The organism is Chlorogloeopsis fritschii PCC 6912 (assembly GCF_000317285.1).
GTDB lineage: Bacteria > Cyanobacteriota > Cyanobacteriia > Cyanobacteriales > Nostocaceae > Chlorogloeopsis > Chlorogloeopsis fritschii.
On sequence record NZ_AJLN01000152.1, the window covers coordinates 57,672 to 115,342 of the forward strand.

At 42.1% G+C, this 57,671-nt stretch carries 57 protein-coding genes and 3 pseudogenes (2 of these 60 cut by a window edge); 29 read left to right on the forward strand and 31 right to left on the reverse strand.

The features are described 5' to 3' along the window. The 9 genes from UYC_RS0133805 to UYC_RS0133845 all read right to left on the reverse strand — a co-directional run. Positions 1-681, reverse strand: partial view of a metallophosphoesterase gene (locus tag UYC_RS0133805; RefSeq protein ID WP_016876808.1) — the 5' portion only. Its footprint begins 363 nt before the window's first position; only the first 681 of its 1,044 coding nucleotides appear in the window; the start codon lies at positions 679-681; the stop codon falls past the left edge of the window. 51 nt (positions 682-732) lie between these two features. Beyond that, entirely contained in the window at positions 733-1,617 is an 885-nt protein-coding gene (locus tag UYC_RS0133810; protein WP_016876809.1) for a phosphatase PAP2 family protein, read from the reverse strand. Positions 1,618-1,705: 88 nt separating this feature from the next. Then, positions 1,706-1,912 (reverse strand): hypothetical protein, encoded by a 207-nt coding sequence (locus tag UYC_RS0133815; protein WP_016876810.1) that lies wholly within the window; start codon positions 1,910-1,912, stop codon positions 1,706-1,708. Between the two features lie 68 nt (positions 1,913-1,980). After that, positions 1,981-2,802, reverse strand: a complete 822-nt coding sequence (locus UYC_RS0133820) for a hypothetical protein (RefSeq protein WP_016876811.1) — start codon at positions 2,800-2,802, stop codon at positions 1,981-1,983. 64 nt (positions 2,803-2,866) lie between these two features. Next, a complete protein-coding gene (locus UYC_RS0133825) occupies positions 2,867-3,502 on the reverse strand; it encodes a hypothetical protein (RefSeq protein ID WP_016876812.1) in 636 nt (211 codons plus the stop codon). Between the two features lie 141 nt (positions 3,503-3,643). Continuing rightward, a complete protein-coding gene (locus tag UYC_RS0133830) occupies positions 3,644-4,276 on the reverse strand; it encodes a PRC-barrel domain-containing protein (RefSeq protein WP_016876813.1) in 633 nt (210 codons plus the stop codon). Positions 4,277-4,498: 222 nt separating this feature from the next. Further along, on the reverse strand, positions 4,499-5,068 hold the full coding sequence (locus tag UYC_RS0133835) for a DUF3611 family protein (protein WP_016876814.1): 570 nt from the start codon (positions 5,066-5,068) through the stop codon (positions 4,499-4,501). 232 nt (positions 5,069-5,300) lie between these two features. Further along, positions 5,301-5,672, reverse strand: a complete 372-nt coding sequence (locus tag UYC_RS0133840; RefSeq protein WP_016876815.1) for a response regulator — start codon at positions 5,670-5,672, stop codon at positions 5,301-5,303. Between the two features lie 265 nt (positions 5,673-5,937). Next, positions 5,938-6,285, reverse strand: a complete 348-nt coding sequence (locus tag UYC_RS0133845; RefSeq protein ID WP_016876816.1) for a hypothetical protein — start codon at positions 6,283-6,285, stop codon at positions 5,938-5,940. Between the two features lie 473 nt (positions 6,286-6,758). On the opposite strand from UYC_RS0133845, the gene UYC_RS0133850 reads away from it, so the two are divergent. The 4 genes from UYC_RS0133850 (at position 6,759) to UYC_RS39750 (ending at position 12,147) form a co-directional block, all read left to right on the forward strand. Then, a complete protein-coding gene (locus UYC_RS0133850) occupies positions 6,759-8,924 on the forward strand; it encodes an ATP-binding response regulator (RefSeq protein WP_016876817.1) in 2,166 nt (721 codons plus the stop codon). A gap of 260 nt (positions 8,925-9,184) precedes the next feature. Continuing rightward, positions 9,185-10,450: a fasciclin domain-containing protein gene (locus tag UYC_RS0133855; RefSeq protein WP_016876818.1), complete on the forward strand. Its 1,266-nt coding sequence runs from the start codon at positions 9,185-9,187 to the stop codon at positions 10,448-10,450. A gap of 221 nt (positions 10,451-10,671) precedes the next feature. Further along, positions 10,672-11,547, forward strand: coding sequence for a DUF8173 domain-containing protein (locus UYC_RS0133860; RefSeq protein ID WP_016876819.1), 876 nt, complete (start codon positions 10,672-10,674; stop codon positions 11,545-11,547). A gap of 192 nt (positions 11,548-11,739) precedes the next feature. Further along, positions 11,740-12,147, forward strand: a complete 408-nt coding sequence (locus tag UYC_RS39750; protein ID WP_016879837.1) for a P-type ATPase actuator domain-containing protein — start codon at positions 11,740-11,742, stop codon at positions 12,145-12,147. A 205-nt stretch (positions 12,148-12,352) separates the two neighbouring features. Here UYC_RS39750 and UYC_RS0133870 read toward each other — a convergent pair whose 3' ends face one another. Then, entirely contained in the window at positions 12,353-13,150 is a 798-nt protein-coding gene (locus tag UYC_RS0133870) for a 2-oxo acid dehydrogenase subunit E2 (RefSeq protein WP_016876821.1), read from the reverse strand. Between the two features lie 20 nt (positions 13,151-13,170). On the opposite strand from UYC_RS0133870, the gene UYC_RS39230 reads away from it, so the two are divergent. From UYC_RS39230 to UYC_RS0133885, 3 genes are all read left to right on the forward strand, one after another. Beyond that, positions 13,171-13,317, forward strand: a complete 147-nt coding sequence (locus UYC_RS39230) for a hypothetical protein (protein WP_016876822.1) — start codon at positions 13,171-13,173, stop codon at positions 13,315-13,317. Positions 13,318-13,540: 223 nt separating this feature from the next. Continuing rightward, positions 13,541-13,891 (forward strand): hypothetical protein, encoded by a 351-nt coding sequence (locus tag UYC_RS0133880; protein ID WP_016876823.1) that lies wholly within the window; start codon positions 13,541-13,543, stop codon positions 13,889-13,891. Positions 13,892-14,089: 198 nt separating this feature from the next. Next, complete coding sequence (locus tag UYC_RS0133885) at positions 14,090-14,776, forward strand: BON domain-containing protein (RefSeq protein WP_016876824.1); 687 nt, start codon at positions 14,090-14,092, stop codon at positions 14,774-14,776. 60 nt (positions 14,777-14,836) lie between these two features. Here the strand turns inward: UYC_RS0133885 and UYC_RS0133890 are convergent, their stop codons facing one another. The 6 genes from UYC_RS0133890 to UYC_RS40110 form a co-directional block, all read right to left on the reverse strand. Continuing rightward, complete coding sequence (locus UYC_RS0133890; RefSeq protein ID WP_235083016.1) at positions 14,837-15,496, reverse strand: hypothetical protein; 660 nt, start codon at positions 15,494-15,496, stop codon at positions 14,837-14,839. Positions 15,497-15,667: 171 nt separating this feature from the next. Continuing rightward, entirely contained in the window at positions 15,668-15,895 is a 228-nt protein-coding gene (locus UYC_RS0133895) for a WGxxGxxG family protein (RefSeq protein ID WP_016876826.1), read from the reverse strand. A 133-nt stretch (positions 15,896-16,028) separates the two neighbouring features. Continuing rightward, positions 16,029-16,955, reverse strand: a complete 927-nt coding sequence (locus tag UYC_RS0133900; protein ID WP_016876827.1) for a DUF2382 domain-containing protein — start codon at positions 16,953-16,955, stop codon at positions 16,029-16,031. Between the two features lie 435 nt (positions 16,956-17,390). Next, positions 17,391-17,516, reverse strand: coding sequence for a hypothetical protein (locus UYC_RS40500; RefSeq protein ID WP_412093827.1), 126 nt, complete (start codon positions 17,514-17,516; stop codon positions 17,391-17,393). Positions 17,517-17,625: 109 nt separating this feature from the next. Beyond that, positions 17,626-17,817, reverse strand: a complete 192-nt coding sequence (locus UYC_RS0133905) for an ATP-binding cassette domain-containing protein (protein ID WP_016876828.1) — start codon at positions 17,815-17,817, stop codon at positions 17,626-17,628. A gap of 32 nt (positions 17,818-17,849) precedes the next feature. Continuing rightward, complete coding sequence (locus UYC_RS40110) at positions 17,850-17,984, reverse strand: hypothetical protein (protein WP_016876829.1); 135 nt, start codon at positions 17,982-17,984, stop codon at positions 17,850-17,852. Between the two features lie 288 nt (positions 17,985-18,272). Here UYC_RS40110 and UYC_RS0133915 point away from each other — a divergent pair, with 288 nt between their 5' ends. Together UYC_RS0133915 and UYC_RS39760 are read left to right on the forward strand one after the other, a co-directional pair. After that, positions 18,273-20,099 (forward strand): response regulator, encoded by a 1,827-nt coding sequence (locus UYC_RS0133915; protein ID WP_016876830.1) that lies wholly within the window; start codon positions 18,273-18,275, stop codon positions 20,097-20,099. 63 nt (positions 20,100-20,162) lie between these two features. Next, positions 20,163-20,496, forward strand: a pseudogene (locus tag UYC_RS39760) (transposase); the annotation flags it as partial. Between the two features lie 27 nt (positions 20,497-20,523). Here the strand turns inward: UYC_RS39760 and UYC_RS39765 are convergent. Continuing rightward, a pseudogene (locus UYC_RS39765) lies at positions 20,524-21,171 on the reverse strand (methyltransferase family protein); the annotation flags it as partial. 379 nt (positions 21,172-21,550) lie between these two features. Between UYC_RS39765 and UYC_RS0133925 the strand changes: the two are divergent. Both UYC_RS0133925 and UYC_RS0133930 read left to right on the forward strand, forming a co-directional pair. Continuing rightward, positions 21,551-21,976, forward strand: a complete 426-nt coding sequence (locus UYC_RS0133925; protein WP_016876832.1) for a hypothetical protein — start codon at positions 21,551-21,553, stop codon at positions 21,974-21,976. 154 nt (positions 21,977-22,130) lie between these two features. Beyond that, on the forward strand, positions 22,131-24,335 hold the full coding sequence (locus tag UYC_RS0133930) for a single-stranded-DNA-specific exonuclease RecJ (protein WP_016876833.1): 2,205 nt from the start codon (positions 22,131-22,133) through the stop codon (positions 24,333-24,335). A 275-nt stretch (positions 24,336-24,610) separates the two neighbouring features. Here UYC_RS0133930 and UYC_RS0133935 read toward each other — a convergent pair whose 3' ends face one another. After that, entirely contained in the window at positions 24,611-24,952 is a 342-nt protein-coding gene (locus UYC_RS0133935) for a type II toxin-antitoxin system RelE/ParE family toxin (RefSeq protein ID WP_016876834.1), read from the reverse strand. Then, positions 24,949-25,179 (reverse strand): addiction module protein, encoded by a 231-nt coding sequence (locus UYC_RS0133940; protein ID WP_016876835.1) that lies wholly within the window; start codon positions 25,177-25,179, stop codon positions 24,949-24,951. Before UYC_RS0133940 ends, UYC_RS0133935 begins: the two co-directional genes overlap by 4 nt. A 659-nt stretch (positions 25,180-25,838) precedes the next feature. Here UYC_RS0133940 and UYC_RS38445 point away from each other — a divergent pair. Continuing rightward, on the forward strand, positions 25,839-25,982 hold the full coding sequence (locus tag UYC_RS38445) for a hypothetical protein (RefSeq protein ID WP_157171300.1): 144 nt from the start codon (positions 25,839-25,841) through the stop codon (positions 25,980-25,982). A gap of 27 nt (positions 25,983-26,009) precedes the next feature. Here the strand turns inward: UYC_RS38445 and UYC_RS0133950 are convergent, their stop codons facing one another. Further along, positions 26,010-27,452, reverse strand: a complete 1,443-nt coding sequence (locus tag UYC_RS0133950; RefSeq protein ID WP_016876837.1) for a hypothetical protein — start codon at positions 27,450-27,452, stop codon at positions 26,010-26,012. A gap of 345 nt (positions 27,453-27,797) precedes the next feature. On the opposite strand from UYC_RS0133950, the gene UYC_RS0133955 reads away from it, so the two are divergent. Next, positions 27,798-30,218 (forward strand): glycoside hydrolase family 31 protein, encoded by a 2,421-nt coding sequence (locus UYC_RS0133955; RefSeq protein ID WP_016876838.1) that lies wholly within the window; start codon positions 27,798-27,800, stop codon positions 30,216-30,218. Between the two features lie 615 nt (positions 30,219-30,833). Here the strand turns inward: UYC_RS0133955 and prfC are convergent. Together prfC and UYC_RS0133965 are read right to left on the reverse strand one after the other, a co-directional pair. Then, positions 30,834-31,898 (reverse strand): annotated as a pseudogene (gene prfC / locus UYC_RS35965) (peptide chain release factor 3); the annotation flags it as partial. Between the two features lie 40 nt (positions 31,899-31,938). Then, positions 31,939-32,577 carry a YdcF family protein gene (locus tag UYC_RS0133965; RefSeq protein ID WP_016876840.1) on the reverse strand — a complete coding sequence of 213 codons (639 nt, stop codon included), beginning with the start codon at positions 32,575-32,577 and terminating at the stop codon, positions 31,939-31,941. A 610-nt stretch (positions 32,578-33,187) separates the two neighbouring features. Between UYC_RS0133965 and UYC_RS0133970 the strand changes: the two genes are divergently transcribed. The 5 genes from UYC_RS0133970 to UYC_RS38455 all read left to right on the forward strand — a co-directional run bounded on the left by UYC_RS0133970 (position 33,188) and on the right by UYC_RS38455 (position 36,889). Continuing rightward, a complete protein-coding gene (locus UYC_RS0133970) occupies positions 33,188-35,203 on the forward strand; it encodes a serine hydrolase domain-containing protein (protein ID WP_235083018.1) in 2,016 nt (671 codons plus the stop codon). A gap of 505 nt (positions 35,204-35,708) precedes the next feature. Next, the gene (locus tag UYC_RS39235) at positions 35,709-35,867 is read left to right on the forward strand and encodes a hypothetical protein (RefSeq protein ID WP_016876842.1); all 159 of its coding nucleotides are present in this window, start codon (positions 35,709-35,711) and stop codon (positions 35,865-35,867) included. 25 nt (positions 35,868-35,892) lie between these two features. Further along, complete coding sequence (locus tag UYC_RS0133980) at positions 35,893-36,237, forward strand: DUF2281 domain-containing protein (protein WP_016876843.1); 345 nt, start codon at positions 35,893-35,895, stop codon at positions 36,235-36,237. Then, positions 36,237-36,599 carry a type II toxin-antitoxin system VapC family toxin gene (locus UYC_RS0133985; RefSeq protein ID WP_016876844.1) on the forward strand — a complete coding sequence of 121 codons (363 nt, stop codon included), beginning with the start codon at positions 36,237-36,239 and terminating at the stop codon, positions 36,597-36,599. The genes UYC_RS0133980 and UYC_RS0133985 overlap by 1 nt, the downstream gene beginning before the upstream one ends. 107 nt (positions 36,600-36,706) lie before the next feature. Next, entirely contained in the window at positions 36,707-36,889 is a 183-nt protein-coding gene (locus UYC_RS38455; RefSeq protein WP_127011373.1) for a hypothetical protein, read from the forward strand. A gap of 136 nt (positions 36,890-37,025) precedes the next feature. Here the strand turns inward: UYC_RS38455 and UYC_RS0133990 are convergent, their stop codons facing one another. Next, entirely contained in the window at positions 37,026-37,349 is a 324-nt protein-coding gene (locus tag UYC_RS0133990; RefSeq protein ID WP_016879838.1) for a hypothetical protein, read from the reverse strand. Between the two features lie 45 nt (positions 37,350-37,394). Between UYC_RS0133990 and UYC_RS38460 the strand changes: the two genes are divergently transcribed. Continuing rightward, positions 37,395-37,607 carry a nickel-binding protein gene (locus UYC_RS38460; RefSeq protein ID WP_127011374.1) on the forward strand — a complete coding sequence of 71 codons (213 nt, stop codon included), beginning with the start codon at positions 37,395-37,397 and terminating at the stop codon, positions 37,605-37,607. Positions 37,608-37,626: 19 nt separating this feature from the next. Here UYC_RS38460 and UYC_RS38695 read toward each other — a convergent pair whose 3' ends face one another. Further along, a complete protein-coding gene (locus tag UYC_RS38695; RefSeq protein WP_157787697.1) occupies positions 37,627-37,767 on the reverse strand; it encodes a hypothetical protein in 141 nt (46 codons plus the stop codon). A 190-nt stretch (positions 37,768-37,957) separates the two neighbouring features. Between UYC_RS38695 and UYC_RS0134000 the strand changes: the two genes are divergently transcribed. Further along, positions 37,958-38,485: a P-loop NTPase family protein gene (locus UYC_RS0134000; protein ID WP_016876846.1), complete on the forward strand. Its 528-nt coding sequence runs from the start codon at positions 37,958-37,960 to the stop codon at positions 38,483-38,485. A gap of 137 nt (positions 38,486-38,622) precedes the next feature. On the opposite strand, the gene sbcD is transcribed toward UYC_RS0134000, so the two are convergent. Further along, entirely contained in the window at positions 38,623-39,939 is a 1,317-nt protein-coding gene (sbcD, locus tag UYC_RS0134005) for an exonuclease subunit SbcD (RefSeq protein ID WP_071588471.1), read from the reverse strand. Positions 39,940-40,584: 645 nt separating this feature from the next. Between sbcD and UYC_RS0134020 the strand changes: the two genes are divergently transcribed. The 7 genes from UYC_RS0134020 to UYC_RS0134050 all read left to right on the forward strand — a co-directional run bounded on the left by UYC_RS0134020 (position 40,585) and on the right by UYC_RS0134050 (position 48,479). Beyond that, on the forward strand, positions 40,585-41,466 hold the full coding sequence (locus tag UYC_RS0134020) for an isocitrate lyase/PEP mutase family protein (RefSeq protein ID WP_016876849.1): 882 nt from the start codon (positions 40,585-40,587) through the stop codon (positions 41,464-41,466). Positions 41,467-41,621: 155 nt separating this feature from the next. After that, positions 41,622-42,809, forward strand: a complete 1,188-nt coding sequence (locus UYC_RS0134025; RefSeq protein ID WP_016876850.1) for an AbrB family transcriptional regulator — start codon at positions 41,622-41,624, stop codon at positions 42,807-42,809. Between the two features lie 164 nt (positions 42,810-42,973). Further along, entirely contained in the window at positions 42,974-43,942 is a 969-nt protein-coding gene (locus UYC_RS0134030; RefSeq protein WP_016876851.1) for an SDR family oxidoreductase, read from the forward strand. A gap of 34 nt (positions 43,943-43,976) precedes the next feature. Next, positions 43,977-44,780 (forward strand): alpha/beta fold hydrolase, encoded by an 804-nt coding sequence (locus UYC_RS0134035; protein WP_016876852.1) that lies wholly within the window; start codon positions 43,977-43,979, stop codon positions 44,778-44,780. After that, entirely contained in the window at positions 44,761-46,197 is a 1,437-nt protein-coding gene (locus UYC_RS0134040; RefSeq protein WP_016876853.1) for a hypothetical protein, read from the forward strand. Before UYC_RS0134035 ends, UYC_RS0134040 begins: the two co-directional genes overlap by 20 nt. A 299-nt stretch (positions 46,198-46,496) precedes the next feature. Beyond that, positions 46,497-47,408, forward strand: coding sequence for an SDR family oxidoreductase (locus UYC_RS0134045; RefSeq protein WP_016876854.1), 912 nt, complete (start codon positions 46,497-46,499; stop codon positions 47,406-47,408). A gap of 252 nt (positions 47,409-47,660) precedes the next feature. Then, a complete protein-coding gene (locus tag UYC_RS0134050; protein WP_016876855.1) occupies positions 47,661-48,479 on the forward strand; it encodes a DUF1838 domain-containing protein in 819 nt (272 codons plus the stop codon). Between the two features lie 261 nt (positions 48,480-48,740). Here the strand turns inward: UYC_RS0134050 and UYC_RS39240 are convergent, their stop codons facing one another. Together UYC_RS39240 and UYC_RS0134060 are read right to left on the reverse strand one after the other, a co-directional pair. Continuing rightward, positions 48,741-48,932, reverse strand: coding sequence for a hypothetical protein (locus tag UYC_RS39240; RefSeq protein WP_200862414.1), 192 nt, complete (start codon positions 48,930-48,932; stop codon positions 48,741-48,743). A 326-nt stretch (positions 48,933-49,258) separates the two neighbouring features. Further along, on the reverse strand, positions 49,259-49,483 hold the full coding sequence (locus tag UYC_RS0134060) for a hypothetical protein (protein ID WP_016876857.1): 225 nt from the start codon (positions 49,481-49,483) through the stop codon (positions 49,259-49,261). Positions 49,484-49,696: 213 nt separating this feature from the next. Between UYC_RS0134060 and UYC_RS0134065 the strand changes: the two genes are divergently transcribed. Continuing rightward, a complete protein-coding gene (locus tag UYC_RS0134065) occupies positions 49,697-51,184 on the forward strand; it encodes an aminotransferase-like domain-containing protein (protein WP_026087617.1) in 1,488 nt (495 codons plus the stop codon). A 132-nt stretch (positions 51,185-51,316) separates the two neighbouring features. On the opposite strand, the gene UYC_RS0134070 is transcribed toward UYC_RS0134065, so the two are convergent. Beyond that, entirely contained in the window at positions 51,317-51,796 is a 480-nt protein-coding gene (locus UYC_RS0134070) for a DUF4383 domain-containing protein (RefSeq protein WP_016876859.1), read from the reverse strand. Positions 51,797-52,369: 573 nt separating this feature from the next. Further along, the gene (locus tag UYC_RS0134075; protein WP_016876860.1) at positions 52,370-53,434 is read right to left on the reverse strand and encodes a DUF3616 domain-containing protein; all 1,065 of its coding nucleotides are present in this window, start codon (positions 53,432-53,434) and stop codon (positions 52,370-52,372) included. A 325-nt stretch (positions 53,435-53,759) separates the two neighbouring features. On the opposite strand from UYC_RS0134075, the gene UYC_RS0134080 reads away from it, so the two are divergent. Continuing rightward, positions 53,760-54,746 (forward strand): CHAD domain-containing protein, encoded by a 987-nt coding sequence (locus UYC_RS0134080; RefSeq protein WP_016876861.1) that lies wholly within the window; start codon positions 53,760-53,762, stop codon positions 54,744-54,746. Here UYC_RS0134080 and UYC_RS0134085 read toward each other — a convergent pair. Then, a complete protein-coding gene (locus UYC_RS0134085; RefSeq protein WP_016876862.1) occupies positions 54,743-55,924 on the reverse strand; it encodes a low temperature requirement protein A in 1,182 nt (393 codons plus the stop codon). The two genes, UYC_RS0134080 and UYC_RS0134085, sit on opposite strands and share 4 nt — an antisense overlap. 140 nt (positions 55,925-56,064) lie before the next feature. Then, positions 56,065-57,671, reverse strand: the 3' portion of a protein-coding gene (locus UYC_RS0134090) for an AAA-type ATPase lid domain-containing protein (RefSeq protein ID WP_016876863.1). Its footprint extends 1,012 nt past the window's final position; only the last 1,607 of its 2,619 coding nucleotides appear in the window; its start codon lies beyond the right edge, outside the window; it ends in the stop codon at positions 56,065-56,067.

Below are 57,671 nucleotides of genomic sequence, written 5' to 3' on the forward strand. Positions count from 1 at the left end.
AGCCACAGGTGCGGTGTTCGCAGGAAATTCAGCAAAGGACTCAGGATGGTGCATCATTACAAATCTGGGTGCTGTATCTGGTACTTGTGCCAGAGCTACTTGGGGTTTATCTTTATCAGCCCAATGCGATCCAATACCTACCAAGTATAAAACTGCTTGCTCATCTAGCTTGGTGGATGACGCCAAGGTTACAGCTTGATTTTGCAACATTTGCACGCCCACAGTTTCCAGAGATGCAGCTAGTTTAGTCGCTTGTGCTACATCGGGGGAAGCGTGCTTAGATTTCATGCCATAGTCATGATTACCTAAAACGGCATATGTAGGAATACCAGCAGCGGTTAATGGACGAACCAACTCAATTGCTTGATTAATTTCCGCGCTGGGGTTATCGCCTGCTTTGTATATAAAGTCACCAACAATCAGCACTGCGCTCGGACGTTCTTTAACTAATTGCGCAACAATTCTGCGGATGGTAGGGGTGTTTGCCAGCCACATTCCCACTTGCCAATCACCAATCACTGCAATTCGTTGCCCCACCCATGCAGCAGGAAGACCGGGTATTACGGCGACTTGTGGTTCAATATCAATAAAATAGGGTTCGATTAAGCCGTAAATTAGAAGTGCAGCAATTAAACCCAATAAACCTAATAATCCCAATAAAAAGTATTTGATTTTCTTCATACTTAGCTTGCAAATTCTATTTTTGCCTGTTATTGAGCGATCGCCTCACAACTAATACTGAGTTCGGGGTAAATGCCTAGATAAACCCATACTTGCAAACAGTGCTGGTGCCAAGAACGCAATCCACAGCGCCGCAAAGCCAGATATCACAGCCTCACGCACCAATCCACTGCTAATCATGAGGCGAAATACAATTACGAGCGTTACCAGTCCCCCCAAGCCGATCGCAACTTTCAGTACTTGCTTTCGGCGGGAAATTTTCGCTGGGGAGTAGCGAACATACCAATATTCAAGCGGCATTCCAATTCCCAAACCTACTGCATAACCAAATAGTTCCCAACCTCTAGGAGAGAAACTGGTGAAAGGAAACACTGCAACAGGTGCTGAAAGACCAAGAACCAGGAAGAATTGAAATGTCCGTCCAGAGAACCAGCGCACAAGCATCGGCCAAAAACGCTGATAAGCGACTACCAAAATCAACGCGATCGCCGCGCCGCCAAGCAAGTCTGCTAGATAGTGTACACCGAGATATAGGCGAGATAGCATGACTAGAAGGACAATACATACCGAAATTATTGCCGGAAGGCGACCAAAAGCAGTTAATGTGCCCCACAGAGTAGTTGCAGTTACTGTGTGTCCACTCGGAAACGACGGTACTCCTGGATGTGTGCGAATAATAATCTGGGGATTGTGGGGACGTGGTACAGGGAAGATTGTCCAAATCAGTACGTCTATCACTGTTCCTAAAAGCACGACACCAAGCAAGCCATAGGCACGCTGTCGTCCCCAAACCCAGAGTGCTAAAGCAAACATCACTGTAACAGCCTTAGCTGTCCCAAATTGTGAGAGAGCCTCAAACAACCAATTCCAACTGCTACCAAACAAGCGCTGAATAGTAATAATTGGCTCAGGACTCCAAAGTATGTCAACCGCCATTTTCCTCAGAATTATTTTTAGATTTACCCTCGTTACCAGGTTCAACCTGGTAACGAGAACTAGAGCCTCTGGCTCCTCATCAGTTTACTTATTGATTCGTCTCAAAGAGCCGAAAACGAACCTGCTGAAAGCGGTTACACTCCAAAACTTTCCCCTGATAGTTAACCTCTGTACCGTCCACCCATGCTTGTTCGGCTGCCATGCCATGAAGGTGTAATTGAACACCTTCATAAGGAAAAGCATAATTTCCCTGTTCTTCCCAAGTTAGCTCCAGGTTATCCGAGTTCTGTATCATTCGGAATTGATCCAATCGCCACTCACCGTGAAATCCAACACTGAATCTAGAAGATCATGCCAGACACTTTACTGCGGAATTGCTGAGGGATACACCTCATCAGCAATTAATACGGGTTTGTTGCTGTATTCTGCTTCTAGCTGCCGCCTCACGTTCAAATCCCAAGTCAGGTTGTATTCCCGTTCTAAATCAGCAACAACAAACGGACGTAACACGCCCGTTACTGCAACCTTCTCATCTTCAGTCACCTTTGGTTGTGGTTTGGTATGCAAGACTAGTAAGTCTTGTCCTCCAAACAACTTGTCTTCATCGAGTGTAAATGAGTTCACACCTGTAATATTTTCAACTTCACCTGTTACCGCTAGCCTTTTACCGTAGTATTGTTTGGGATCTGTAGTAATTTCGCCAGGTTTGGGTGCTTGCGCTAGTGACTGTGCAATAATTGCAGGTTTATTTTCGTACTCTACATATAACTCTGGCTCCAAGTCCAAATCAAATTCTCGTTCAATATCTGCCAGCACAAATTTGCGAACCGTGCCTGTCACTTGAATTGGTACATCATCGTCAGCTGGTAGGGCAAAAGGTTTACCTGTAGCATTTACAACTAGGATGGGTTCACTGCCAAAAAATTGCTGATCGCTAATTGTGAAAGTTGATGGAGCGATTTTTTTGATCGGTTCACTTCTGACAGTTACGGTTTTACCAATCAGTTTATTTGTACTATCAGCGACTTCCTCAGCAGTGACATTAGTTTCTGGTACTGCTGCCTCTCGTTCCAAGTTGTTGGTACAAGCTCCAAGCACCACAGCAGAGAGTACTAAAGCAACAGCTGTATTGGCCTTCCATAGCTTTTGGATAAAATTGCCATTTTGGTTAAATTTACTAATCATTAAGAAAATCTCCTTAAATTTGCTGATAATTTTGCTGAAAAGTGGTTCAATTAGTTACCTTGACCTAATTTAAAAAGACTTGACCATCGCTTTGAATTCTCAATACACCCTGATTGTCATCTAGCCTAGTCTCTTCATCCATTGAAACTGCTAGCATCCCTGACTCTGTGGCAGCTACAGGCATGAATTTTAGCAGTCCTCCATCTTCACGCACGGCTGTAATCGTGACAGGCGTTGGTAAGTCTTGCAGAACAATTTCTTCCCCACCTGCGAGGATTCGAGGCTGGGTATGTGCGATCGCTTGATAGGTAATACGGGCATTGGTATTATTTTTCAATCTCACATCCACTGTGCCTGCTGTTGGTGTGACGGTAGCGATGGGATCTTGTCGGGTTTCTGGAGCGGGTATTGGTTGACGATTGACAGGTAAACCCTCCGGCTTCACCAAAACTCTTGGCTGTACCACAACTCCTGCTTGTCCTCTTAGTCTGAGAGTTGCAGCATTCGGCGGACATCCCTCTGGAACCAAAACTCGATTATTATGTGGTTCTTCATAGTAAATGCGAGGACAGGGATTGAGTGCAGAGGAAGGGGCTGCATTGACTGCCAGGGGTATTGCTGGCAAACCAATTAATAAACTTCCAAAAATGCCTCCTAATAACCCAGCCTTTTTTTTGTTCGTCTGATTTTGTGGACTCATAAATGCCTCCTATTTTGATAATAAAAATTGGGGAAAATCTCAAATTTTTTGAATTTTAAAAACATTATTTTGTCCCAGAGTTTATGTAAAACTTATAACTGGAATTTCAATTGAATTCAGTGTCAAATTGTTTGCCAATCATTAACCCTCTGTTCTAAATAATTTTTTATTGGCAGCTAGCCATTCTTCTTGCAGTTTTAATCTTGGATGGTCTGTGTCATTAATTTCGTACAAATTTGGATAATGATGGTAGTTATAAGTAGCGCGAGCCTCAACAGCCTTATCCTCTTCTTCTGAGGAAACACAAGGCTTATTAACTCCCATTGGTTCATTTAAAATAGCAACTTGATTGATTGCCATAGGAGAGTATGGCACTATAGGTACTACGGGATTGACGTAAGAATAAGTAGCTGGATTCATGCTGTAAGTATTTCTGACCAGATCCTCATAGTCGTAATCAATTCTTAGGTCATCATTAAACTCAGGCAAATTTTTTGCATTCTCTTCAGTAAGTTCCTTAACATAAACTCGTTTTTCAGAGAAATTAATCCGAGAAAGACCAATTGGTAACAATACTTTCTTACCAAAAATCCAAAAGCCTAAGTCAATAATTAAATACCGGAACTTAGCTTCTGTCTCATCAACTAGAGTGTCATTAACAGTACCAATTTTCTCGTCAGAAACATTTGAATAAATACTAAAATCAATAATGTTGTCTTCACCAAATATCTCACGGTAATTTGGAACAATATCTGTGAGTTTTAATAGGGACATTTCATTCTCCAAAATTTTTTAGATGTGTAATTTGAGAAAAAGTTGAGCTGCTCAACTGTTAGAGGAGCTATGATTAACCGGCTGTAGTTTGAGCTTAAGCTTAAATAGTGGAAATCTAGTGAATAATTCAAGCTAATTTTTAAAACTACTGCTGAAGATATAGTGTTACTATTCCCAGTGAAATAGTTAACTACATAGAAATAGAATCAATACCTCTATCTATTACTGCTCTACCCATTCAAGTAATCCAAGAGAGGTAACTCCACCAAAAAAGTGAGCGCCAATCATATTTATATTTGCCAGCATTACAAAAATATCTAGCGAACGAATGACATTTTCCTGGTTATAAACTGCTACTCCTTGCGGTTGGGCTAAAGCTTTCGCCAGTACAACAGCAACTGTCTCTTCAGATCCAATAAAAGCTATTAATAACCCTACTAGACTAACGATTAATCCAAATCTCAAAACCCGAATTATATCCTCTTTTTTTGGATGGATTTGAGGATTGGGGGCTTGTAAACGTTTAGCTAAACGTCTGTAACGGAAAGCCCAGTAAACCCGGAAGCACAACAGCAAAATTCCAATAATAGCTAGAAATATGCCAAAACCGATGCCAGGATTATTCGTTTGGGCAGTTATATTACGGCTAAAGGACGCAAATAACAAAGCGAGAGCAGAAACACTACCTAGTGCTAACTGTACCCAAAAGCTAAATCGACTTACTACACGAAAAGTAGCGGCAAATTCTTGTTTAGTTGGTGGTTGTGAGAAAGGTTCTAAATTATTTAACATATACACCCTTTGATTATTAGTCATTTGTCATTTGTCATTCGTCATTAATTATTAAGTATTAGACAAATAACAAATGCTAGTTTTAAGTTAGGGTGTAATCGTGGAAAACTGGTGGAGAATGCCTAAATTATAAAAAATTATTACTTAAGAGTTAACTTGCTATCTATCAAGAGACTTATCTGACATTTTGTACAAATTATTTATTTCTACCAACCCTATTTTTTTACACATTTCAGCCTAAAGCTGCTGCTACTTGAGTAGCAAGTTTTTGAGGATTAAAGGGTTTACTAATTACGCCTTTTACACCCAATTGAGTAAACTTATACGCTTCAGTACTACGCCCTCTAGCTGTCAGTAAAATTACAGGGATATGCTTAGTCGTTGGATTTGCTTGTAAATTTTGAAAAGTACTTGTTCCATCCATATCGGGCATCATTACATCTAAAAGGATGGCATCAGGTTGAGCAGTTTGAGCCAATAGCAGTCCTTCAGTGCCACTTTTAGCAGTCAATACTTGCCAACCCCCCATGATTTCCAGGCAAGTTTGAATCAATTTACGGATATCGTCTTCATCATCAATAACAAGGATTTGCTTGGCACTCATCGTTATTTTCTTCCTATCTTTGAATCACCAGGTAAAGGCGATCGCTTGCTATTAAAAATCTTCTAGTGTATGAAAGCCTTTAGTTAGAAAACGAGTATATGTATCTGAAATCAACATAATATTCAAGGCACCGCTGCTGTTAAGCAGCGGAGAGTGTTACTGTCTGCCAAGAAGTTACGGTTTGTAGGCGAGAGATATTTAACCTAAATAATTACACTCCACTAAGTTAGACTTTTTATCACTACTTAAGAGTGCCTTGAATCTATCAGTCTAGATTCCAGTAATAACTCCCCGGTATTGTTACTACAACATTTTTTAGCCGATGGAGAGCATCATGGCAAATTGCTAAAGGAGCAGTTTTACCGTAAGTCTTTTTCTCTTTATCAAAGCTTACCGCAAAGGGTAGACCTGGGAAAGCATTAGACTCAAAACGAGAGATTTCAAAGTAAGCAGACTCAGAGTTTTCTAAAGTTTGAACAACCAGTTCTAAAGCTGCCCTCATATCTGTTGAATATGGGCGTAGAGGTAAGTTGAACTGTTGGGATACAACCTGGTCTAAATCTGCTAGTGAGTTTAGTTGAACAGTTGCAGTACGATATTGTGTTGTTTCCATTTTATACTTGCTTAAATTCTGCTGCAAAAAATTTTATGGTACTCATCCCTAAAAATAGACTTCAAAAGTGGAAATCTGGTGTAGAAATATAGAATTCCCAAGCACATGAACCTGAAAAGTTTTTGAGTGAATTATCCAGTACACCCATCAAAAATTGGTTACCAGTTCATACGCTGTAACGCTTTGAAATTGCATAATTGCTCGCGAGGTTAGTTATTAGTCATTAATAACTAAGGACAAATGACGGTCTTAACGAAAAAAGTACAATATGTATGCACTACAGCTTATTATCCTGATGTTATCGAGGAAATAAAGTGGCGTAGCTTTCTCAAGTATTCAATCTAATAAATTTGTTAAAAGTACAGCAATCTAGGGCTGTAGGAGGAAGAATTTTTCTATACAGGCGACATAATGGCAATGATAGATATCTCCTGCCCCAAGTACAACTACGGCGCGACCAAAGAGAAGAGAAAATGCAAAGATTGACGCGCTCCCAGCTAAAATGCTATGGCGTTGCTATCTTAACAGTTTTACTAGCACTGCTACTTACACAGTCGCTATGGCTAATGCATAGGTTTAGTGCTTACCCGCTATTTTTTGCCGCTGTTATGGTTAGCTCTTGGTATGGTGGTTTAGAACCGGGGCTACTAGCGACTGTTCTGTCTGCTTTAGCTTGTGCATACTTTTTTTTACCTCCACTTTATTCGCTGGCTGTGATTGGATTTAATGCAGTGGGGCTGGTTCAGTTTGTTTTGGTGTCACTGCTGATTAGCATATTAAATCAGATGTTGCGTTCTGCCCAACAGCAAGCCGAAATCAATGCAATAGAAGCACAACACAACTACGATCGCCTACGTCAAAGCCAAGAAAAATTGCACCAAAGCGAACAACGCTACCGTTTGTTTGTGGAAGGAGTAAAAGAATACGCAATTTTCATGCTCGATCCGAACGGATTATTTATCAATTGGAATATTGGAGCAGAACGCATTTTAGGTTATCAGGAAGCAGAAATTATTGGTCGGCATTTCCGGTACATTTTTACACCAGACGCAATTGAACGCGGACAACCGGAACAAGTACTGAGAACGGCAGTTAGGGAAGGTTTTTCTAAGGAAAATCGCTGGCATATTCGTAAGGATGGCACACATTTTTGGTCGTATTGTGTCATCATACCTTTACGAGATCGGGACGGAAATCTGCGCGGCTTTTCAAAAATTATGCAAGATTTGACTGAACGAAAACAGGCTGAGGAAGAGCGCGAGCAACTACTACTGCGCGAACAAGCCGCACGCGCTGTTAGCGAAGCGGCACTTTGTGCGGCAGAAGCAGCAAATCGTTCCAAAGATGATTTCTTAGCAGTAGTCTCTCATGAATTACGTACCCCCATGACCGCAATTTTGGGGTGGGTTGGAATGTTGCAAACAGGTAGGCTGGATGAAGCTAGAGCCAAAGATGCGCTTGAGACGATTGAGCGCAACGCTAACTTGCAGATGCAACTGATTGAAGATCTACTTGATATTTCGCGCATTGTTCAGGGGAATCTCTCGTTGAATTTTGGCAGAGTTGATTTGGTAGAAGCGATCGCCCAAGCTTTAGAAGTTGTACAACCAGTGGCAGATGCTAAATCTATTCAAATTGAATCAGCGCTTGATACCTCGGTAGAGCCGATTTGGGGTGACTCAGATCGTTTACAACAAGTCGTGTTGAATCTGCTTTCCAATGCAATCAAGTTTACACCCAATGGCGGACGGGTTGAGGTAAGGCTGTCAAAGGTACTAGAGACTAGGGACTGGGGACTAGGGACTAGGAAAAGGACAAGGAGACAAGGAGACAAGGAGACAAGGGGAGAAGACGTGAATTACGGCTCTGCACCTATTACCCAGTACCCAATACCCAATCCCCGATCCCCAATCTCTAACTATGCCCAAATCCAGGTGAGCGACACAGGTAAGGGTATTAGTCCAGATTTTCTACCGTATGTTTTTGAGCGTTTTCGTCAAGCAGACAGCACAAGCACCCGATCGAGTAAGGGTTTAGGTTTAGGACTGGCGATCGCTCGTCATTTGGTAGAGTTACACGGCGGCACTATTGCTGCCCAAAGCCAAGGAATAGGTCAAGGGGCAACATTCACAGTCAAGCTGCCGCTTACAGCCATCCCCTCGTCAGAAGATGCTCAGACAAACAATACAGCCCAGATACAGCCGCCAACGATTACGGAAGATGCAGCACCATTAGACAATCCTCCAAAACTTGACGGCTTACGCCTGCTGATTGTGGACGACGAAGCGGACACGCGCAAGTGGATTAGCACGGTACTGCAAGAGTGTGGAGCAGAAGTGATTGCCGTTGGCTCAACAGGTGAAGCACTGGCATCGCTAGAACAATTTAAACCAGATGTGTTAGTGAGTGATATCAGTATGCCAGATGAGGATGGTTACACGCTTATCCGTAAAATTAGGGAGCTTGAACCGGAAATGGGTGGACGCATTCCTGCTGTGGCACTTACAGGGTATGCGAGGGTAGAAGATTATAGACAGGCTATTGAAGCAGGCTTTCAGCTACACGTCGCTAAACCAGTTAGAGCAATCGAGTTAGTTGCAGTAGTTGCCAGCCTTGGCAGAATGTCTGGAAAACTATAGAATCCAAAAGCTTCAAGGATTATTGAATGAATTGCTCAATGCTCCACAAGATTTCCACTTTTTAGAGATATCTTCAAACTAGAAGCAGTTCAATTGCTGAACTAGCATCCAACAACTTAACCTCAACATCATTTTTACCTGACTTTTAGGTATTGCACATTGGAAATGATTTAGAAAAAAAATACAGAATTCAATCATTTTTTGATTGTGCAATGCCTATTTCTTTTCCTGAGGTTGAGAAAACTCAGAGGATATTTTCTATGTTTAGCTTCTTACGTTGGTCATCAGGTAGCGCCGCTTTGCTAGGAGTTACTATGACATTTGGCGCGATCGCTCCTGTATTCATTTCTGCTCCCGCCGTTGCTCAAACGACTTCTCCATCTCCAAGTCCGGGTGCAGAGGTCAACTTTTCTGATGTTGCACCTAATTTCTGGGCGCGACCATTTATTCAAGCTCTAGCTCAAAGAAACATCATTACAGGCTTTCCCAATGGAACCTTTAGACCACAGCAGCCTGTGGAACGTGCAGAATTTGCTGCCATGATTGCCAAAGCTTTTGAGCAGAATCAAGTTCGGCAGTTAGCTGAATCTGGATTTAGAGATGTCAAGAGCGGTTACTGGGCGGCTTCTGAAATAGAAGAAGCTTTTCAAACAGGATTTATGAAAGGCTACGGTGGTGGACTGTTTTTGCCAGAGCAACCCATTCCCAGAGCACAGGCGATAACTGCTTTAGCAAATGGTTTGGGCTTGTCTGTTGATGGCACATCGGCAAATATTCTCAGAAGTTACTACCAAGATGCTGGATGGATACCTGCTTACGCTATCAATCCTATAGCTGCTGCCACACAAGCAAATATTGTGGTCAACTACCCAAATCTACGATCTCTCAATCCACTCCGAAATCTCACCCGTGCGGAAGCAGCAGCACTTTTATATCAAGCCTTGGTACAGCAAGGTAAAATAGAACCACTTGCTAGCAATGTTGCGGCTACTAATTACATTGTGGGTCGCAATAATGGGGTCAGTCAAACCACTTCAACTACTACATCTAACACAACTACTTCAACGACTTCCACAACAGAGCCTGGTACCATTGGTGATATTTATGCTCTGTCTACATTGAACTTTACAACATTGAGTTCTGCATTAAAAACAGCAGGTTTAGCAGATACTCTCAAGAGCAAAGGCCCTTATACAGTTTTTGCTCCGACTGATGAAGCCTTTGCTGCTTTACCTAAAGAAACTCTAAACCAATTGCTACAACCTAAGAATCGAGAAACGCTAGCTAGGATTTTGAGATACCATGTGGTGCTTGGTGAACTCACTAGCAATGAACTCAAGCGTGGAGAACTGAAAACACTCGCCGAAAGACCTGTCAATATTCAAATTAATCCCAGTACTAATCAAATCGCGGTGAATGATGCGAGTGTGACTCAACCAAACATCCAAGCAAGTAACGGTGTTATCCATGCGATTAATGAAGTTTTAATACCACCTAATCTCAATTTGAACCAGTTAGAGAAGTAACTGTACTGTGGTATCTAAAGCAGCAGGCAGCATTCCGGTTGATGCTTTCTTGGCTCCTCCAGAGTGAGAGATGAGGTATGAAAGGTATAAAAATAAACTCATTTAATACCACCTAATCTCAATTTGAACCAGTTAGAGAAGTAACTGTACTGTGGTATCTAAAGCAGCAGGCAGCATTCCGGTTGATGCTTTCTTGGCTCCTCCAGAGTGAGAGATGAGGTATGAAAGGTATAAAAATAAACTCATTGATTTTGGCATTGGTAGCAGCCGTGAGCGTGTTTTTGCTCTCAACAACGGCTTTAGCACAAACTGATGTCAACATCAATAACAGTAATATCATCCGGTTTGGGGGTGATGTAATCGTCCCTCCTAACCAGGTTGTGGAAAATGCCCACGCGATCGGCGGTGATGTGATGATTCAAGAAGGAGCAAGAGTTACCCAAACAGCGATCGCCATTGACGGAGACGTGATTCTAGAAAAGGGTGCTCGTGTTGACGGTGATGCTTACGCAGTGGGAGGAGAAATTATCACAGAGCCGGGAGCTACTATTGGCGGTGCTTCAGCCACAGTCTTAGAGAATGGTAGATGGGGGATGTATGGTAGGACGAGGGGAACTAGCAGCTTTGCGGTTCGCTATTTATTACATACTACTTTTCATCTTCTCAACGCACTCATCGGAACTATTATTGGTGTTTTAATTTTAGTTTGGCGACCAAATTTTTTGCTGAACTTGGCAGCGACTGTGAATCAGTATCCTCTGCAAAGTGGGTTGTGGGGTTTAGGGGGTTTGTTTGCTGTCATTTTGCTAGTTATCTTGCTAGCAGTGAGCTTAATTGGAATACCGTTGTTACCCCTAGTTGGTTTGGTAGTTGCCGTTACAGCTATACTCGGAACTCTTGGAGTTACTCTTTGGGTTGGGCAAAGAGCTTCGACTTCTGCACAGCGATCGCCCATGCAACAATTTTTCATCGGTGTGCTGATTTTAACTGTAATCGGTTTGATTCCGGTACTGGGAGGGTTGGTGTTGTCAGTGGTGAATATTTTTGGTTTTGGTGCATTACTGCTGTGGTTGTTCAATAAAAGGCGATCAGCCTAGCGTGCCGTAGGTATTCGCAAGCTGTGGGGTAAACAAAACATAACTCAAGGCTGAGCGTACTCGGCAGTTTGTATGCCGAACAGTTGCAATAATTCGGGCATAATATTTCGATTTTAACCAAAGGAAAAATAGGTAACACTACCATGCATCCTTTAGCAAGTATTAAACCACTGTGTGTATAGCTCTATTCTTGTGCAACTACAAAACAGACATAACAAAATTGTACTAATTAGTATTTGCTGTAACTACAAGAGATTGAACAATGAATCTTTTCTTACAGGTGAATCTCGTCCCGTTCCCAAACATCAGGGAGATGAAGTAGTAGCTGGTTCGGTTAACGGTGAAGGTTCGGTAAAAGTTAAAGTTACTCGTATAGATGCGGTGAAAGCTTTAAATTTAGCACAGAAAACTTACAGCAAAATGATTCAAAATTTGGCATGGGCAACAGGTTACAATGTGATTGCCATTCCCCTGGCCGCTGGTGTGCTTTATACTTGGGGAATTTTACTTTCGCCAGCCGTGGGAGCATTGTTAATGAGTTTATCAACTGTGATTGTGGCAATTAACGCTGTGATGTTGCGACGGGCGAAGTTGGCTTGATAGGACTTATGCAATAATTCTGTGAAAATCTGATGCCGTAATCATATCAGGCGTTGAATTAGGTGAAGCAGGCTCGAAGTGCAACACCATATCTGTTCTGGACGTAAACCTAGAGATTCATACGTACCTCCTTCGCGATCACTAAACTCAACTACAAGAGAGTTTTAGGAACTTCAATCCTGCTAACAAATAATTCTATTTACGATTAGATAGACTGAAAATTACAACACTTTTGGCCGCCGTCCGTCACGTCATGGTCAAACAGCACTGTCAGTCCCACGTACTCACGAACAACTATTTGCTCGTACACAATGCCAGGTCGTTTTGCGATCGCTCCCACCGCAATAATCAAGGGATGGATGCCGATGGGAATGCCCCAACTCATCCCACCTTGACCCACCATTCCCAGGGAGGTGACAGAGACTGTACCCATCATGCGTTTGAACAGAAAAGGATTGCGAAACAATGGTTGCCAGAAGAACTTTTCGCGCACAAACCGTGGCAGCATCGTAAAGATTTTTGTCATCCAGGCGGCACGAGTCGAACCAATTTGCACTTCTGGTGCTGCTAGGGGTGATTGTTGCGCGGCGCGGATTTCGGAGTGGATGACAGCTACACTTTTCTCATTCGCTTTCCGAACGATGTAAGGCATCGGTAGCGTCTCGCCTGCGCCTGGTTCACCGACTGCTCGTTCCACGATTACCGTCACATCCACATCATCAAAAATCACTAACCGCCGTTTTCCCTTGCGGAGTGCATGGATGCACTTGTGTTCGCTGACTGCCTGAGCAAGACACTTAACGATCCAGCCCGTAAAACTGATGCTTTGACCAGTCTTTGCCTTCTGGTCACGGATGGTATCTCGTGCTGCCGTCACATCAATTTCTAGCAGGATGGGGACATGATGCCGTTTGCTGCCCCAAATCAGTGTATCGATTGTGGGGTTGCGAAAATCTGGAAACTTGCGCTCCTCAAAGCTTCCAATTAAATCTAGTTGGTGCATCTGTTGTCTCCTCAGATTGTATGATTCCCAATAGCAGCGCGATCGCGCTTGGTGCAACTATAATTTTAAGATTTCAAAGTTTTCGCTTTGGTGCATTACTGTTGTGGTTGGTGAGCAAACGGCGTACTGCAAAGCAGAGCCGTAGGCATTTGCAAACCTTGGACTAACACCAGTTTTACAACATAAGTATTTTGGCTGTATTACTCAATAATCCACCAGTTTTCCACTTTTTATAGATATATTTAACAAAATAGAAGCAGTTGAGTAAATTTACCGAGGTTCATTAAATTAACCTCAATACTGTTTTTCACCAGTTGTTAGTTGTTACACACTTAATAGGCAGAAACATAGTTCTTCTGTCAAAGTTTTAGCTTCAGGATAAATGCTTTCATGGTAAAAATCATCCAGAATAATTACAATTCTTTTCCAAAGTTTGGGAAAGATACTCCTTGGTTGTGGCGTCCAAATTTCCAAGATCTAAATTCAGCTCTGTTGGCTGTTTGTCTGTTAGAAGATGAATTAAATAAACGCTACACAATGCTTAAAAGTGTAAAGGTTGTGAATATTGACAACTACAATAATATAGCCGCTGAACCAATACCTCATATTGCCGTAGTATTCAAAAATAGTACTGATTTAATAGGAGAGAAAGAGCTGAAATCCCTCTTTGAATCTACTTGTCAGCGGATAGTTGCAATGGGTAAGGCTGTCGGAATCCACTTAGTTTTAGGTCTGATCTAGAGCCTTGTTGTAACTAGAGTCGGTGTCACTCACAATGAGCGATCGCAGAGTCGAGTTTACAGACTAAACCTTTATTTTACCTACTTTCATCTTTACTTCATAGCAGTTTTACTTGAGTGCACAATCTGATCCAAGATGTATTAGTTGTGCAATTTGCTATCACTATTGCTGTACAGAAAACAACAAACAGGTGTATTTATGACTGTAACGACAGACGAGAAACTTAAAACTATAGTCATGGATAAACTTTGCTGGGACAAGCGTGTGAACGCAGCTGAAGTTAATGTAATAGTTGAGAATTGCAAAATAACCCTCAAAGGTAAAGTGTCAAACTATAGAGCCAAACGTATTGTCGAGGACGATGTAAAAGAAGTAGTTGGAAAAATTGAAATAGATAATCAACTACAGGTGCATTATCCACCGATGACTCCTCTCCCTACAGATGAAGAAATCGCATTAAAGGTGACGAATGCTCTGACTGAGAATCCAGAAATTGATACTAGTAAGATTAATGTCAGCGTTATTGGGGGCTTTCTCACTCTCCAAGGCATAGTAGATGCTTTTTGGAAGAAATTTCAGGCACAAAAAACTGCCTATGCGATCACTGGGGTTATTGATGTTGTTAATGAACTAGCAATTGTACCTACTCAGGAAGCTCAAGATGAGGAGATTGCAAAATGTATTGGGAATGCCTTGGAACACAACATGGATGTAGAAACTGGGGATGTAAACGTAATAGTAGAGAATGGTAGAGTTTCCCTATCAGGTTTTGTTTCTAATTGGGCAGCATGGCGAGCAGTACATAACACAGTTTCCCGTACCACAGGAGTCATTATGGTAGTAGATAAGCTTATCATTCGGCAGATAGTTGAATATACACTCTAACCTTAAACAGAGTATATTGTTAATTGTTTTTTCTACGATTGACTTCCAAAGCTAGAATTATCAATTTATCATTGCTTCGATACTGCCTTGATTGTTCGCTAGTTGATTAGAAAGCCACCCTGCAAATTGTTCCTCATATTTATTAGCCTCTTTTTCCAGTTTATTCTTTTCGTACCTCTGACCAGCCTTTTTAAACTCCCTGAAATAATAGTATCCAAACTTATCTGCACCACCTAATTGCTCACACTGCCTAGAGTGTGTAAGCTCATGAGCTAACAGTTTAAGCTGATCAAAATCACCAAGTTTGTATGAATCTTTAACATAAATACGTTTGCAATAGGTTTGAGCAATAGAATCAACCTGACCAATATCTATTTTGAATTCAGCATACAACCAGTCATCCATCAATTGGGCATTATAGATGACCACAACACGGTCAACTAAATCTCCAAAATAGGTTCGCAAATATCGTTTCTGTGTCTTATCTAAGTATTGACTAGTAGCATTGCTAGTACGCATCCATTGAGCTGCTGCTGGATATGCTATTGCACCTGCCTGACCCCATGCTTCTTCAGTCAGATCCTTGATATACGAATGACAATTAATGTCTGCCCAATTACAGGATTTGGCATAAAATGCTTGCAACTTTAAATCCCCAAAGCCTATTATATTTAATGCTATTAAAATGCTAATTAAACCTAAGTGAATGATTTTTTTCATAACATTGTGATTGATTTGATTTAAACCTTGTATAAACCTCCTATTTAGAATTGAAAGCCTTAGGTCAGCTAAGGCTTTCTTTTGGTGATGACATATTAGAACTCGCAGCATTGTTTCCAAACTATGGAAACATCCCAAAAATCAATTTCTAGAATAATAAACTGGGAGGTGCTAATCTCTATATTCAGTACGGACTGTACTAGGTTCACGATAAGCAGTTGGCTCTTGGCGACGGCTTTTTCCAGCCAAACCAAATAAACCAACCAAACTAATTAATCCCAGCCTACCCCAATCGAAATCATCATCTTCATAAATTTCTATCTGTTCATATGGTTCTCCAACTCCGGGTTCAACTTGAGCCGTAGCAGGAAGAGTTAAGGGTATAATTGCCGTGGACAATGTGAGAGTGTAACTCCAATCATTTTGAAAAAATTAGCACGTAGCATGATTAAATTTTCCTATCATTCGTGAAGTAATATCGAAGCCAAATTGCATTTATCTAAAACCACAGAATGTGTGATTTAAGAATTCGTCACCTATTTTTATCTACAATCGGACGGCCTTCGGTATCTATATCTAGCTCTTCTCGACGAACTTGTTCTTCTGAGCTAACCATTTCTTGCTCCACTTGTTTCTTGATTCTGACTTCTTCACGCACGACAGCTTCTTTGTGAATATCTGGCTTCTCTTCGTAGATATCCATATGTGCAACTTCTCCAGAGCGGAAAGTAACTTCCCCAGGAGAAACAGGTTTGCCAGTATTTTCTGGAGTCACTCGCTCAATCACAACTCGCTCTTTTTCTACTGGTACTGAAACTCGTTCTGTTTCTGTTTCAACGTGTTTACCAATTGTTACTTCTCCAGCCTTGTGGCGGGTTTTATTAGCAACCAGCCGTTCTTCGTACAGTTTGAGCGTTTGATGATCCCGCTCATTCATCTCATATAAATCCGGTTCTTGTTGGTAGGTGTATGCATTGCGATCATAATCAACCTTTCTAGCTGCAACCGGAGTAGCTTCTGGTTCAGGTGCTTTGTAAGGTGTGGGCGCTACAGGTGCATCTAAAGGAGCCGATGTCTCTAAAGGTGTTGATGCCTCTAAAGGCTCAGTGCGATAAACTTCCCGCACTCGCTCTTCATAATCGTAATCAATTCTCAAGTCTTCACTGAATTCAGGCAAATCTTCTGCTTGCTCTTTGGTAAACCCTACAGCATAAACGCGGCGATCGCCTTGATCAATTCGGGTGCGACCAACTGGTAGTAATACTTGCTTGCCAAAGATCCAAAAACCAGTGTCAATGACCAAATACCGAAAATGACCTGACTCGTCAACTAATATATTTTGAATGGTGCCGACTTTTTCATTATCTCTATCTGAATAGACATCATAACCCTTGATGTCCTCACTACCAAAAGAGTGTTGATAGTTTGGGTCAAATTCCTCAAGTTTGTAAAGAACCATTTTGTAATTCTTCCTGTATTCTCATCAACTCAATATCTATCGCATATTCCAAGTGTCAAGCTAATTTTTACATTCAAGCTAAATCATTTGTGCTCGCATAGCGGTGAGCACGACACGTCACAGAAGAGTTTGGAGTCACTTCTACAATCAAAACTCCTCGGTTTTGATTTACCTTGAAACCAAACTTACTTTGGTTGGTTTCCTGCCAAGATCAAGGGTTAACTCAACTAGACGAATACCTAAATATGAATGCTCCACTCGAAAGTTTGAAGATATAAGTCTAAGTTAGCTAGCAAAAGTGGAAAACTTGTGGAAATTAGGAATTTTCATAAAAAGTACCACTTAAGAAATAGACTTTAAACTCGACAAAATTTATTCAGGCATGTGTACTTTAGCAATGGACAAATAAACCCAAGAACTAATTCTAGAAAACTTTTAAAACACCAAAGAGCATCTTGAATGTTGACGGCGGCGATTGGACTTGGAATTTTTGGTATGGACACTTTTATCTCGCATGTCTGTATTGCAAACCGTGACTTTACCTGTGGTAGATTTTAACAACCCTGCAATGTGCTTGACTACGGTCGTCTTACCTGCACCATTGTGACCAACGATCGCATGAACTTCACCTGCACGGATCTGGATATTTATGTTTGCGATCGCTTTATTATCATCTGAGTAGCTGGGGATCTATCGCCAGAGTGGCAGCGATCGCCATGCATAGCGTTGTCTTCCCAGCTCCGAGAGGCCCTATAATTCCAATAACCTCTCCCTGCTTCATCTCAAAGGAAATACCGTCAATGGTAGTTTCATCAGCTGCTGGGTAGGTGAATGTAAAATCTTTTGCGTTTACTATCGACATTCCTTACTCCTTTGCTAAAAAACTGGGCAATCCTAACTTACACGAGCGGCGTTGCGAGTGCGTTTTTGCTCTCTATTCCGTTCTTTGCCACGAGGTGCGAAGCCAAAGTAGCGCTCAACCCTACCGTAAAGGTGTGGCATTATTAAAACCAACAGAATCGCACCCATAATTAGACCGTCAGTGATAGTATTTCCAATTGCAGCCCAGACAGCAACGTTGAAAGTTTCTGTGCTGAAGATAATAAAGGTTGTTGCCTCAATTACTGCGTGAACAAATCCTGCTACGATTGCTGCAATAAAAAGACGAATCTTATTTAGGGGGTTACTGGTTGATCAATGCGAACCCTTTGGCTAGGCATTGCCTTTGATAGATTTTTTCTAGCTCTAATCCAGGCAAAATAAATTTGTACAAACTAGCATTCGCTATTAGGTTACTTCTGCAAGTAAACATTTTTCATGAGAATTCTTTTGGTGGAGGACGATGATTCGCTTGCTCAAGCGGTGGCGGCTGTTCTGAGCAAGCAAAATTATGTAGTGGATATTGCTGCTGACGGTGAAGCTGGTTGGGAGTTGGTGACTGTTTGCAACTATGACTTAATTTTGTTAGATGTCATCTTACCCAAGTTAGATGGTATTAGCCTTTGTCGGCAACTACGACAAGAAGGCTATAAGATGCCAATTCTACTGCTAACGGCAAAAGATAGTAGAACTGATAAAGTTATGGGTTTAGATGCTGGAGCAGATGACTATGTTGTTAAACCCTTTGACTTTGGGGAGTTGTCAGCTCGAATTCGCGCGTTAGGACGTCGGGGAAATTCTTCCTTACCTCCGGTTTTAGAATGGGGAAACTTACGCCTCGATCCTAGTAGTTGTGAGGTGACTTATGCAGGCAACGTTTTGCATATAACAGCCAAGGAATATAGTATTTTGGAGCTTTTTTTACGCAATAACCAACGCACTTTTAGCCGCAGCGCGATCGTAGATCACCTTTGGGGTGCTGATACAGATCCACCAGCAGATGACACTATTAAATCTCACATTAAAAGTTTGCGGCAGAAACTCAAAGCAGCAGGCGCACCCTATAATTTTATAGAAACGGTTTATGGATTGGGTTATCGCCTCAAGCCTGATGCCAAAAAGCAAAAGTCTCAGGAAAGCAAAGAAGAGCCAACTCCAACGCAGCAAGAAATTTTTTCGGCAGCTGTTGCCAAAGCACGGGAAGATTTTCAAGCTAAGGTTGGTTCGCGTATTACTGTGCTGGAGCAAGCAAGTAATGCCCTTAAAGAAGGTACGCTCAACTCTGGGCTGCAACAAAACGCAGAGCAAGAAGCTCACAAGCTGGCGGGTTCGTTAGGAAGTTTTGGTTTTGCTCGTGGATCGCTATTGGCTGAAAAAATAGAGAGTATACTTCAGAGTCAAACGCCAATTAATCAAGTTCAGTCTCAACATCTTTGTGAACTCGTGACGGAGTTACAACGGGAGCTAGAAAAAACGACGACTGATGAGCAAATTTTGAGTGAACAACGGCAGAAGATGCTGTTGATAGTGAGCGGCGATCGCCAAGTAGTTGAGCAGTTAGTAAAAGAGGCTGCGACACAGGGAATGCATATAGACATTGCTATTAATACTGCTGATGCTAGGAGTGCTATAGAATCCTCAAGTCCTGATGTGGTGCTACTCGATCTTGATTGTTCTGATGAGGTTAAGGATAGTTTGAAGTTATTAACAGAATTGTCCAACCGAACACCGCCAATACCAGTACTAGTTTTCACCGATCGAAGTAATTTTGCCGAGCGTTTAGAAGTAGCGCGAGCAGGCGGGCGTAGTTTTTTACATAAGTCCATGCCTCCTAAACAAATGTTAGAGCTAGTTATCCAGACGATTCAATCAATAAGTGTTTCTAAAACCAGAGTAATGGTTGTAGATGACGATCCACAGGTGTTAACTCTTATATGGAATTTACTAGAACCTTGGGGAATTAAGCTGACAACTCTTGAAGATCCGCGTCGCTTCTGGGAAACCCTGACAGAGTTTTCCCCTGATTTACTGGTGCTAGATATAAAAATGCCTCATGTAAATGGAATTGAATTATGTCAAGTGGTACGTAATGACCCCTACTGGAGCAAACTACCAGTACTGTTTCTTACTGCCCATGTCACAGCAGATACTGTTGATCGGATATTTGCAGCTGGAGCTGATGATTGTATCAGCAAACCAATAGAGGGAGCAAAATTAATCACTCGCATCTTCAAACGTTTAGAGCTGATTAGTAAAAAAACCTAAAGAAGACTGAATCTGGCTTTACTCAAGTTATAGGCTAAATCGAGTGTAGTTATGTTGTTGTCGATGAGCCGTCTACCTGCGATAGAAAATCCGCACCGCAAACCCTACCCAAGTGACTGAAGCGATGCCGAATGGTTAATTCTTAAGCCTCTTTTACTTACACCCAAGGGATTTGGGCATCCTGTAGAAGTAGATTTACGAGAAATTTTGAATGCCATTTTCTACGTGCAACGTACCGGATGTCAGTGGGAAATGCACACCGAGTGACCTTCCTCCTTACACAACGGTGTATGGTTACTTCCAGAAATGGCAGCGCAAGGGCATTTGGCAGAAAATTCATGACCAAGTACGTCATCAACTGCGACAAGATTTGGGGCGTTCCGGACAATCTACCGTATGGAAATAAACGCTTGGTTTGCTGACAATAAGATTGATATTCCTCACCGAAGCGTTCTTCTAACATCTGCTCTTCAATTGCAATGCGGTTACCAAACCAAATAACACAGACTATTAACAATAATCCAGAACTCCATAAGCTCTGTAACATAATGCAAAAGCCGAGAAAAAGAAGAATGTAACTCGTGTAGATGGGATGTCTAATTAAACTATAAATACCCTCAGTCACTAAGTGATGATCTGATTTAATCGTAAGACGGTCAAAGAATTTTCCTAAAGTTTTGATGGCAACCTGACTAACAATAATTGCAGCACAAATCAGGACAATAGCAGTTACAGTTAAACATAGATCAACTGCTGTATTCAAAGTCTGGTTTTGAACTGAAAAGGTGTATAGCGTTAGCCAGTGTACGCTCAGTAACCCAACAACAGTAATTAGCGAAGCTACGCGTCCAGAAGTAGCTTGAACTTGGCGATCATCTTGACGACTTGCTAGTTTACCATATCGAACAACTCGCCAAACCGTTCCCAAAAAGAAAACAAAGTAGCTGATTGATAAAAAGACTACTCTCCAGTTTCCTGCAACTCCAAATTGTGCAGCTGGAATGACAATCAAAACAGCGATAACAGCCAGTAAGGCGAAAATCAATCCCATAGGTTTCAGGAACACTGACATGAATACAAGCTCCTTCGCAATGAACTATGTAAGTAGTTGTGCAAAATTAAATTCATTCGTGCAGACAGGGTTGGGGGAACAGGGAACAGCAAAAGAATGTGTGTAATTAATTCTGTTTAAGTACTTATATTTAGACCGGAAGTTGAAGATCGATAAACAGGCTGAGACTATTTTCACACAAACAAATTGCAGCCGTAAGTTTCAAACATTAATTGCTGCGATCGCACATTGCTGTTTGTGCTACCAAGCTACTGAGGAATTATATCTCAAATATTAGGTAACTTTATTTACATCAAATCTACACAAATTACAGTTTGTAATGTTAGGCTAAAGTATCAAAATTCACACTTCCTAGCTCACAAGCATAAGTCTCTATTCTATGTCTAAGTTCGTCTCCGCCACCTTAATCGCAACATTCCTACTTCTCGCATCAGCTAAGTATTCCAGTCCTACACTGGCTGGTACTTGTGCTTCCAAATGCGGCCCCCGTCCCATTCAATTTAAGCCTGGGCAAAATATTATACTGGAAGTTGTAAACAATACTTATAATACCGTAAAATTACAGAAGCCATATACTACCAGTCCAATTACTCTCCAACCTGGAGAAAAATTACAGTTAGAGCAGGGAGATGGTACAGAGCCAAATATCTCTCTTTTGTTTTGGAATGAGGCTGGATTGCCACTCAAAGCGACTGTCTCCAAGGCGAACTTTGCTACTTTGCGAGTGGAATTTCGTCCAACTTGGTATGCTCCAGGCGATCGCGCAATTTATATCCTTGATGATGGTAGGGTGAATATGCTGTGAAAGTTAGAAGCAGGGCAAGTTTATTTCGATTAAGACGATAATTTATTTGTTGAACCTGCTCGTACAGTAGTTATAAGTTATAAGTTATTAATTGAAGAATTTTTATGTATGGGCGAAGATAACAGCGCCCCAATTTTTACTTATAACTCTAACTGTGCTAGACCAAACTCCGATTGCACCAGTGAAAACCCGTCGGCGCTTGCCCAACCAGCGTTGGCAGATTTACCCACAAAAAATAGAATTAGCACAAAATTTGGTCGAGGCGACAAATTTATCGCCTCTCGTTAATCAATTATTAATTAATCGGGGTATTGATACGCCTCTGGCAGCACAAGCTTTTTTAGATCCAGAATCTGTAAACTTGCCTTCGCCATTAGAGGAATTTCCAGATCTGGCAGTCAGTTTGGAATTGTTGCAAGATAGCGTTACCCGTAAAGAAAAAATCGCCATTTGTGGAGACTATGATGCAGATGGCATGACTAGTACTGCTTTATTGTTACGTTGTTTGCGTTGGTTGGGTGCTGAGGTAGATTACGCTATTCCCAGTCGGATGCATGAAGGCTATGGCATTAATAAACGCATTGTTGAAGAATTCAAGAGTGAAGGTGTGGGATTAGTCCTCACTGTTGATAATGGTATTTCTGCTGTTGAACCCATAGCTAGAGCTAGAGAACTCGGTTTAAGGGTAATTGTCACCGATCACCACGACATTCCTCAAAATTTACCTCCAGCCAACGCCATCCTCAATCCTAAATTACTACCAGAATCTTCACTTTATCGCGGTGTGGCAGGTGTTGGTGTTGCCTACATTTTGGCGGTGTCTCTAGCACAACAGTTAGGTAAAACTAATAGCGGCATTATCAAGCCACTGCTGGAACTATTTACATTAGGAACCATTGCCGACTTAGCTCCTTTAACTGGGGTAAATCGCCGTTGGGTAAAACGCGGTTTGCAGGAATTACCCCAATCAAAATTGCCGGGAGTGCAGGCGTTAATTCAAATGTCTGGGGTGCAGTCAAGGCAGGGAACAGAGAGAACTCTGAGCGGAGGTTTCCTCCGAACTTCTGATCGGAGGAACGGGGAACTCTTAACGGGGAATATTTTTGATAATTTCTCCGCGTCTCCCACTCACCGCGTTACTGCGTCTTCTAACACGGTATCTGCGTCTTCAGCAAAATCATTAAAGCCGGAAGATATTGGCTTTCGTTTGGGGCCGCGCATTAATGCTATTGGTAGAATTGGCGATCCTCAAATTGTGATTGAACTACTAACTACGGATGATATGGGGATAGCGCTGGAAAGAGCTATGCGGTGCGAAGCAATTAATTTGCATCGCCAGCAGATGTGCGAGCAAATTGAACAAGAAGCGATCGCATTAGTTGAAACAGAATATGTGGCATCTCTACAGCAAAATCGTGTTTTGGTTGTAGTTCAACCCAACTGGCACCACGGCGTAATTGGGATTGTTGCTTCGCGGTTGGTAGAACGCTACGGTGTGCCTGTGTTTATTGGCACCTATGAAGATGACAATCATATTCGCGGTTCGGCACGAGGAATACCAGAGTTTCACGTATTCGCAGCTTTGGAATATTGCCAAGACTTGCTCGGCAAATTTGGCGGGCATAAAGCCGCTGGTGGATTTTCTTTACCAGCTGAAAATTTGGCAGCACTGCGATCGCGTTTAGGAAAATTCGCCAACCAATGTCTTGAACTTCAGCATCTCAAACCACTACTCAAAATAGACGTTCAAGCCAACCTCAATCAAATTGATCGACAACTTTATCAACAGCTGCACGCTTTAGAACCCTGTGGAATTGACAACCCCGATCCTGTTTTTTGGACTCCTAATGTGCAAGTTATCGAACAGCAAATCGTTGGCAAAGGACACCTTAAGCTGACAGTTGCTCAAACTATCGATGATTTACAATTTCAAATTAAAGCGATCGCTTGGCGGTGGCGTGACTATTTTCCTTTACCAAAACGAGTGGATATTGCTTATAAATTGCGAGAAAACAATTTTAATGGCAACACAACTATTGAATTGGAATTGCTTGGCGTTAGACTACCAGAGCGATCGCAGCTATTTTTTGCCTCTGCCCCTACTCCCATCAAAACCAGTTTTGAACATAACCAGCGTCAATATACCTGTGGCATTTATCAAAATGGTTCTTTACCAGAATTAAGAATTAAAAACCCTGAAGGCAAAGTCTTAGCTGTTTTGCAAGGACATCATATTGGTTTATTGGGAACTCATCGTGAGAACGCACAAGAGATTGATGTTACTCAACCCCAGTATGACAGCATTATTCAGGCTGCTCTTGAGGCTTTAGGTAGGTTGGCAGAAAAGTTACGCGATTAGAAATTGGTATTTGAGTTTATTTAGAAAGATAATATTCACTCAATGTTATCACCATAATTCAGTACCAGCGTGTAACAAGCGGCGCGACTAGCCAGCATGAGAGCAGCACGGCGGCACCGTCACCAAAGGGAAGAAGTGTGACCATAGATGCCAAGAGTGAGACCTGCTGATAAGCAAGCGCGAGACCTAACGGCAAAACGCAGTGACGGTGGGTAACCTCGCGACCTCACAAGTAACTTTCATCCGTCCGCTGCCGTGAAGTGTTAGCCTGAAGCTCACCAGGAAATATATTTCACTACAGACTTAACTGAGGAAGACACAACTAGACTGAACAACACCCAGAAGAAACGAACTAGAATTTGATTCGTCAACTTCTTATTTGTTCTCTCAAATTCATCGGTGGCTTTTTTGTCACCCCTTGTGATAGAAAATCTGGGATGTTCTTCAAATTTATCAATATCAATCGCAGCATACCGGGTTGGAGTTTCCCTGATCCGATAGACTGTATCCTCAATTGCGTTTATGAACGCTTGAGCCAGCTCAACTCGCTGCTCTGTGTAGTATTGAACAGCCTCAGCGTATTCATTCAGCGCTTCAGGATGAAATACATACCTCATGGCTCAATCAGCCGTCTGACTTGCGCTAAAGCATCTTCACCTGAAATTGGTTGAACAGAGCCATTTCGCACCTCATCTCTCCGGCGCTTGGCTTCAGTCACCCAAACTGTCTGAATTACTGGATCAGTGTCGAACTCCAAGCTTTCTACCAACTTGTCTGCAAGAAGCGCTCTTGATGCGCTCGGCAAGGACAGTATTTCTTCCGTCAGTTGCTCAATTGACCGCATAATCCCTCGCAGAAAGCTAAATTCTAAGCAAAATTGTAGCAAAATCTGATGTGAGTAGAGCTTGATGAAGCAGTCACCAGCATCAGGGACTGTGCTGTGTGACTAGATACGCTACTTTAAGACTTTGTCAGGTTTTGATATATTCTGTATGATTGCGAATTCAAATTTTCTAGGTTAGACGAGTACCTCTCGAAAGTAAATATGAGTCCTGAGCAACGACTAGACTACCTTTATAAAGAGTATGTTCGACTAAGCCAACTAATAAATTTGGTACTTTTATAGTTTGGGATAATAAAAGGAAAGAAGTAAATCCTAAAGAGCTTGTGGAAACGGTAGAGAAATTTTCTAAGCAAAATGCTCAAGATGTATTGTTGGTAATTAATTATAGTTCTAGCAATTCTAGAAAAAAATATGTTAAAGCTTTAATGACTGAATTTATTAATTCTCCTATCAGCATTTATCAACTAAATAGTTTTGATAAAAGTATCACTTTGGACGAAAATTACAAATTGTATATGATTAAGTATAGAGCTAGTTGATCCTTGTAGACATATTCTGTTCAAGCTGAAGGTAAGCTAAAGGTTTTCTAACTCGTACACTCAAATCAACCAAAATTCTTGTGGGGAAGCTACTGTGCTAGTTTAATATAGGACACACATATGGCACTTGATAAGGCTAAAACTCACTTTTACCAAATCGATGAAACTATAGTTACGTTAGTCCAGCAGTTTGAAGCCTGTGCCTTCATCTGCGCTCCGCGTAATTGCTCTGGAAAACAGGCTAACAGTCAAACTTTTACCTAATTAACTTTATTTTTAAATACATTTTTTTCAATTTTTTCTAACCCATTGAACCGGGTATCGCCTACCTGCTTGCGTTAAAAAAGTGTCTAATTGTTCAAGTGATAATGCCTTTGGCATGGGATAACGTCCATCCAGATTCTTCATATCTGTATAGTGACGAATAAAGGAAGCTAAATCATTTGGGTAAGTTTGTTCATTCACGCCCAAGAACTGTCCATGCTTGTGTGCTCGATTTAGGAGCGATCGCCATTGTTCAATCGAAGCCAGCCCCAGTGAACGAATGCCATTAGAAAATAGGGTTAAATAGATTTCGTCAAAAGGTTTGGTTCCATCGAGATAGTTACTGAGTCGATCGGCAGAGGTTTGATCGTTAAACACTATCCAGTAGGGAACGAGTCCCAGGCGTAACGTCCACCACGGTTGTAGATACACAAACGATTCAACAAATAATCGATTGCTCGGTAAGCCTCGTTGCTCGTACCACCATCGATAGAGATCCGCCACTAGAAAACTTAAATCCTGTGGATAATCGAAAACAATGTGGCAAACCCGAAAATTGTGCTCACGGGCAAAGTCTTCTACATCTTGGCGCAGGGTTGGATCAAATCCCCATTCCGACTCTGGAAACCAACCATCTGGATCTGGTGGATTCCAGCGCTGGTGATTCGATTTATTTTGCTTTAAGAAGTCCCTAATTTTTTGGCTATCTTGAAAATACTCTTGCGGGGTTAAACCACCTTTGCCCCCAAACTGAAACAGATGACGCTCTTGAACACGAGTTGCAAGCCAAGTATTCTGGCTCTCCAGTAAAAATATCGTTGCACCTGGTGCTAGATTCTCAGTTAAGAACTGCTTGTATGCTTTACCAAGCCGGAGTCTTTTCAAACGGAAGTAGCCTACACGGGGAACCTTAATGCGATCCTGATTGGGATCGTGCATTTGATAAATGGCAAGGTCAGGATTGTTGTTGAGTAACCGTCGCGCGAGTTCCCTTGACGACTCTAATACGGATCTGGGATCGTCTGGATCGGCAGCATGTTGAAAACAAAATAAAAGCGTCTGGGGCAACCAGGGAATTCCCAATGCTGCTCCTAAATGTACCGCAGCCCCATTTGATGACCCAATCATGACAGCAGGATATTGTTGTTGACGGGGATATTGACTGATGACCCAGTGGGACATCGTTTCTGCCCGCACTTGATCGACTACTTTTTGGGGGGATGCATTTATCCAGCCTCCCCAAGTTGAGAGACCTTGAGAAATCGATTTGGCAAGATGACTGCCGACTTCTGCAGCAAAAGTTTTAACTGACGGAGCCATGCCTCCAGAAGGAAAATCCTTACCCTTAAGATAGCTACCGAGTGATTGTAGAGCCACGGTTGCCGAATCAAGACCAGTGATGTAACCTGGTTTCCTGCCAAATGATGCCGCAACATCTACAATTGTTAGTTTGAGTGAGGAAGATTGCATCGCTCTCTGTGGTCTCCAATTTGACTACGGTTCTCTCTACTGTCGTTAGATTAATTTGCAAAGTATGGAAACTAAAACTGATAACTGTTTTGGAGATTTCAGTCTCCTTTGGGGAACTGCGAAGCACTGTTTAGCGGTTATTTAGCGAATTGGTATTACGACACTCAGCATTTTAAACCTATTTCGTCTATGCTTTGGGGTGAATCACTCCGCAGGCTGATTTAGCTGTGGCTAACGGCTGGGTCTTAATTCAAGCTTTTGATAGAGACAGAGGTTGATCTATTAGTGGAAGGATTACAGAAACTTAGCGATTAGCGTTAATGATGTAGCATTCTTGCGAGAAATATGGAATTCTTGAACAAGATTTCACAGAAGTTTAGGTTTTTGCTGAAGTCGCTGTTTTATTTGCAATATATTCCGCAAGCATTTTTGTATTCATTAAAGCGCGATCGCTACGAGCGCTACTATCTTCCCAAGCGTGGTTCTGAATCATTAGTTACCCCTGGAAAACTTCTGCAAATTAAACCTAGCGAAAGAGGATTTCACATCTATTTTGAACAAGCAGAACTTGAAATTGATTTCCTGACTCACGATTTAGTCCGACTGAATTGGTCGCCTGGTCTTCTCCCCATTCCTTATGCCATTGCTACTCAAGATTGGGATTTGGTTGAAGTTTCTTTAGAAGAAAAAGAAGATTGCGCCATTATTAAAAGTGATAGTTTGACTATAGAAGTTACTGTTAATGGATATGTTAGGTTCTTCAATCAAGCGGTCGAAGTTCTCAGAGAAGAACTTCCGCCTCAATGGTATGGTGAACGTTTGGTGCATCAAGCTCAATTACGCTCAGAAGAACATATTTATGGATTAGGCGAACGTGCCTCTACACTAAATTTACGGGCTGCAAAAAATCCTCAGCAAAAGCCTAAAACCTACCAGATGTGGAACTATGATCCGGCTGGCTACGGTTCGGGAATAGATCCGATGTATATCTGTATCCCGGTTTATATGGGCTTACATCAGGCAGGAAGTTATCTTGTTTTTTATGAGAATTCCTTTCGCGCCGAATTCACGTTTGCTGATGTTACTACCGCAGCGTTTGCAGGCGGATCGCTTCGCTATTACATGACTATTGGCGAACCTGCTGACTTGATTGAACGCTACACTCAATTAACCGGTCGTGCATCCCTGCCACCCCGTTGGGCATTGGGCTATCATCAATCCCGTTGGGGCTACTATACTGAAGCGGCAATTCGCCAAGAAGTTGCAGCCTTTCAAAACAATAAGTTGCCTTTGAGTGCCGTTCATCTCGATATTGACTGTCAGGTTGCCCATCGCCCATTTACAATCGACCCGATTCGTTTCCCGGATCTCGACGGCTTTATTCAAGAGTTATTGCAATTAGGCGTTCACGTCATTGCCATCAATAATCCCGGTGTGAAATTTAGCCGAGCCAGTAATTTATTTATCGAAGGACAAATTCTCAATGCCTTTTGCAAGTATCCCGATGGACAACTTGTCATCGCACCCGTGTGGGCAGGCGGAAAAGCGTTCCCTGATTTTACTAATCCCAAGGTGCGATTGTGGTGGAGCCGTCAATATGCTTACCTCTTAGACATTGGTGTGGCAGGCTTTTGGCACGATATGAATGAACCTGCAACGTTTGTCTCTTGGGGCGATCGCACACTTCCTCAAGTGGCTCAACACAGCATGGAAGGAAGAGGGGGCAATCATCGCGAGGCACACAATCTCTACGGAATGCTCGAAGCAGAAGCCGCCTACGAAAGTCTCCGTCAATTTCGTCCAGAGCAACGCCCGTTTATTGTATCGCGATCGGGGTGGGCTGGGCTGCAACGCTATGCCTGGACGTGGACGGGCGATGTTGCAAGTACTTGGGATGCTTTACGACAAACGATCTCAATCATTGTGGGATTGGGGCTGTCTGGAATTCCCTATAGTGGCTCTGACATTGGCGGCTTTCAAGGCAATCCAACCGCAGAACTTTATCTGCGCTGGTTTCAGATGGCGACGTTTTTCACCTTCTATCGAACCCACTGCGCGATTAGTGTTGTCCCGCGTACTCCATGGACTTATGGTGAACCGTATTTGAGCATCCTGCGTCGATTCCTTCAGTTACGCGATCGCTTAATGCCCTACTTCTACACGTTAGCTTGGGAGACTACTCAGAAAGGATATCCACCCGTGCGCCCGCTTTTTTGGTCAGATTGGACGGATTCACAGTTATGGGATGTGGAAGATGCGTTCTGCCTTGGTGATGCGCTACTAGTATGTCCCATTGTCCAGCCAGGGAGCGATTCCCGCACGATTTATCTTCCCAAGGAACACTGGTATGATTTCTGGAACGATACGTTAATTCGGGGAAGGCAAACGATTGATTTAGAAGCACCCCTGGATTGTATTCCGTTACTCGTAAAAGCAGGCAGTATTTTGCCCATGCAAGACGGCGAGCAACTGATTCTCCATGTTTACCCACCCGTGTCTGGTAATAATGAAGGCTGTGTCTATAGTGATGCAGGGGATGGGTATGGCAAGTTTCGGCTCGACAAATTTTATCTCAACCGAAGTGAAACAGGGTTAGAAATTACCTGGGAACAGCAGGGAGAGTTTGAGTTTCCTTACTCATCCATTCAATTGCAAGTTCATGGTATATCCATTCAGCAGGCATGGATTGATGAACAAGAAGTTTTAACACCAAGGCAACAAATTGAGTGTCGCTTATTCAAACAAGTCCGCTTGCAGTTCAATTAACTTGACACAAACAAGAATTTATGCATACTTAATTTTGGTAATGAAGCAGCAATTGTTCTAAGAATTTCAATAGACCGAAAAGTTACGCGATCGCCTTACCCGACGGTTAAAAGTACACATAGCACTCTGTCGGAAAAATAGGCATTTTATTTAGTTGCGCGGAGCGATCGCCAAAAAACAGTAGTTTCAGCCATATTATACTTTTATTGCAAATTGTAACGAAGCTATGGTATGCTTGCGTTAACGTAATAAACGCCTTGTCATTATTCAATAGCCAGCAGGTTCGGTTCATGTTGCAGGTAACAATCTCTTCTTTCGCCTTAAATAGTTGTGATTGTCCACCTTAAGGTGCAGCGTCAGCCTTGCAGCGATCGGAAGTATTTGCAGTAAGTGGTGTAGGAAACTAGGCGAACTCTAAATCAGCATTGGCGCGATCGCCCTTTGGGACTTTGGGAGCATCGTATCCAACGAGTTTAGCCTATTAATTTGGCTGCTTATAGTCTAACGTACCATTTGATGTATAACTGCATTAATTTTTGTCGCTGTGGTCTGCTATCTTGTAACGCTTCGTAGATACTTGGCCACTTGCGTCTAAATACTGGTGATAGCGATAAATACTTCCACGGTATCCCGTTCTTGAGCAAACAACTTTTGGGGATGAGATAACCGGATAGTTTTACCTGTACGGGCATGGTTAACTAGCATGTCTTTTTCAAACTTACCAGAGCAGACCCGCAAAAAAGCAATGCGATCGCGGTGTTTGGGGTCCATGTTGGCTTGTAACTTGAACACAAACCCAGAAAACTCTGGATAGGTAGGGGGAATTTGACCTTTGTTACTTTCGTGGGGAGTTGGCTTAAGTCCATATTCCAAAAATGACTCTAGGAACAACTCCACACCAAAGTTGTTCATGGCGCTGCCAAAAAACACTGGTGTCATCTTACCCTGATGCACTGCTTCTAAGTCGAAGGTCGAACCTACCCCATCAAGAATCTCTAGGTCTTCTTTGAGCTGGTAGTATAACTCTGGCTCTAGAAGCGACTCAATCCTTGGATCTCCCAAGGAGATAGTGGTATCTGCGGCTTTTTTGCTGCCATGAGCAGCTGTCTTTTGAAACAGATGAATTTGCTGATGGCGACGGTCAAAAACCCCTCGAAATTGGTCACCCGTACCAATAGGCCAATTGATAACATAAGTTGAAAGTCCTAACTCTCGCTCAATTTCATCAATTAGTTCTAAAGGTGACATACTGGGACGATCCAGCTTGTTAATAAAGGTGAAGATAGGCAGAGAACGCAATCGGCAAACTTCAAATAGTTTGCGAGTTTGTGTTTCCAATCCCTTAGCAGCATCAATAAGCATAACTGCATTATCGGCAGCCGCTAGGGTTCGGTAAGTATCTTCACTGAAATCTTGGTGTCCTGGCGTATCTAGTAGATTAAGTAGAAACCCTTGGTACTCGAATTGTAAGACTGTTGAAGTGATGGAGATACCCCGTTGTTGCTCCATTGCCATCCAATCTGAGGTAGCGTGGCGTTGGGCGCGACGGGCTTTTACAGAACCGGCTTGCTGAATAGCTCCTCCGTAGAGTAGCAGCTTTTCGGTAAGTGTCGTTTTACCTGCGTCTGGGTGAGAGATGATCGCAAAGTTACGCCGACGATCTATTTCTTGCGGGGCGATCGCATCCCGTAATTCTCAAATTTCATGAAAATTTTTGAGATTAGAAAAGGTTTTCTAGTTGGTCATAAGAAAAGTAAGCGTTTAGACCAGCTCCAGTATATCCAGTAAACAACCACAACAATGCACGACCGCTATCAAGTAGAGTAAATAACCAAGCTTCTGTTGGTCGTTTGGTTGGAATGGCAACAGGTGTAAAAGCAATCCCTTGATTACCCAAGACAATCGTGGCAATAGCCTTAGCTCGTGGCATATGAAAATCAGATGTTATTAAGTAAACATGGCGAATCTCATGGCGTTTGAAATTATCAATTAGGGTAGTAAAGTTCGTCACAGTATCGACAGCTTCATAATTCAGATGTATCCGATTTTTTGATATATTGGCTTCTCGAAAAATGGGACGTACTTGCTCAGGAGGTAAACCAGAAGAAACCCAAATATCTAAAGAAGAATGCCTCTGGGCAAATTGAGCCGTAAACTTTGGCCGAGTAGGGCTACCCCCTAGCATGAGAATAGCTTGAGGACGAGGTGCTTGATAATAAGCTACGCTCAACCGGAAAATAATGATGCTATAAACCCAAAGAGGGATAGCAGCAATGATAAGAAAAAGGAAATGGTACTTCTTGAGCTTTTTATAAGTAAAAATCATCTGCCCTCTTATAAAGCTTTTATCAGTCCACATTCAGTTTTTCACCTAGTAGAGAGTGTAAATGAATAGTTAAAAAGCTTACCTACAATTAAAATTTGATTTTCTTAATCCAATTTTCTCTATTGTTCAAATTACTCCGTGAAGAAGTAGCTGAACAGCGTAGCACAAAAGAATAATCATCAACTTAAAAATTACATCAATGCTGGAAATCCCCATAGCTAGAAAGTTAAGTATAGATAGTGGAAATATAGTGGATAAATTATTATTACGTGCCCAATTCTTACCTAAGATATAATTTGGCTATTTCTTTAGAGAGAGTTAATATTTCCACAAACAAAAAGAAGTTATCAATATCTTAGCGAATGCTTTATAATCCTAAAAATTTAAAAATACTTACCATATGTTTCTGTAATCAAATAATTTTGATTCTTCTATATTTAAGATATTGGCGCTATAACAGTAATATCTATCTCTAGGTAAAAATATTTAATTCAAACGACAGAAATTAAAAAGCAGGTTGGTTTTGAGGAGAGAAACATAAGCGAGCCTCCACGGATTTTCCACTATTTAGACTTAATTTAAATCTAAAACCTATAAGTTAATCAGTAATGCTCTTGTCTAAATAGTCGGTTGATAAAAACGTATGTATAATCTCAGAAAGCTGATTTGTTGGGTAATGGTAGGCATCCTATTTTTTTCCCTGCCTGCTTTACCTGGCTGGACTCAAGATACACCCAATTTTCCGCTTTCAGAACCTCAACAGCAACAACCTATTACACCAGAACCACCTGTACAACCATCTCCTACTGCACCTGGATTAAATGAACCCCAGGAATTTGAAGCCTTTGTAGACAAAATCATCAATGAGGAACTGTCAAAGTCTCACATCCCTGGCGCAGTCATTTCTGTAGTTAAAGATGGGAAACTCTTTTTTGCTAAAGGCTACGGCTACGCGAACGTAGAAAAAAAGATACCAGTAGTTGCAGATAAAACCCTGTTTCGCCTAGCCTCTATTTCAAAGCTATTTACAGCTACAGCCGCAATGCAGTTGTACGAACGAGGAAAGCTTGACTTAGATGCTCCTGTTAACAACTACCTGACAGACTTCCAGCTGGAAAACCCTTACCCTGAACCAGCCAAAGTTGCTCAGTTGATGACCCACACTGACGGTACGACGAAGCGACGAATCAGTATTGCAGCTCGTACAGAAGCCGAAATGATACCTTTAGTCGATTACTTACCTAAGTATATGCCACCGATTGTGTGGCCTCCTGGTAAAATATATAGCTATTCCAGCCATAGCACCGCTTTATTAGGCTATTTAGTGGAAAAAATTTCTGGTATTCCCTTCATTGAATATATTGACAAAAACATCTTCCAGCCATTGTCCATGCGTCGGAGTACGTTTCTTCAGCCACCCCCGCCAGCTTTAGTTAATGATTTGGCTGTGGGCTATCAGTATCAAAATGGCAACTTTAAACCTGTTCCATATTTGTATTTGAATATTGCCCCAGCTGCGGCTATGAGTGCAACGGCTACAGATATGGCTCGCTTTATGATTGCTCACCTACTGCTTGGTCGCTACGAAAACTCGCGCATTTTGGAAGAAGATACTGTAAGGCTGATGCATGAACAGCACTTCACCCACCATCCCAAATTACCGGGTACTGGCTACAGTTTTCGCGAACGTTTGGAAAACAACATTCGCATGATTGGACATGTGGGAAGCTTGCGGGGGTATTCTAGCTCTCTCACCCTCATGCCGGAGCAAAATATTGGTATTTTTATTGCTACTAACAGCTTTAGTGGAGTGCATGGAGAATTCCTAACTAAATTTTTAGACCGCTATTTTCCAATTACCGAAAAACCTGCACCTGTTAAACCACTTACCCTTACCGATGCTCAACTTGAACGCTTCACTGGCACTTACCGAGATTTAGAGTATCCCCGCCACACCTTCGCTAAGGTAACTGCACCGTTTGAGCATATCAATATTAACAAAGGTGACAACGGTACTTTGGTGATTAGTACCCCTGGTTTGTTCTTCCTGGGAAATGCTCCAAAATTGCGGTTAGTACCTGTGGAACCAATGTTATTCAAGAGAGTTGATGATGACGCTTATACAGCCTTTGGTGAGGATAGCACGGGCAATATTGCCTTTGCCTTTAATCCACTTTGGCCCAAAATCGGAGCCTTTGAGCGAGTACCGTGGTATGAAACTATTTGGGTACTATTAGGAATTGTTGGCTTTTGTGCGATTGTTTTTGTATCAGCCGTCATAGTCTATCCAATACGCCCTCTCATTCGTCGTCTGAGAAGAAAGCGTATTACGTCTCAACAGCAGTTAAATAATGCTTGGGTAGTAGCTGGTCTGGTTAGTATTTTAAATTTAGTGTTTTTAATTGGCTTACCTTTGTCACTTTGGATAATTGGCTTATGGAAGCTGGTGTATGGTGTTCCTAGTATTGTAGTAGCGTTACTTTGTCTGCCACTGATAACTACTATTCTGTCTTTGGGGTTATTGATGTTTACAGTATTAGCTTGGTTTAAGAATTATTGGTCTTTGAGCAGACGAATTCACTATTCTTTAATTACTTTAGCCGCATTAATTTTTATTCCTTGGTTGGCTTACTGGAATTTATTAGGATTTAAATTTTAACAACATTGTTAATTTTTATCTCTAAAAAGATTGCTAAAGTTGATCGAGATTCACTCAGGTTCAGGTAATTATAAAATTGCACAAATTCATAACAAATTAATTTCAGCAAAGCTCTGCATTCCTACCCTGCGGGAAGGCGTTCACGTAGCGTGTCGCTTTGCGACTCAGCGCCTAATGCGCTTACTCTGTGTTCCTCTGCATTTAAAAAAAGCTCAGATTTAACGTAAAGCGGAAGGTAAACCCATTAACAGATAGAAGAGCAATATTAGCTAGAGATTTAAATTGAAAAAAGTGAGATTTCTTTCCAAAGGTATACTCTATATAATTTCCCCCAACAGCTCCGAAAATAACTAAACTACTGGCATCAAGAGGAGTCAGACCTCCCTATATTACAAGTATTGACTCTGCAACGGCAGTACTGCGTGCGCTTGGTAAATATCTTCATGGCAAAGAATTACGTTCAGGGAACATTGCACCATTGCTTGTAGCTTCATTAACAGATACTATGAGCTATCATCTTCCTAACCAACTTGTTGAAACTCTGACTACTTGGGGAGGATGGATGAGTGCATCATCGCCCAAAGCTGTAGACAATGTGCGCTCAGAAATCATCTCTCGCTGGGTAGTAAAGCAATATCCCCAACGACCACCTCAAGAAACTTGATGGACGTTACCTAAATAATATTTTTATGACTATCAAAGAAATTCTGCTCCAAGAAATTGAATCCTCTCCAGAGTCCCTCCTAGAAGAAACTCTTGATTTTCTACGCTTTTTGAAGACTAAGCAAGAATCAGCCAAAAAAGATACGCAATCCCCGCACATTAAGCCAGAAACACCAGGTTCCGATACCCTAAATCAACCACAAGAAAAACCGACAGACAATTCTCAACTACCTTACCGTCCGGCTTCCGGCCGTTCCATTCTCAGACACGCAGGCACCTGGGCAGGTGATGACTTCGATGAGTGTCTTCAGTCTGTTTACGCCACTCGTGGCAAAGCCAAGTTCGATTATGACTTAAATCCTTTTGAGTAATGTACCTGCTAGATACTAATCACTGTAGTGCTATCATTCTTGGCGAACCAAACGTCATTCGTCGAATAACTGAGGTTGGAGAATTAAACATCGCTACCTGTGTAATTGTGCAGGGAGAACTTACATATATGATGGAAAATTCTGCACAAAGGGAAACTAATCTTGTTAGGTTGACAGAATTTATTGAAGATATACGTATTTACTCTTTGATTGAGGATACTGCTATCATATATGGTCAACTCAAAGCAGCCTTAATGAGACAATTTGGACCCAAGGAAAAAAGCAAGCGGAGAAAAATTCAGGTGACAGACCTGGGCTTTGATGAAAATGACCTTTGGATTGCTGCTGTAGCTCTACTTTGAAGAATTGGTATTAAGGGTCTGGTGATGTTGCCCATCATGCTTCCCTTGGTGGCGATCGTCAGTTAGCTGCAAAAACCTTTCTCACTGCGGCAGAACACAGCCTGCGATTGCTTGCCTATACAGAGGCTTCCGAACTTGCCCAACGCGGTGTTGAGCACTGCCAGTATCTCAATGACAGCTTGAGAGTGCGATCGCATCTAAGATTGCTCAAGATTTATGTCATGGCAGGGGTGAGGCGCGATCGCACTTTTATCCTCGAAAAATTAAACGTGATAAGCAGTTATTACTAAACTTTTATCAGAACTATATATTGCTTCCACCCTTGGATATTGGTCATGCACCCACCAGACTTTGATTCTGTTACCTTTTCTTGGGGCGCTACCAGACAAAATTTAACCAGCGTTTTGCATCATCTGAGCAAACTGACTAGATGGCATCACTTTGACGCTCAACGGTGGTAGTCCTTGAATCTGGTGTTTCTCTAGGGTCATACGTACCCTGGTATGTAGTAAATATTTTGTACCCAGGTAATACTAACGCAATACCATAAGCATCATGAATTGTTCCAGGGTATCTGTATGGTTCATCATCTGGAGTGTTGCCACCTAAACGAATTTTTAATCCAGGGAACCAAATGTACAAGCCAGGAATTAATAAGTCCATGCTGTATGCAATAGCTCTCAAATCCTCTTCATCTTTGTTTAGAGAGGTTGATTTAGTAGAGGTATTGATTTTCGTAAAGATAGACATGGATTTTTTACTAATCATCTAACTTAATACTGCCTTATATTGCATTTGGTATCCACTAATTATTTAGATCATGCGTGCCAAATCCGATCGCCCCACGAACCCGTGTATCCCCAAGTGCGATCGCTCGTTTCCCCTGACTATCATCGGATTATTTGCGAATTTAATGCACCCGATGCAGAGGCATTGCGAGAATCATATCGTCACCTTGGTATCAATTTTGATCAACTGTGGCTCGCAGAAGTGTACGAAGCCACTTAGGCGTGTCGTGGAGAACAACTCAAAGGTATTTTTCTTTGCCTATCTGGATTGTTCCAACTTCAATATCAAAATCGTTATTTTTGAGCAATTGTTTTGAGAAGTTGCAGACTGAATGCGATCGCGCCTGAATTTTAGGATCGGAGATTGCAATCTTCTGCAAATTTTTTTGGGAATGTCCTAGTCTGGGTTGTTTCCTAATTTAGCAGACTGGATTGTAATAGGGACTAAGGACGCTCGAAGAGAAGGGGGAGAGAGGGAGAGTAGGAAAAATCTTTGTCCTCGTGTCTCCTTGTCTTCTTTTCCCAATTCCCTATCCCCAATTCCTGATACCCACTAAAAGGAAAGTGACAATGAAAAAAGTAGCGGTGTTTGGTAATGCTGGAGGCGGGAAATCAACTCTCAGCAAGAGATTATACCAAATCACTGGTTTACCACTTCACATCTTGGACAAGATTCAGTTTCAATCAGGAGGTGCTGAGGTTCCACATGAAGATTATAAGCGTGCCCATCAGCAAATTTTAGTGACTGACCGATGGATTATTGACGGGTTTGGTTGCATGGAAACCCTCTGGCAACGACTGAACGAGGCAGATACTCTGGTTTTTGTCGATTTACCGCTATATGTGCATGGATGGTGGGTAACTAAACGATTCATCACAGGTTACTTTAAACCGCCAGAAGGCTGGCCTCAAAATAGTCCAATCTTGAGGAGTTCGCTGACTAGCTACCGCGTGCTTTGGTTATGTCACAAATATTTGACTCCAAAATATCGTGAATATATCAAGCAGGCTCAAAACGTCAAAAGTGTTTATCATCTACGCTCGACTAAAGAGATTTCGCAATTTATTGAATTAATAGAAACTGGTGCATCAGCCTAACCGAGCTTTTATGCGATCGCCTCGACCGGATTGAGCGAATACTTGAAAGCCTAAGCACTAATCAACTCACATCTGGCAATTAGGCGGAGCTATTAGTCATATCTATCCACAAGACACAGCTTTTGGCAACCGTAGGCTTAAAGCAGCCTTAACTGAGAATTTGTAGTACCGACTGGTAACTGATTGTCCAAATTAGAGCCTTCTTCACCCAAACTGGTTTCTAGCCAATCTTCCTCGTTCACAGCTAATAACTTGTGGGCTGCTTCTAGCATTGATGCTGCAATCTCTTTTAAATCTTCGCGGTTGTTTAAATATGTTTTCAGTGCTTCTATCGGATCTATGCTGTTACTGGCACTTAATTCAGGAACGCGCGGTCTAGCTAACTGGCTCACTAATTCTGGCTGAATTGTGTAGTTGTGAGCTAAACTCAAAGCCTTATGCAGTGCGGCGTTATCTATTAAATCTAGCTGTTCGGAACGAAGCTTGTAAATTAATCTGACAACTGCTTCTTCAATATTATGTTTGGCGATCGCTTTGGCAATTGCAGCTTGGGGATCTTCTGCTTTTGATACATCCACCTCGATAGTGCAAAAACTCCGTACTGGCAAAGGACAAAATTCCCACTTAACATTACCCCGTTCCAACTCAACCATTACATAGCCTTTGTCTTCCTTCTCTTCGCTAAAATCCACCCGCTCAATACTACCCGGATAAACCATCGGGGGATTATTTGATTTATTCAAGTTTTGATGGCGGTGGATGTGTCCTAAAGCTACGTAGTCAAAACAAGGTCGTGCCAAAGTTGACAAGGGAATTGTAAAGCCTTTACCTACTGCCAAAAAACGCTCGGCTCCCAAGCTGGCATTATCTACCATCAAGTGACCCAAAAGAATAGTTGGTAACTTCGGATCGAGGCGACGAATTTCTCCTTCCAAAACAACTTGCAGGCGTTCAATTAACAGTTGATGAACTTCCGCTAGAGATAAACCTTCAGTTTCTCGGCGCGTCATCAATGCAGAACGAGTCAGCCAAGGTAAAGTAATTACTTGCACCGCACCATTGCGGGTTTGGATGCAGTGAGTAGTTAACTTATCACCTACAACAACTCCCGGCACGCCTAAAGTTCGGTAAATACATAAACTTGCCCCTCCTTGCCCTTGCGAATGTTGATCGTGGTTGCCCACCAGCAACACGGTAGGAATTTGAGCATCTACAAGGCGACGAAACTGACTGGCAAAAGCTTCCTGAACGTAGGGTGGCGGTGTGGCATCGGGAAAAGCATCCCCGCCAAAGATAACCAAATCAACAGGTTCTGCCAGCGCTCGATCCATACAACGAGACAAAGTATTAACAAAATCTTCTAATCGTGTATTTGTGCCTGTCTCTGGATTGATACGTCCGTGGGAAAAGCCGCTTCCCATATGGATATCCGAAAGGTGGAGAAGCTTAATCATATTCTTAAGTTGCGATTTGCTAGTTACTTATAGCTAATTGTTAATTAATTATTAGCCATTAGCTATTAGCTATTAGCTATTATTTTTAAGTAATTACCCTTGCTTTTACTAAGATAAGTAACGCTATTTTAAGTTTTACTGGTTTTTTATTGATAAATATACTGATTTTGATATTGTAGGTAGAATCCGCAAAAATAAAAAATTCTAAAAATGAACGAATCAAAAACTCCAAACCAACTAGGTCAATCTCTTGTCCTGGGAGCATTGGTAATGGTAACTAGCGCTAGTATCATTACAATCATGAGTTTGTTCTAAACCCAAGGGATAAAAATTTTAGCAAAAAAAAGTTTACAAAACCCCACTCGGTAATGAGAGGGGTTTTAAAATTTGTAATATGGCATTTAGCAATCGTCTTCCCGATTTGGTTCCGCTAATACCAAATGTTCGCAACGTACTGGGTACGATTACTCTAGGACAAATGATTGAAATTGGAGATTCCTAAAATTTGCGTAGTTGTGATTTGACAAGTTCCTATAATTCAAAAATCTTTGGTGCCATCAAACGTTAAGTAATAGGCTAGGACTGCTTTGCAGTCCCATGTTATGCTGAGTCAGCAAACTTTAGATGCCGTCAAGCTTTGAGTATATGCCATTAGGCGTTGAGCAAACTTCTGGACAAAAACTGCGACAGTTGCTTGCACGTCCGGAAATTCTTGTAATTCCCGGAGTTTACGACTGTCTGGGAGCTAAGTTAGTGGAACAACTAGGCTTTGATGTAGTTGCTACCAGTGGCTTTGGTATTGCTGCTTCCAACCTCGGTTTACCAGATTATGGTTTTCTGACTGTCACAGAAATGCTATACACTGTCGGGCGAATAGCTCAGTCAGTAAGCATTCCGTTGATTGCCGATATGGATACTGGCTACGGCAATGCCTTAAATGTGATTCGTACAGTCAAAGAGGCTGTACAGTTAGGTGTGGCAGGAGTGATTTTAGAAGACCAAGAATGGCCGAAAAAATGCGGTCATTTTGAGGGAAAGCGAGTCATTTCGATGGCAGAACACGCAGGAAAAATTCGGGCGGCAGTACAGGCAAGGGGTGATAGCGGTTTAGTGATTATTGCCCGTACTGATGCTCGTGCCCAACTAGGTTTAGAGGAAGCAATTCGGCGTGGCAGTACATACATAGAAGCTGGGGCAGATGCACTATTTGTGGAAGCACCCCAATCTGTTGAGGAACTGCAAACCATAGCCTCTGCTTTCCCTGATGTGCCACTGATTGCAAACATTGTCGAAGGCGGCAAAACCCCTCAGATTTCTGCATCCGAGTTACAGCAGTTGGGTTTTAAGATAGTATTTTTTCCAGTCACTGCTCTTTTGGCAGTAACGCAGACTATGACTGCTTGTTTGCGGCACATTAAAGAACAGGGAACTACAGCTAATTTACAAGATTTGGTTAAGTTTAAAGATTTTCAAGAACTGATGGGCGTTCCCAAATATCTGCAAATGGAGAAGCAGTTTGGTGGTTAGGAGTTGGTTATGTGGGCGATCGCAAGGAATGATTTTGCTTAGGTTTAGTGTGTGTTGACTAAGTATTTATATAAGTCATCCCAAAGTTACTGCATCTGTGATGCGATCGCGCTAGCTTGGTTACATAGCAAAATAACTTTACAAAGCACCTGCTAATGAATCAAAGCTTAAGCGTTGCTCCTACTATAAGTAAAGACAGCACAACAGAAAATCTTGTTAAGCAACAGCAATTTCTCAAGCAACTAGTAGTCCTTGCGTTAGAACTGCTTTTAGCTTTACCTTTAGGTTTAGCCCTCTCCCACTTTAACGTTGGGGGAATTGCCTGGATCTTCGGTGGAATTGCCTCCGGTGCGGCGGTACTGCAAACTTGTCGGGTTTTTTACAACTATTCTCCTAAACCGAATCGAACTGCCAGAAAAATCGGCATGGCGCTTGTTGGCTTAAATGTTGGCTTTTCTATTGCTCATGGGAATCTGGCGGGTGCTGTATTTAGTATTCCTGTTTTTATTTTTCTCACTTTATTCTTACTGTTGTGTGGCAGTCTAATTGGCTACATTTATTCTCGTTTAAGCAATACTAATTTGTTGACAGCGATGCTGGCTACAGTTCCTGGTGGTGTAGGGCCAATGTCAGCGATCGCCGCCGATTACAATCGAAATGTGAACCTTGTGTCATTAGTTCAAGCGCTGCGCGTCACTTGCGTAGTTTTTTTGATTCCTTTATTTATTAAGACATTTTATTCTGGGAATTTAATTTATCCGCAACCACGCTCTATTAGGGGTGCTTTGCTTAATCTTGATGCATCTGGGATTGAATTACTCTTGTTGGCACTGCTGCTGTGTGGATTAGGAGTTTATTTGGCTGTATTGTGCAAAATTCCTGCTGGCGATTTTTTTGGGGCATTGTTAGTTGGAATTGTATTTAATCCTTTACTTAATTGGTTACATTTAGTTGGTGATGTTAACTTTATTCCCCCTCCTCTAGTAAATTTACTAGGTCAAATGCTTTTGGGGATTACCATCGGTGAGTATTGGGGTGAAAAACCCATCTTAGGGAAACGAACTATAGGATATGCCTTAATATCTGTGGCAATGACTCTCGCAACAGGAGCGATCGCTGCCATGCTTGCCATGCAACTAACATCTTGGGATTGGTTAACCTGTCTTTTGGTAACAGCACCAGGAGGATCTGCAGAGATGATTTTAGTAGCCTTGGCATTAAATCATAATGTGGAAGTTGTCACGGCAAGCCATTTAGTACGACTCATTGCCATTAACAGTTCCTTGCCGATTTGGCTGTTTCTATTTCGTCATCTTGACAATCAAACAGAGGAATCATTTTAAAGTTCTGAAAAGTTGCTAAAAATTATCAATAAACTTTAAATGCGTGAAAAAAACATTTTCACTCGCTAGGGAGAGGAAATTTGATTGCAGACAAACTTTCCATTAAGAAAAGTGGACATTCACTCTTAACAAGTGCGATCGCCACAAAATAAGGAGACAGCCATATGCCACGAGCAATCAAAGATTCAGTCATCGTGATTACGGGTGCGTCAAGCGGAATTGGGCGCGCCACGGCGTTGGAGTTTGCCAAACAACGTGCGACATTACTGTTGGCAGCTCGACGCGAAGCTGCTTTGCAAGAAGTTGCCCAGGAGTGCGATCGCTTGGGCGGAAAGGCTTTAGCTGTGCCAACCGATGTGACAATTGAATCAGAAGTTCAATCACTGGCACGGCGTGCAATTGAAAATTTTGGTCGCTTGGATGTGTGGGTAAACAATGCTGCCGTTAGTTTGTTTGCTCGTTTTGAGCAAGTGCCAATGGAGTCTTTTCGACGGGTAATCGATACTAATTTATTTGGTTACATTCACGGTGCGCGTGCAGCTTTACCTTATTTCCGCGAGCAGGGAAGCGGTACCTTGATTAATGTTTCCTCGGTTGTAGCTATAACCGGTCAGCCATACACTAGCCCTTATACCATTAGCAAATATGCAATTCGCGGACTTTCCGATTCCCTACGCATGGAGTTGTACCTAGACAACGCACCCGACATTCACGTCTGTACTGTGTTGCCAGCCTCAATTGATACACCGATATTTCAGCACGCAGCAAATTACACTGGTCGCAAAACCAAAGCACTTAGCCCCGTCTATCCTGCCAAAGATGTCGCTGATGCGATCGTTGGATTGGTGGAAAAACCGCAGCGCGAAATTATTGTCGGACAAGCTGGTTATCTTCTCGCCTTAGAAAAAACCGTAGCACCCGATTTAGAAGAGCGGATGATGGCACGGCAAGTCGATGAGGATCACTTCCAAGACTACAAACCAGCCACGCCAACAGATGGCAATTTGTTTGAGCCAATGCAAGATTATACAGGTATCAGTGGCAATTGGCTGGGTACTGGCGGCATCACAACGCAAGATGTTTGGGACTTGGCAAGGCGGGCTGCAAAGGTACTAGGTATACCAATTTACTAAGCATAGTTAATTGTTAATGGCTAATAGCTAAAATATGAACCTACGCAAAGGAAGATTGGAAAGCCAGTACACGAATGTAAATGGTTTGTGGATGCATTCACGCGTATCCGTGGATGTACTTCTCCAGGATGCTCCTGTGGTGATTTTGGTGCATGGGGTGGTAGTTTCCAGCCGTTATATGATTCCTACTGCTGAGTTGCTGGCACCTTATTACCATGTCTATGCACCAGATTTCCCCGGTTATGGTGAAAGTGACAAGCCAAAGCACGTATTAGAGTTGCCAGAGTTGGCAGATACTTTATGCCGATGGATGGATGCGATGGGAATTGAGCGGGCAACAATGCTCGGCAATTCCTTCGGTTGTCAAATTATCGCAGAGTTTGCCGTGCGCTATGGCGATCGCCTTGAGCGAGCCGTGTTACAGGGGCCGACAATTGATCGACACGCACGCAATTTACCGCAACAACTTTGGCGTTTTATGCTCAACGCCCCTTTGGAAGATCCTTCCCAAACTCCCATTCAAATTTATGATTACTGGCTGGCTGGCTTGCCACGCTTTGCCCGTACTGTTCAGATGGCGCTAACAGATCCCATCGAAACCAAACTCCCCTACGTGCGTGTGCCTACCCTCGTCGTGCGCGGTAAAGAAGATCCGGTTGTGTCCCAAGAGTGGGCACAAGAAGTCGTAAATCTCTTGCCCGATGCTCGACTGGTTGTGATTCCGGGTGGAGGACACACTCTCAATTACAGTAAACCTTTGGAACTATCCCGTGTGACCAGAGCGTTTATCGACGCTACAGAACAAAAGGAGAAGTTTAATGCAAACACCCTTGTTTAATCGGAATGTGGCTTCTTTAGCTGCTAAATTTAGGATCGCACCACCCTACATTGCCAATTTTGATTCCGGTTCAGCCATGCTGCGTGCTACTGCGGCTTATCTGCGGGGAGAAGATTTTCCCGGCATGGGCACAACACCACCTGCCGCAGAACCGATCGCAACTTTGATTAACAAACTACCCCGACAAGTCCAAGAATTTATCTACACAGTGGGTAGTGCAGGCGAGGCAATTCTTCCCCAACAGTTGTCAGGTGTAAGTGCTGAGGTAGTTTCTCAGTGGATGGTGAGCGAGTATCCCCAGCGCCAATATCCAGCAGTTGCAATTGGTTCTGCCAGTGGTGCGCTCGTTCACCTGAGTGCGGCATTGGATATGCCTTGGCTGCCACAAACCTTTATGATCCCGGTTTTGCATCCGGAGATGAATCCAGACAATCCTAAAGAGGCGATGGAGTGGGGTAGGCAAGTTGCAAAGCCTCTCCTTGATGCTAACCCTGACTTGGTATTGCATCATATGTATGACCCCAACCAAGATCGTTTGACTTTGCGGGGTATGGATTATTTCCGCGTCAAGCGCCTGCGCCTTGGTGAAACTTACAAGCGGTTTTTGCAAGATTGTCTGCCCAGGGGCGGCACTATTTTTATTGTCGAGTGTCAGCGCACCTGGCCGACGACGCAAGTTAGCGATCGCCACATTTTCCAGTTTGGGGCGCTGGGTGGCGCGACACCAGAAGAGTTTATTCACGGTAGCGATCGCGTGCCAGAATACTTGGAGCGTTACAACGTACCCAAGCAGCAGTGGAATCCGCCTACACCCGATGGCGATCGCCCTGAAGCCGAATGGGGTTTTGAGCCTAGCTTGCGCAATGATATAAAAAATTTCGCTCGCGATCGCGGCTATCAAATCCGGCGGATTGTCTTTCAAGAACCAGAGCATCTCAGTCCTTTTGTAGCTGAACTTTATCGCCACTGGTACAAACAGCGCGGTATGCTTGCCAACCGTTTGCTGGTGGAATCATTTATTCTTCTAGAACCAATGTGGGCTTTGCGTACTGGTTCCGTGCCGTTTTGGATGAAGTTTAATATGCAGCCTTCGCTAGAGTGGATTGAAAATTATTTGGAAAACACCGATCCCTACGATGAAATTTATATGATGCTTTTCTCCCACGGGGTAGATGCGGTAGGCTTACCTAGCATCGAATCCTGGCGTCAGGTTTTCAGGCGAGCTCGCAAGCGCGGTGAGTTTATTGGAGTGGAAGAGGATAAATTCCCCAGGAATTTTGCTACGCTAATTCGCTATTACACCGATTTAAAACGAGTTATTCCATCACGCTACCCGCTCCCTGGTTCGTTAACTTTAGAGCAACTAGATCGGTTTGTTCAAGAAACGGGCGATCGCTTCCCGGTGAACTGGGAATAATAGTAGTTCGCTACGCAAAGATTCAACTTCTTGCACCTATTACTATAGTGAATACAAGTCAGCTATTCACGCCCAGTTTTGGCACAAACCTTGCCATGAAAATGCCTCTTTCTGTTCCCTGTTAAGAGTCCCCTATTTTCAAGCTAGACGGTCATGTAATAAATCACACAACGCTCGTCATGAAAATCTCTCTTCTCTAGCCCCTAGCCCCTAGCCCCTATTTTCAAGACAGTTCTAGATTAGTCGAGCAAATGAATTGATGACTACTTCAACAGGAGGTAAAACTAAAGGAGATTTAGATGAATCAGGTTCTTAAGAGCAAAGTAGCTCTGGTGGCTGGAGCAACACGCGGGGCGGGTCGTGGCATCGCCACTGAACTAGGTGCAACTGGTGCAATTGTTTATGTCACAGGTCGAACCACCCACGCTCATCGCTCCGAATACAACCGTTCTGAAACTATTGAACAGACAGCAGACCTAGTGAATCAAGCGGGCGGTCAGGGCATCCCTGTTCAGGTTGATCATCTTGATCCGAAACAGGTTCAGGCTCTGGTGGCACGAATTGAGAGCGAACAAGGGCGGTTGGATATTTTGGTCAACGATATCGGCGCAGAATACCTAGTGGATTTGAACAAGCCTATTTGGGAGCTTTCTTTGGATCGGGGGCTACGAATGCTGAGGTTGGCGATCGACACGCATATCATTACCAGCCACTTTGCACTGCCGCTGTTAATCAAAAATCCGGGCGGACTGGTTATCGAAATCACCGATGGCACGGCAGAATACAACGAAAAAAACTATCGACTGTCGCTGTTTTACGATCTAGCAAAAACATCAGTAATCCGCATGGCTTGGGCACTGGCGCAAGAGCTTCAACCCCATAAATGCACAGCCGTTGCATTGACTCCAGGCTGGTTGCGCTCAGAAATTATGTTGGATCACTTTGAGGTGAGCGAAGCAAACTGGCAGGATGCCACAGCAAAAGAGCCTCACTTCGTTATCTCTGAAACCCCCCGTTATATCGGTCGTGCCGTTGCCTGTCTTGCCCAAGATCCCGATGTTGCTCGCTGGAATGGTCAGTCGCTATCGAGCGGTCAACTGGCTAAGGTTTATGGCTTTACAGATCTGGATGGTTCGCAGCCTGATGCTTGGCGCTACATCCGTGAGGTTGCAGATGTTGGTAAACCTGCTGACGCAACTGGATATAGGTAGCGTCATCCGAGGTATTTCAGAAATTGTGATGGATGTGCGAATATACTCATTGGCCTTACCAAACTACTATAGTAGTCCTAAATCATTCATGAAAAAAAGATCCCCGACTTTTTTGAAAAGTCGGGGATCTGTGTCTTTAAATTTTTCCAAATAAAATACGATTGCTATATTTACTGATATTCGAGGATTTAAGAGATTGAAGATATATCCTAGTAGCTATTGTTAATTTAGGTAATTGCAAGGAAGCTCAAAATGGTTGCCCAAATTCAAGAATTAGATGCCTCGTGCTGGGTTAAAACTCGTTCATCCCTCGATCCTAACGAATCCAGTTTCTTAATCTGGACAGGTAAAATTTACGCTTTTATGCCCGGTGAAAAGCGAACACTTTTATTTAAAATGGTCGGCATGAATGTCAGTAGGTGTATTCCCACTGAAGAGGGTAGCTGGGATTTTACCTCTAGAGAACTGACTTACTACCTCGATCCCCAAACAGAGGAGATTTTACATAAGTGGGATAATCCTTGGACGGGAGAAACAGTTCCGATCATGCACGTCGCCAATAGTCCAGTGCAAGGCAATTTTAAGGGGAAGTTTCCGGCGCTAGTAGACGGTGATACTACAACTTTTATGTTTGATATATTTCCTACTTATGATAATCCTCTGACAGAAGATTCTAAATTAGCTCAATACAGTCCACAATCTACTTACCAAGCTGCGGAGTTGTTTAAAATCACTGTCCCCACCGCAGATTTATTTAATGAGAAAATGTCTTCAGTTTCTCAACTCAGGCTGAGTTGGGATAGGATTGGTCAATGGTTACCCTGGATGAACATGGGCGATCGCCCTGGTTATCTCATCTATAGTGCTTACGGTAGCAAAGTTAGTGGCTTTAACGAATTACCACAACTGCTTCAAGATGAAATTAATACCCGCGTTCCTTTATATAAAAATGCTCCAAAATCCTGTTCAGATGAAGTGGAAGATATGACATCATGGCTTTACTTTCAACAACATTTTGATGCTTACTTGGCTGGCGAAAGATTTCCACTACCAGTTGCAGAAGAAGATTAAGGAATTCCAAAAAATAAATTATTCAATCAAATGTAGGGTGGGTTACGCTTCGCTAACCCACTATTTTTGGGAGGGTTGATGTTGCGTTACGAACTATCGTCCTAACACACTCTACTACTACAAATTGGAGATTTTTTATGGCGATCGCTTCCATACATTTCTCAATATACCTCATCATGAGAGCCTATATCAATTAGCACAATCACATCCTCATCTTCATCAGGATTTGGCTGAAATGTGTAGATAATACGGCAATCATACTCAACCCAACAAGCCCACAAAGGATTTGCTGAAATGCAAAGTTACTATGCTTGGCAATTTTGAGGAGAAGCGATCGCCATCACTTGTCACTTCATCAAAACAACAAATAAAGTCAATTTCAATAAACAAAATGCCCGATCGCTTTCTCGTTTTGCCAAAATGCTTACTCAAAATGCCTGATCGCTTTCTCATTTTGGTGTTTTCCGCAAGCAAAAAGGCATATTGCTTACTTAAAATGCTTGAATGCTTTCTCATTTCAGTAATTCACGCACTCCTAAAGGTGTTTTCCGCAAGCAAAAAGGCATATTGCTTACTCAAAATGCTTAAATGCTTTCTCATTTCAGTAATTCACGCACTCATGAGAGCGATCGCCTTCACGGGCTTTGTTTGTGAGCAAAACCTTCTAGTACAGCAGGCGCGTAAATAAAAACACCATTTAAAATGGTGCAAAGGCCCGGAATACAATTCTTTTGACTTCCACCTTGCGGTACTAAAGTGAAGGCGAAGGGCGCTCAACATTATAGAGAATTGGTGTAGTAACGTTGCTCAATCCACATCCGAATTTCTTCTTCAGAACCAAAACAAGCATGGTTTCCCGTGACAGGATCGTAGGCGTGCCAACAAAAAGGATGACCGTGACTGTCTGATTCCTGCCATACTTGTAATTCAGAACCACTAGCTATCCAATTGGCGATCACTTGCCAAATATTTTGGCAAATTAATAAAAAATTCTGTTTTTTCATAGTAAAAAATCCTGGTGAATTGCGAACTATATCTTTACGTTCACCCAGGATTTTTAATTAGAGAAGGTACAAATTAGCCCAGATTGACTAGTACAGTTTTTGTAATTGCAACTGTACTAGTTGAAATTCACCCAATTGTACGATGTGAACCTCAGCAAAATCGCTTATAGTGCCAATAGCCAAGCTTTTGTAGTGATTAGTGAGTGCCCAATTGTGAAAATTTTTTTAGATCGGCAGTCACCTCAACCAATCTATTTGCAAATTCGCGATCGCATTAGTAGTCTGATTAAATCTGGAGCATTACAACCAGGCGATCGGCTTCCCTCGATCCGTTCTCTGGCAGAGAGTTTACAAGTTAATAAACTAACTATTATTGAGGCTTATAATGTCTTAGAAGCAGACGGTGCAATCTGTGCGCGTCAGGGTTCTGGTTATTTTGTTAGCACTCAAATTGTTCCTTATGCAAACCTGCAACCAACCTTTTCTCCTGCTCAAGAAGTAATCATCAAAGAGCCAGGTAGCAATTCTTTTTTTGATATGCACGTATCTGGTGTACACGCACAGAGGCAACCAGGAATGATAGATTTAAGCTTTGGTTGCCCTCGCCCCCCCAAGAATTTAACGCAAATTGCTAAACGAGCGCTGAACCAAGCAGATGCACTATCCAAATACGACTTGCCTCAAGGACAGTTAACATTACGCAGACAAATTACTCAAATGTTGGTACATCAAGGATTAAATGTATCAACTGAAAATTTAATTGTTACTAATGGCTCTGAGCAAGCTTTGTCTTTAGCAATTTATCATTTTGTGCGCCCAGGAGATTGGGTAATTGTAGAAGCTCCCACATATTTTGGAGTTATTGCCATCCTAGAAAGTTTAGGAGCAAAAATCATTGGTATTCCCATGACTCCTGAGGGAATGAATCTAGAATTATTAGAACAATATCTGTGCAGTCATCGCCCGAAATTAATTTACACCATTAGTACTCTACACAATCCTACAGGTTTGACTACCACCCAAGCCCATCGTCAAAAATTGCTTGCCCTAGCCGAACAATATGAATGCCCGATTTTGGAAGATAATGCCTACGAAGGATTAAATTTTGAACCTGTTCCAGCCCCAATCAAGGCTTTAGATAAAAATAATTGGGTAACATATGTCGGTACATTTTCTAAAACTTTAGTACCTGGATTAAGAGTCGGCTACATGGTAGTTACGGGCGAGCATTATCAAGCAATTCTGGAGCGGAAATTATTCCATGATGTTCATGTATCCACATTTTCTCAGGCAATAGTGAGTGAGTATCTAGCATCAGGGCATTACCGCCGTCATCTCAGCCAATTGCGAGCAGAAAATATTCAAAGCCGCAATATTATGCTACAAGCAATAGAGCATTATTTTCCAGAAGAAGCAAGATGGACTGTTCCCAAAGGAGGTTTATTTCTTTGGGTGCAATTACCAGGAGATATACCCATTCAGGAAATTACCAAAGAAGCTTTATCACAAAATATTCTAATTTTTTGTGGTTCGCCATTTTTCCCAGATAAACAGGGATATCCAGCGATGCGACTAACTTTCGCTAACTCAGCAGAGGATATTGAAAAAGGTATTTCTATTTTGGGTAATTTGCTGAAAAAATATCTTTCCAGAGGACGTAAAAGTATATCTGATTATCAACCGCTTGTTCATATTAGCTAGTACGAACAAAGCAATCATAGGCTGTGTTAACGCATTTTCTATCTCCTTTCTCAATTAGCGTAGGGTGGGCATTGCCCGCAACGCCAAAATAAGGTTTTGAACCAAATCTAAGCAATGCCCACCTTACTAGTGCTAAACGTTATGCGATACATTCGTGCCCGCTATTTTATTTGGAATAATCAGCCCATAGTAACCAGCAGCGATCGCTGTCAGGGCATTTAGCCAAACGTTGTTACCAAAAATAGGCATCAATCCAAACATCGTCTTACCAAAGGGCAGTAATCCCATGATGGCAATGATAATATAGGCAACTGCAAAAGCAGCATTGAAAAGTCGCGCACTAGTGGCATTAGTATAGGAAGCAATTCCTAACAAACCCACGGCACAGTGTACAAGGTTATGCAAGAAGTTAGTGGGGAAAAGCCCAAATACATAGCCAAATCCGGCAGAATAGGCACCATGAGCCATATTAGCGGGAATATAAGATGCTGTTGTTCCTGGTAATGAAACAAAAGCTGGTATAAATCCAGCGATACCAAGAATGAGAAAGAGAACGCCAATCACTAAAGCACAGTAACGCTCTGTCAGTCTTGCGGCGTTAATGTTTTCCATTTGATTACCCCTGATTTGTGCAAATCTTAGCTGTATCTCGGCAAATTGTAGAAATAATATTGCAACCGATTTCTTACAGAGATTTAAAGATAAATACTCTTGTATCGGCTGATTGCAAGACACAATACTTCTAATTCAACTCAAATAAATTTGATTTATCTCTATCAAAAGAAAGGATTAAAAATTACAACCCAGTGTCTTTACCTATACTAATAGTTTGATATTTTTAATTCTTCTCATCTTTTATTTATCAAACAAATTAAAATCAAAACTATATTTGTGAAGTTGCCGCTACATCAAAAAGTCTGAATAAGAGATGATTTATAAAATAAACCTTAAATTGTAGTGGGTCAAGGCTAAAATGGTGTATCAGGTGTAGGTTGGGGAGCCAGTGCGGTGAAGCAGCCCCCCAGAAAGGCGGTTCCCCGCGTTGAAGCACCTGGCGTCACCTGGCATTTAAGCGCAGCGCAACCCAACATGAATTGGAACGTTGGGTCTCGTAAACTCGGCTCAACCTACAAAATATCATGCACTAAATTAGTCGTGTCTTTTTCATAGCGACTGGCTTAAGAGTTAACCAAGCTTGAATATATCTGCTATGACACCACCATCATCTACCAACCTAGCCTTTGCTGGGGAGTCATACACCACCAAGAGCGAAGGTTCTCCAAATAAATCTTGAGCTAGCGTTATACCCTCAGCATGATCTTCCCGATTTCCATAGGGAATTTTTTGTACTAACTCTGGGCTATGAAGGACATTTTCTTGCAAATGAACGCCTCCTGGCAAACAGTATAGTTGCACCGGGCCATCTAAATCCATTGTCGGGCCTGCTAAGATTAACAAGTCTTCTCCATGCACGCACAAGTCCCTAATTCCTAAACCATTCAAGAACATAAAATGCTTTTTGTACTGCCTTCCCTCTTCTGAAATATTCTTTAATCTCAACACTCCGGTTTGAGAAGATTCTACTTCTATTTCCAACATTACAGCCCAACCACGCAGCACAGGGCCGCGCAAACCCATAAAAATACGGTTTTGATAGACTGTTATACCTTCTATATCAAAACCATTGTCTTTTCCGGGAATTTCTGCTTTGACAAAGAATCCTAAATGAGGATCATCTGCTAAAGCTTCCATCAGTAAGTTTCCCTGCTGCGTTACTTCTAATTTGCTAGCAGTTAACTGCACATTAGAATCTTGCGGATGGGTACAAGATTTTTGTAATTCACCGTCAACAAGAGGAATGCGAGCTAAAATATAGCGGTTTGGTTCCGATTCAACTTTTGTTAATCTTTTAATGTTTTTGCTGTCAGATTTGTCGGGTTTTGGTTTTTTGCGTTTCCAGCTATGGGAACCAACTATCCACAGATAATAACCACTATAATCAATACCTTCAATATCAATTTCTTCCTCTTCTGGTGCGGGTAAATCGATATATTCTGCTACACGAAATTGTTTGTGCTGGGCAAAATTATGATTATCCCAACACAGACGTTCAATACTTGAGGTTTCATCCGATCCCAACCACAAATACTTTTTATCTGTCAGCATTACCGCAGATAAGTCTTCCCTGTGTTCTTTAAAACTATTAGTAAATGTAAGTAAAACTTGATTTAGCAAAATTGAGTCTTGCATTTTACACACCCTCTACTTAGATAGATTTCATTTATAATTTTTTGTATATTAAAGTACTCAGCTTTAGGATTGTTGATAAAAATTGATAAAAATATTAAGCAGTAGCTATTTTGAAATACAAAAATGCCAAAATAAAATTGTTGTTAAATTACTTTACAAATCAAAAATTTTTGATTATTGGAATCTAAAAAGTAAATATGACAATAATTCGCATTAATTAATCTAAACATCATGAAGTTAAAAAACAATGCAAAATTATAATCAATGCTATTATTTAATATATTGTATTCAATTATTTATTTTTGTCTAAGGTGTGTCAATTCCTATGACCTTAGCTAGCAACTCAAAAGTACAAAGCAACGTGAAAAGTTTAGGATACTATGCTTATTCAGCAATTCAAAAGCACTTTAAAAAGACTTTGAAATGGGAAACAGAAGTAAAAAAAGATAAAGATCCAGAAGCACTGCATCAAATGCGAGTAGGTATACGTCGCCTGCGAACTGCTGTTACTAGGTTTGATCAAGCGTTAAATTTGCCGAAGTTAGTTAACGATAAAAGTCTTGGTAAAATTGCGCGTCGTCTTGGCAATTTGCGAGATTTAGATGTGCTAAAAGAAACTTTAGAAAATCTCGATCAACCAGATTTACCGAAAAAAGAACGGCAATCTTTACAAACAGCTTTTGATGCTTTGGAAAAACAACGTGAAAAAGCACTACAAGATGTGCGCACAACATTTAAAGATGAGCGTTACAAATCCATAAAGCAAAGCTTACAAGATTGGTTGGATGAACCTAGCTATCAACCCCTAGCATCTTTACCGATGCAAGAAGTTTTACCAGATTTACTTTTGCCAGAGATCAGTAGTTTCTTGCTGCATCCAGGTTGGTTAGTTGGAACTCAAGTGGAACATTTAGGAGTAATTATCTCACAAGACTGGGAAGCAGAAACAATAGAACACGAATTGACAACCAATGGTAAGCTTCTTCATAGTTTGCGGAAACAAACTAAACGCCTGCGTTACCAAATGGAACTATTTAGTGACTTATATGGCGAATCTTACACAAATTATGTTGCCCAAGTAAAAGGCATCCAAGATATTTTGGGAGGTATGCAAGATAGTGTGGTTTTAAGTGAGTGGCTTGTAGATGTTTTCAAATGCGAACTTCACACTCAACTTCCTACGCTGGCGAATATATTAGCCCAAAACCGTTATCAAATGTGGCAACAGTGGCAACCTCTGCAAGAGCAGTATCTGAAAACTGAAACCAAACAAGAATTGCGTTTAACAATACTTCAGCCTCTCAAAGACTAAATTCCTGGCTCAACCAAGCGGGTAGTGGGGCGGCTCTGATATAAGTCTTGCACAACTTGTACAGCACAAGCTACAGTTACAAGTCCGATGACTGCAACAGGTAACAATCCTTTACCGAACAAAGCGATCGCTATTACCACAACAGTTGTTCCGATTCTATACTTAGAGCGGATTTTACAGTAGCGAATGACGCCAGTGCGGTGAAGAATACCTAAAGCTAGGTAACATAAACCCACAGAGCCGCACAGCAACCATCGTGTCGCATCAGCAAGTGGTAATGTTTGCTTACTCAACAACACTTCTTCTACACCAACTCCCGCCGCAGCAATACCAATGACTAAAGGTAAATGGGTATACAGCCAGATTGCAACTATACTAATTTTTCCTTCTGCTCGCGCCGTTTGAATTGGTGTACCACCAAGATTGTCAAAATAAACCCACCACAAGCTAAAAGCAATACAAAGACCGAATATAGCAGCAATTACGCTCAAAACATCCCATTTCTGCTGAGAAACACCATCAACCACAGCAATAATTGCTTCGCCTAAAACAATGATTGTAAATAGCCCAAAACGTTCTGGCAGGTGGGAAGCGTGAGGGAGTAGTTTAAGTTGAAACTTTGTCGCTGTAAAGGGTGTCACCAAATCGACGACAATTCCCACTCCCCAAAGAACAAAACGCCAAGGTGGGCTGATAAATGCAGATAGCAGCCATAACATAGCAGCAATGGTAAAACCTGTAGCATAGCGTGTTGTTAGGGGGCGCGCTGCGGGAATGTGTATACCAGCGCGGACGTATTCTACAATCAATACAGCTCGCCCAAGAGCATAGGAAAGGGCAAAGCCTGGTGCACTTTCACCCAAGCCGTAGTGGATGTTAACAGCCAGTGCTGCCACTGTCAGCATTTGTAAAGCAACCAGCAAACGCCGTCCAATGTCATCGCTATCAAAGCGGTTAGCATACATAGTAGTGCCAATCCACGACCACCACACGGGTATAAATAGAAAGACAAAACCTAAAAATCCTGATAGTGAAACATCTTCTTCGAGATTGTGGGCGAGTTGAGAAACTGCAACCACAAACACCAAATCATAAAATAGTTCTAGCCAAGTGGCGTGTCGATGTTCTTCACTATCTTCACTGGTACGTAAGCGTGGAGGTTGGAGAAAATTTGTCATGGTGTTGATTGTTAATTGTTAATTGTTTTTTAGGCGTTGCTGATTCAAAGTATGAATTTGTCTCACGCAGAGCCGCAGAGAGTAAGAGTTTTAAATGTCTGATTTTTAAATTTCATACCTCTATTCAGCAACGCCGTTTTTTAACTAGATACGATTATCTGCCACATACTCGCTCCTAAACCAATAGCTGCTAAATGTTGCCACAGCAGCACGCGCAACGGTTGCCGAGCAATTTTTTGGGTTAGTAATATCGATAAGAAAACAGAAAAAATCAAGGTAGTTCCCTGTAAAAAAGCAATTACAGCTGGATGTGCTACGACAACTGGCAATTGTTCACCATTTAAACCAAACGTAGCAAAAAATACTGGTAATACCCGCCCTCCTTCTTGTAAGCCCAAACGCAGATAATGAGCCAAGTTACCACCCAGTACCAATGGTAAGTAACCATAAGCTAACTCTACAAAACCTCGCGGCTTGATCCGATTTGGGACTTTTATCGTAGAAGTAACAGAAAAACTCTTTGTGTTCTTTGTGTCCTTTGTGGTTCGTAACTGTTTAATGTAATTATTCAACCAGCAATAAACCTTTATCAATCCATATCCCAGAAAAGGAATAGCCACGGGAATAATCAAAGCCAGCAGCGATAATCCCAAATGCGGCAAAAACTGAGTTAAATCTACTTGTATTCCCAGCCAAGATTGCAACTCCGGCAGACGATGCAAATATACTCCACCTAACAGTAAAAACAACAGTGCTACTTCATAACTACGAGGTATGTGAGTTGTCCACAATTCAATTCCAGGGGGACGTAAATTAAACTCAACGGAACGATGAGGACAAGCCTTCAGGCAAGTCATGCATAACACGCAGTCTCTGTTATCTTCTAGCTGTGCCGGGTGAGAGTATAAGGGACATCCATCAGTTTCCATCCCTTCACCTTTTTGCGGGCCTCCTTTATAACATTGATAGGTGGTGCAAGTAGCAGAACAAATACCCTGTTGCGCCCGTAGTTCCGTCATTGAGAGTTTGGCATATAAACCATTCATGCCACCAATTGGGCAAAGATAACGACACCAAAACCGCCTCTCAAAAATGGCAGAGAAAATCATTGCTCCAGCTGTAATTAACAGCAGCAAACAAGCAGAGAGATAAGCAGTATTTTCTAAGTGCCAGAGTTCTTCCCACAAAAAAATTAGGGTAAACAACCCAAACAAAAACCATCCGCCCCATTTTTCAGCTTTTTCTCGTGGCCAGCGCTTAAGTTGTCTGGGAAACAGCCACGTCGATAATTTCTGCGTGATTTCACCGTAAATCATGAACGGGCAAACGGCACACCAGATCCTGCCAAGAAAGGGAAATAGGAAAAGAAATACAGGCCACCACCAAGCCCAAAATAGATTTAAAGCAAAATTGCGATCGCGTGTTTGCGGCCCCACAAATAATACCGCGATAATAAAGGCAAAGGCTACGGTAGTAAAGCCATAATTAATGCGATCGGGCCACCACGAACTGCGTAGAAACTTCCGCAAACTAGGATAGGCATTGAGAAGATTCACCCGAAATCGCTTTTTCTTTGTTTCCGCTGCCCAGAAAATTTCTTCTGTTAACTCTTTTGCCTCCCCGGCTTGGACAATTGCCCGTTCCACCAAGTTTTGTAACTCTTTGATATTGCCGGGGAAATCATAGGACTGTAAGCGACGTAAAGCTTCTGGGGTGACGTGCCGTTTGGCAATACCTCTAGCGCGAG

What these genes read in the sequence shown, in the direction of transcription:
- UYC_RS0133810 (WP_016876809.1), bottom strand. Translation starts at nt 1,617, where the DNA reads ATGGCGGTTGACATACTTTGGAGTCCTGAGCCAATTATTACTATTCAG.
- UYC_RS0133815 (WP_016876810.1), bottom strand. Translation starts at nt 1,912, where the DNA reads ATGATACAGAACTCGGATAACCTGGAGCTAACTTGGGAAGAACAGGGA.
- UYC_RS0133820 (WP_016876811.1), bottom strand. Translation starts at nt 2,802, where the DNA reads ATGATTAGTAAATTTAACCAAAATGGCAATTTTATCCAAAAGCTATGG.
- UYC_RS0133825 (WP_016876812.1), bottom strand. Translation starts at nt 3,502, where the DNA reads ATGAGTCCACAAAATCAGACGAACAAAAAAAAGGCTGGGTTATTAGGA.
- UYC_RS0133830 (WP_016876813.1), bottom strand. Translation starts at nt 4,276, where the DNA reads ATGTCCCTATTAAAACTCACAGATATTGTTCCAAATTACCGTGAGATA.
- UYC_RS0133835 (WP_016876814.1), bottom strand. Translation starts at nt 5,068, where the DNA reads ATGTTAAATAATTTAGAACCTTTCTCACAACCACCAACTAAACAAGAA.
- UYC_RS0133840 (WP_016876815.1), bottom strand. Translation starts at nt 5,672, where the DNA reads ATGAGTGCCAAGCAAATCCTTGTTATTGATGATGAAGACGATATCCGT.
- UYC_RS0133845 (WP_016876816.1), bottom strand. Translation starts at nt 6,285, where the DNA reads ATGGAAACAACACAATATCGTACTGCAACTGTTCAACTAAACTCACTA.
- UYC_RS0133850 (WP_016876817.1), top strand. Translation starts at nt 6,759, where the DNA reads ATGCAAAGATTGACGCGCTCCCAGCTAAAATGCTATGGCGTTGCTATC.
- UYC_RS0133855 (WP_016876818.1), top strand. Translation starts at nt 9,185, where the DNA reads ATGTTTAGCTTCTTACGTTGGTCATCAGGTAGCGCCGCTTTGCTAGGA.
- UYC_RS0133860 (WP_016876819.1), top strand. Translation starts at nt 10,672, where the DNA reads ATGAAAGGTATAAAAATAAACTCATTGATTTTGGCATTGGTAGCAGCC.
- UYC_RS0133870 (WP_016876821.1), bottom strand. Translation starts at nt 13,150, where the DNA reads ATGCACCAACTAGATTTAATTGGAAGCTTTGAGGAGCGCAAGTTTCCA.
- UYC_RS39230 (WP_016876822.1), top strand. Translation starts at nt 13,171, where the DNA reads ATGATTCCCAATAGCAGCGCGATCGCGCTTGGTGCAACTATAATTTTA.
- UYC_RS0133880 (WP_016876823.1), top strand. Translation starts at nt 13,541, where the DNA reads ATGGTAAAAATCATCCAGAATAATTACAATTCTTTTCCAAAGTTTGGG.
- UYC_RS0133885 (WP_016876824.1), top strand. Translation starts at nt 14,090, where the DNA reads ATGACTGTAACGACAGACGAGAAACTTAAAACTATAGTCATGGATAAA.
- UYC_RS0133890 (WP_235083016.1), bottom strand. Translation starts at nt 15,496, where the DNA reads ATGAAAAAAATCATTCACTTAGGTTTAATTAGCATTTTAATAGCATTA.
- UYC_RS0133900 (WP_016876827.1), bottom strand. Translation starts at nt 16,955, where the DNA reads ATGGTTCTTTACAAACTTGAGGAATTTGACCCAAACTATCAACACTCT.
- UYC_RS0133905 (WP_016876828.1), bottom strand. Translation starts at nt 17,817, where the DNA reads ATGTCGATAGTAAACGCAAAAGATTTTACATTCACCTACCCAGCAGCT.
- UYC_RS40110 (WP_016876829.1), bottom strand. Translation starts at nt 17,984, where the DNA reads ATGGGTGCGATTCTGTTGGTTTTAATAATGCCACACCTTTACGGTAGG.
- UYC_RS0133915 (WP_016876830.1), top strand. Translation starts at nt 18,273, where the DNA reads ATGAGAATTCTTTTGGTGGAGGACGATGATTCGCTTGCTCAAGCGGTG.
- UYC_RS0133925 (WP_016876832.1), top strand. Translation starts at nt 21,551, where the DNA reads ATGTCTAAGTTCGTCTCCGCCACCTTAATCGCAACATTCCTACTTCTC.
- UYC_RS0133935 (WP_016876834.1), bottom strand. Translation starts at nt 24,952, where the DNA reads ATGAGGTATGTATTTCATCCTGAAGCGCTGAATGAATACGCTGAGGCT.
- UYC_RS0133940 (WP_016876835.1), bottom strand. Translation starts at nt 25,179, where the DNA reads ATGCGGTCAATTGAGCAACTGACGGAAGAAATACTGTCCTTGCCGAGC.
- UYC_RS38445 (WP_157171300.1), top strand. Translation starts at nt 25,839, where the DNA reads ATGGCACTTGATAAGGCTAAAACTCACTTTTACCAAATCGATGAAACT.
- UYC_RS0133950 (WP_016876837.1), bottom strand. Translation starts at nt 27,452, where the DNA reads ATGCAATCTTCCTCACTCAAACTAACAATTGTAGATGTTGCGGCATCA.
- UYC_RS0133955 (WP_016876838.1), top strand. Translation starts at nt 27,798, where the DNA reads ATGGAATTCTTGAACAAGATTTCACAGAAGTTTAGGTTTTTGCTGAAG.
- UYC_RS0133965 (WP_016876840.1), bottom strand. Translation starts at nt 32,577, where the DNA reads ATGTGGACTGATAAAAGCTTTATAAGAGGGCAGATGATTTTTACTTAT.
- UYC_RS0133970 (WP_235083018.1), top strand. Translation starts at nt 33,188, where the DNA reads ATGTATAATCTCAGAAAGCTGATTTGTTGGGTAATGGTAGGCATCCTA.
- UYC_RS39235 (WP_016876842.1), top strand. Translation starts at nt 35,709, where the DNA reads ATGAGCTATCATCTTCCTAACCAACTTGTTGAAACTCTGACTACTTGG.
- UYC_RS0133980 (WP_016876843.1), top strand. Translation starts at nt 35,893, where the DNA reads ATGACTATCAAAGAAATTCTGCTCCAAGAAATTGAATCCTCTCCAGAG.
- UYC_RS0133985 (WP_016876844.1), top strand. Translation starts at nt 36,237, where the DNA reads ATGTACCTGCTAGATACTAATCACTGTAGTGCTATCATTCTTGGCGAA.
- UYC_RS0133990 (WP_016879838.1), bottom strand. Translation starts at nt 37,349, where the DNA reads ATGTCTATCTTTACGAAAATCAATACCTCTACTAAATCAACCTCTCTA.
- UYC_RS0134000 (WP_016876846.1), top strand. Translation starts at nt 37,958, where the DNA reads ATGAAAAAAGTAGCGGTGTTTGGTAATGCTGGAGGCGGGAAATCAACT.
- sbcD (WP_071588471.1), bottom strand. Translation starts at nt 39,939, where the DNA reads ATGATTAAGCTTCTCCACCTTTCGGATATCCATATGGGAAGCGGCTTT.
- UYC_RS0134020 (WP_016876849.1), top strand. Translation starts at nt 40,585, where the DNA reads ATGCCATTAGGCGTTGAGCAAACTTCTGGACAAAAACTGCGACAGTTG.
- UYC_RS0134025 (WP_016876850.1), top strand. Translation starts at nt 41,622, where the DNA reads ATGAATCAAAGCTTAAGCGTTGCTCCTACTATAAGTAAAGACAGCACA.
- UYC_RS0134030 (WP_016876851.1), top strand. Translation starts at nt 42,974, where the DNA reads ATGCCACGAGCAATCAAAGATTCAGTCATCGTGATTACGGGTGCGTCA.
- UYC_RS0134035 (WP_016876852.1), top strand. Translation starts at nt 43,977, where the DNA reads ATGAACCTACGCAAAGGAAGATTGGAAAGCCAGTACACGAATGTAAAT.
- UYC_RS0134040 (WP_016876853.1), top strand. Translation starts at nt 44,761, where the DNA reads ATGCAAACACCCTTGTTTAATCGGAATGTGGCTTCTTTAGCTGCTAAA.
- UYC_RS0134045 (WP_016876854.1), top strand. Translation starts at nt 46,497, where the DNA reads ATGAATCAGGTTCTTAAGAGCAAAGTAGCTCTGGTGGCTGGAGCAACA.
- UYC_RS0134050 (WP_016876855.1), top strand. Translation starts at nt 47,661, where the DNA reads ATGGTTGCCCAAATTCAAGAATTAGATGCCTCGTGCTGGGTTAAAACT.
- UYC_RS39240 (WP_200862414.1), bottom strand. Translation starts at nt 48,932, where the DNA reads ATGAGAAAGCGATCAGGCATTTTGAGTAAGCATTTTGGCAAAACGAGA.
- UYC_RS0134060 (WP_016876857.1), bottom strand. Translation starts at nt 49,483, where the DNA reads ATGAAAAAACAGAATTTTTTATTAATTTGCCAAAATATTTGGCAAGTG.
- UYC_RS0134070 (WP_016876859.1), bottom strand. Translation starts at nt 51,796, where the DNA reads ATGGAAAACATTAACGCCGCAAGACTGACAGAGCGTTACTGTGCTTTA.
- UYC_RS0134075 (WP_016876860.1), bottom strand. Translation starts at nt 53,434, where the DNA reads ATGCAAGACTCAATTTTGCTAAATCAAGTTTTACTTACATTTACTAAT.
- UYC_RS0134080 (WP_016876861.1), top strand. Translation starts at nt 53,760, where the DNA reads ATGACCTTAGCTAGCAACTCAAAAGTACAAAGCAACGTGAAAAGTTTA.
- UYC_RS0134085 (WP_016876862.1), bottom strand. Translation starts at nt 55,924, where the DNA reads ATGACAAATTTTCTCCAACCTCCACGCTTACGTACCAGTGAAGATAGT.